Genomic DNA, 57,671 nt, shown 5'->3' on the forward strand with positions numbered 1-57,671 from the left:
CTAATTATTTTTTATAGATTTGTGTAATCGATTACATTTTTAATTTATATTTTATAATAGTCATTTATTTTACTATTAATAAAAAATCGTGTTTCAAAATAAGAATTACAACTATTAATAACCACACTCATATAATTTAAAATGAAAACTAAACCAATCAACTTATTGTGCTTTATTGCCCTGTTTTTAGCAACTTGTTTCACCGAAAACATGCAGGCTCAAAAATCAAAATCTACTGAAACTTATGCCGGAATTGAATTTAAAATGAACAAAGTTCAGGAACCAAAAATTCCAAATAATTCAGTAAACATAAAAGATTTTGGTGCTGTAAATGGCGGTTATATTTTAAATACAAAGGCTTTCGCCGATGCCATAGATGCCGTATCAAAAAAAGGCGGTGGAAAAGTAATTATTCCGCCGGGAATCTGGCTTACCGGACCAATTATCTTAAAAAGCAATATCGAATTACATGCAGAAACAGGCGCATTAATCAAGTTTTCGCCTGATAAAAGTCTTTATCCTATTATAGAAACCAGTTTTGAAGGTTTAAATACATGGCGTTGCATCTCTCCTATTTACGGTAAAAATCTGGAAAATATTGCTTTTACCGGAAATGGTGTTTGGGATGGTTCCGGAGAGGTTTGGAGACAAGTTAAAAAAAGTAAACTAACGGAAAGTCAATGGAAAAAATTTGTTGCTTCGGGTGGTGTTTTAAATGAAAAAAAAGACAGTTGGTATCCATCTGAAACTTTTATGAAAGCTGCTGTTGGAGCAGATCAAAATGTGCGACTTGATTTAAAAACCAAGGAAGAATTTGAAGCCATTCATGATTTTCTTCGTCCGGTTATGGTTAGTATTCAAAATAGTAAAAGAGTACTTTTTGACGGTCCTGTTTTTCAAAATTCTCCGGCGTGGAATATTCATCCTTTAATGGTTGAAGATTTAATTGTTCGAAATGTAACAGTTCGAAATCCCTGGTTTTCTCAAAACGGTGACGGTCTTGATGTCGAATCGTGCAAAAATGTATTGATCGAAAACTCTAGTTTTGATGTTGGTGATGATGCGATTTGTATTAAATCAGGAAAGGATAAAGATGGTCGTAATCGCGGTATTCCCTGCGAAAATATTATCGTAAGAAATAATATTGTTTATCACGGGCACGGCGGCGTAACGGTAGGAAGTGAGATGTCCGGAGGTGTAAAAAACCTGCACGTTTCAAATTGTACTTTTATGGGAACTGATGTTGGATTACGTTTTAAAAGTAATCGCGGACGTGGCGGAATTGTTGAGAATATCTTTATTTCTGATATATATATGACGGATATTCCGTCGCAGGCTATTTCATTTGATTTGTATTATGGAGGAAAATCTATTGCAGAAACTTTGGCAGAAGGCGGAAATAAAATAAATACAAAAGTGGTTCCGGTAAACGAGGAAACGCCTCAATTCAAGAATATTTTGATCAAAAACATTACAATTGCCGGAGCATATCAAGCTGTATTTTTACAAGGTTTGCCTGAAATGAATCTTCAAAACATTGAAATTTCTAATTTAACTGCAAAAGCCGAAAAAGGTTTTTCGATTATCGACGCAAGCGGAATCAAAATTACAAATGCTAAATTAGACATCGAAAGTCCAACCGTATTTGAGATTTATAACGGAAAGAATATGTCTTTAAAAAATGTAGAGTTTAACTCGACTTCTCCAAAAGCCGTTACAATTGATGGCGCTGCAAGTGAGAAAATAGAATTGATCTCTTCAAAGAATTCAGATTATTCTAAAACAACTACAATTAGCGAAACTGTTTCTAAAGGAGCAGTGAAACTTTAATAGAAGAAAAATTAAGAAAAACCCAGCTTGTTTAAATACTAATCAAGCTGGGTTTTATTCTTGAGATTATTTAGATAATATACTTTTTTTCAAAGCCATTATTTCTTCATTTTGCTTCTTATTTTCTTCCATCAAACCTTGAATATTCTTGTTTTGATCAATTACATAAAGAGTCAATTCTTCAATTTTTTGTAAAAGTTTTGCATTCATTTCTCCTAAATTAATGCCATTTTTAAATACTTCTTCCTCGCTTGGAATATTTTCTAAATGCCCTTTCTCATTAATATGCTTTTCAACTTCTGCAAGTGTTGGCAAATTATATTCTTTTTTAAACACAAAATCAGACCAGCCAATCATATCAACTTTAACTTCTTTTGAATGGATTGTACCATTAACATCTAGCTTATTTTTTGGATTTGATGTACCAATACCTACATTGCCAATACCACTAATTTGCATTTGTTCACTCCAAAAATCACCTACTGCACCTCTTGTAGCAAAAACCATTGCTACAGATGGTCTTGAACTTGTCGAGTTATCCTCTGTTCTCATAGCTACGAAACCTGCGCCTTTAAAATTTGAAGTTGTATTTGGTAATGCCCATGTTATAGTTCCTATAGAACTACCAGGAATATTTGCTCCCGAAGATAAAATAATATGAGACTGAGAGTGTATGCTTGTATTTGGATTACTTATTTCTAAAAACTTATTGTTTCCTCCATGTTCATAAGAAGACGGATTTGATGTCCCAATACCTACATTGCCATTTTCATTTGTCATTAATAGTTGTTTCCATCCTCCCCATTGTGCATCAGTTGGAAATGCATTTCTATAAAAAATCCCCCCATTATTAAAATTTAGCTGATGATTCTTATCTCCTGTGTTATCATGATCAACCCAAGGTGAGAAAGTTAAATTTGTCGACCAATATCCTTCACCAGGAACTCCAATAACATTTCTTTGTTTAAAATCAGCCCTAACACTATATGAAGCAAAATTTGGTAAATCATTTATTCCCCTCGTATCATTTATTGATAAAGAAGTCGCTGTTTGCGCATCAATATTGTTGATAGAAATGCACATAATAAATAGTGGTAATAATATTTTTTTCATAATTATTTATTCTCAATTTTTTCTAATCTTTTTTTCATCTCTAAATTCTCCTTTTTTATTTCAATCATATAAAGAGTCAATTCTTCAATTTTTTGTAAAAGTTTTGAATTCATTTCTCCTAAATTAATGCCATTTTTAAGTACTTCTTCTTCACTTGGAATATTTTCGAGATGTCCTTTTTCATTGATGTGCTTTTCAACTTCTGCAAGTGTTGGCAAATTATATTCTTTTTTAAAGACAAAATCAGACCAGTTTTCCATATCAACTTTTACTTCCTGAGAATGTATTGTACCTTTTACATCTAATTTATTTTTGGGATTTGTTGTGCCTATGCCAACGTTACCATTGTAATTCCAAGTCATTGCATGTTGATCAGGTATCGTATTTGTATTTGCACCTCCATTTATATACAAATCAAGCTTACTGCCAAAGATTCCAGGTCCACCATGTCCTATACGAAATTCAGCATTTTCAGGATAGGCGTAATTTGCTGTACCATTTCTGGATAATTTAAGAACCGATTTAGTTGGAGCCGTTTGTTCTAGTGGTCTACTATCACTTAATTCATTAATTTCAAGAACACTTATTGGACTTGAATTTGAGACTACTAAATTCCCATTCACAATTTGATTTCCTGCAAAAGTATTTGTTCCTCTCGTCGCCAACTCATTCCATGCAGGATTTAGTTCACCACTGGTTTTTCTGAAAAACAATCTATCATTTTCTGTATATGAAGAAGCAAGTTCGAATTGAAACACATTATTAGGATTTCCGTGCCTAATCACAAAAAGATGATTCCATGTATGACTTGTATCAGGAATTCCGCCAATGGCATTGAAACCGCTGTATACACCTGAATTAATCGCCCCAGTATAATTACTTATGCCAGGTGCTAAACCATCACCAATTTGTTGGGCTGATCCTGATATTGCTGAAAATAATGTAAGAAGTAATGTTGTAATTTTTTTCATTAATGAGCTATTTATATAATTAGATTTTATTTGAGTTTTTGTTCTAGTATCGCAAGTCTTTCAGATAATAACTTTAAAGATTTATTTTCTTCTTTTAAATCTTGAATTTCTTTTGATTGCTGAATTGTATACAACGTCAATTCTTCAATTTTTTGTAAAAGTTTTGCATTCATTTCACCTAAATTAATTCCGTTTTTAAGTACTTCTTCCTCGCTTGGTATATTTTCTAAATGCCCTTTTTCTTTTATATGATTTTCAACTTCTGCAAGTGTTGGCAAATTATATTCTTTTTTAACACAAAATCAGACCAGCCAATCATATCTACTTTTACTTCTTTGGAATGAATTGTTCCGTTTACGTCTAATTTGTTATTTGGATTTATAATTCCGATACCTACATTTCCATTGTAATTCCAAGTCATTACATGTTGATCGGGTATAGAATTTGTATTTGAACCTCCGTTTATATACAAATCGAGTTTACTCCCATACACACTTCCTCCACCGTGTCCAATACGAAATTCGGCATTTTCAGGATAGGAGTAATTTAGCGTTCCACTTCTGGATAATTTAAGTACCGATTTAGTTGGTACTGTCTGTCCTTGTGGTTTACTATCGCTAACTTCCAAAACTTCAAGAGCACTTTTAGGGCTTGAATTTGAAACAATTAAATCCCCATTTATGCTTTGACTTCCGTTAAAAGTGTTTGCACCTCTTGTTGCAATTTCAATCCAGGTTGGATTTAAGGGTGTTAAATCACTACTTACTATTTTCCTAAAAAATAATCTGTCATTTTCTGCAAATGAAGAAGCAATTTGTAATTGATGATTATTAATTGAATTTGCGTGTCTAATTACAAATAGATGCTGATGTCCGCCATAAGATAAATCAGGAACTCCACCTGTATGATTTACACCTCCAAATACTCCTGATTTTAGCAAGCCACCAAAGTCATTTATCATTGGAGCATATCCGTCACCAATTTGTTGGGCCAATCCTGTTATTGTAAAAAATAGTGTAGCAAGTATTGCAAGATGTTTTTTCATTAAAAGTATTTTTTCGATTAAAATTTTCGTAAAAATAATCATATCAAAATATTATCTATTATTATTTACGCAATTTATCTTACTAATATTGCATTAGTATGTTTTAAAAAAAATTATCACTCAAACCAAAAGCAATCTACTTTAAAAAAAATAATGCTAATTTTGCGTTATGATTAAAATAACGTTAATTGGTTCCGGAAATGTCGCACAGCATTTGATAAAAGCTTTCGCCAAAAGTGAAGCTATCGAAATTGTACAAGTGTTTTCCCGAAAAAAAGAAACTTTAAGTGGTGTAATTGAATTTGATAAAATTACAAGCGATTTCGAGGACTTAAAAGAGGCAGATTTATATATTATCGCCGTTAGTGATAACGCAATCGCCGAAGTTTCAGCACAATTACCTTTCAACAATCAGCTTGTTGTTCATACTTCAGGAGCGGCTTCAATTGATACTTTAGATGCAAAAAACCGAAAAGGTGTTTTTTATCCCCTGCAAACTTTTTCTAAAAACAAAGATGTTGATTTTTCAATAATTCCGATTTGTGTGGAATCTGAAAATACATTTGATTTTCGTGTTTTAGATACAGTGGCAAAAAGCATTTCAAAAGCAGTTTTTCCAATAAATTCAGAGCAGCGCAAAGCACTTCATGTTGCAGCGGTTTTTGTAAACAATTTCACCAATCATTTATATCAGATTGGTCAGGAAATTTGCGAAGAAAATCAGGTTCCTTTCGAAATTTTAAAACCTTTAATTCAGGAAACCGCTGATAAAATAAATACATTAAATCCAGTTGATGCCCAAACCGGTCCTGCAAAACGGAATGATTCGACTACAATTGAGGCACATTTGAAGTATTTAACGAATAAAAATCAAAAAAACATCTATAAAATACTAACACAATCTATACAAAATAATGGCAAAGAATTATAAAGAAATAATGAACGACATCACAACATTTGTTTTTGATGTTGATGGCGTACTTACAGACAGTTCTGTTTTTGTAACCAATGAAGGAGAAATTCTTCGCACGATGAATATTCGTGACGGTTATGCGATGAAAGCGGCTGTTGAAAGCGGCTTTAATGTTTGTATTATTTCTGGCGGAAGCAATGAAGGCGTGCGCGTTAGACTTCAAAATTTAGGCATCACCGATATTCATTTAGGAACTCCTGATAAAGTTGAAACTTTTAAGAAATATACTGATCTTTACAACATAAAACCAGAGCAAGTATTATATATGGGTGATGATATTCCTGATTTTCATGTTATGAAATTAGTAGGATTACCAACTTGTCCGCAAGATGCAAGCCCTGAAATTAAAAATATTTGCCGCTATATTTCGCACGTAAAAGGCGGAAAAGGTGCTGCAAGAGACGTAATCGAACAAGTAATGAAAGTGCAGGGAAAATGGATGGAATATTTTAACGGGAAACATGATTAAGATAATTATGAATTATGAATTGTTAATTGTTAATTGTTAATTATTAATTCGTAAGTCTAAAAATCTTTGTCCCTTTGCCCCTCTGAACCTTAGAACCTTCAAAAAAAATGAAATACCTCAAACTCATTCGTTACCAAAACCTTTTAATGCTGGCTTTTATGCAGCTTTTATTTCGTTATGCTTTTTTAAAACAACAGGATATTCCTTTGGCTCTCGCCGACTGGCAATACGGATTATTGGTTTTAAGTACTGTTTTATTGGCTGCAGCCGGATATGTAATTAACAATATTCTTGACGTTGCAACGGATACCATTAATAAACCCAATAATGTTGTAATTGGAAAAGGAATTTCTGAAACCAGAGGTTACAATATTTATATCGCATTAAATATCACCGGCGTTGCGATTGGCTGTTATTTATCAAATGTGATCATGAGACCAACGTTTGCTGTAATTTCTATATTCATCGCATCGGTGCTTTATTTTTATTCTACAAACCTAAAGCAAATCATGATTTTAGGAAATTTTGTAGTCGCTGCAATACTATCATTTAGCGTTATAGTTATTGGTGTTTTTGATCTTTTTCCGGCTACAAATGCAGAGAATCAGGCGCAAATGGCAAGTATGTTTTCAATATTAATTGATTACGCTTTATTTGCTTTTATGATTAATTTTATTCGTGAAATAGTGAAGGATATCGAAGATGTAGATGGCGATTATAATCAGGGAATGAATACTTTGCCAATTGCGATTGGAAAAAGCAGAACTACAAAAATAGTTCTGGGATTTGCGATTATTCCGTTTATATTATGTTTGCTTTACATCGATAAATACTTTCTTGAAAACAATTTGTATATCGTTACCTTATATGCTTTTGCTTTTGTTTTGGCACCGCTTTTATATTTTATTGTAAAAATTTTTACCGCAAAATCACAAAAAGACTTTCATCATTTGAGTACCGTTTTAAAACTGATATTACTTTTCGGAATTTTATCTATTTTGGTTATTACCTTAAATATCAAGTACAATGCTTAAAGAAAAATTAAAAAAATATAGTTTGATTCTGGCTTCGGGATCACCGCGCAGACAACAATTTTTTAAAGATCTGGATCTGGATTTCGAAATTAGACTGAAAGATATTGAAGAAATTTATCCGCCGGAATTAAAAGCGGTTGAAATTACTGATTATCTGGCTGAATTAAAAGCCGGTGCTTTTGAAGGCGAACTAAAACCAAACGAAATTTTAGTAACCAGCGACACAATTGTATGGCATCAAAATAAAGCTTTGGGAAAACCAAAAAGTGCTCAGGAAGCTTTTGAAATGATTAAATCAATGTCGAATACAACTCATGAAGTAATTACGTCCGTTTGTTTTAAAACAGATACTTCTTCTACTCTTTTGAACGATATTACAAAAGTAACTTTCAATGACTTGTCTGATGAAGCTATTTTATATTACATCGAAAACTACAAACCTTATGATAAAGCAGGTGCTTATGGCATTCAGGAATGGTTTGGTTTTATGGCAGTTGCAAAAGTAGAAGGTTCTTATACCAATGTCATGGGTTTGCCAACAGCTAAAGTTTATGAATATTTGAGTACTTTAGTGTAAAATTTTATTTATGTTTTCTTTCAAAGAATATAGCCAGGAAATAGCATCCACCATAATTCTTCTTTTGACTTTAATTGCTTTACGTGTTATAATTGCAAAATTAATTCGTCGTTTTGCGCATTCAAGCCAATTGCTGGAACATCGCACTAATTTAGTTATAAAATACATTCATGTCTTAATGAATATATTGGTAACCATTAGTCTGGTTGTAATTTGGGGAGTTGATACCAAAGATATTTTCATTACTGTTTCGTCAATTGCAACTGTAATTGGTGTGGCTATGTTTGCACAATGGTCGATTTTGAGCAATATTACTTCTGGAATGATTTTGTTTTTTTCGTTTCCTTTTAGAATTGGTGATACTATTAAAATTCATGATAAAGATTTTCCCATCGAAGCTGAAATTGAAGACATCAGCGCTTTTCATGTTAATTTAAAAACCAAAGACGGCGAAAAAATCATTTATCCAAACAATTTATTATTGCAAAAAGGAATTTCGATTATGCCTTCACATTATGAAGAAAAAGAGTTTTTTGATTAAAATTTGTAATGGGAATCTTGTAAAGTAATAGAGGAAACCTACAACAGTATATTTCGAATAAAATAGGAATTTTGTTTATCTAAACCTAATTTCAGTACCATGATTCGAACTATAAAATTGCCATTTTATGCTAAACTTTCCTTTATTCTTATAAGCTTACTTTGCTTTGCATTTATTTTTTGTATCGGAAAAGATATCATTACACCCGTTTTGATGGCCTTTTTATTTGCCGTTTTATTACTCCCGCTTTTTACACTTTTAAATGTCAGACTTAAATTTCCGCGGCATCTCGCAGCGATTACCTGCGTTTTAATATTTGCCGCCACTATTATTGGTATATTAATTTTTATATCCTACGAGGTTAAAGATATTGCCAACGATTTTGATACTATAAAAAAGAACACAAATACTTTTATAACCGAGATTCATAAATTTGTAAAAGAGAATTTTCATATTAGTATTGGCGAACAAAAAAAATACCTTGATACAGTTACCAAAGATTCTGTAAAAAATAGTGGTGCCGTTACTTTAGGTTCTGCCATATTATCCATAACAGATTTACTTTTAGATTGTACTATTATCCCCATTTATACGTTTCTGTTTTTGCTTTATAAAGATCATTTTATTCTTTTTCTGGCAAAATTAATCAGCAAGGAAAATCATCCTGCATTAAAAGATATATTGGGACAAATACGAGTTTCTATAAACAATTACATCGTTAGTTTATTAATCGAAATGATTGTAGTTTCAGTCCTGACCGTTTAGGACTTTGGATTGTAGGGGTGAAATATTTTATTCTTTTAGGATTAATAACCGGAATTTTAAACCTGATTCCTTATATAGGTATTACAATTGCGGGTATTATAACTCTTTTAGCTTCTTTATCCGGAACACCGGAAACATCAGTGTTTTTAAGCATTTTAATTGTTAATGTGATCGTACAATTGATTGATAATAATTTACTTGTGCCCTTAATTATTAATTCTAAAGTAGAAATTAATGCTTTTGTATCCATTATGGGAATTATTATTGGCGGTGCCGCTGCGGGAATTTCAGGAATGTTTTTGGCAATTCCGCTTTTGGCGATTCTGAAAATTATTTTTGAAAGAATTGAATCTTTAGAACCCTGGGGTTATTTAATGGGAAATCATATGCCTAAAAAGTTTACGTGGAGAATACGAAAATTAAAAATCGAAAAAGTTAATAATTAATCGATTTAAAAAATATGAGTCATATTTATCTTATATTTCATGTAAAAAACTACCTGTACAAAGCCAAAAATTATTTAATGCACCGCAACTTAAAAATAATAATTTCTATTACATTATGCCTCTTCATGCAGAGCATTTGCGCGCAGGTAGATAAACAAAAAAAAGAGCCTAAAAAAGATAGTACCGAAGTGTATAATAAAATTCGGAACTATTCTAAAAAAAATAATTTTACCAAAACCCTGCACAAATTACTTTTTAGAGCCAATAGACCTAAAAAGAGAGAAGCCATAATTTTGGATAGAGACAGTACGCGTTACGATGGTAAAATTATCAGAAAAATTAATGTAGTAACCCTCGATCCGTTTGGACATTCGATAGCAGATACTACAACAATGCCAAGAAACTGGGGCGAAAGAACGGGTAATAAACTTCATCTTAAAACAAAAAAAATAGCGATTTATAATTTATTACTGTTTAAACGAAATGCTCCGTACGATTCTTATAAAGTACAGGAATCTGAGCGTCTTATACGTTCGCAGCGATACGTGTCGGCAGTAAGAATTACAAAAAAATTGGCCAGTCCGGCATCAGATTCTGTAGATGTTACCATTCGGGTTTTAGATTCTTGGAGTACAATTCCCAGATTTTCAATATCAGGCAATCGTGTTTCGGTTGGATTTAAGGAAAAAGATTTTTTTGGATCCGGGCAACAGCTTGAATACCGTTTTACAAATCGTTTTGAAGATGGTCAAAATGGTAATGATATTACGTATACTGTACCTAATATTAAAAATACGTATATAGGTACAACGCTTAAATATAATATGGATCTGGATAACAATTACAGCAAAAGTATTAATATTGAAAGAGCCTTTTATTCTCCGTTGACTAAATGGGCGGGCGGAATGTATTTTGCACAAAATTATAGAAAAGATACGCTACAAGCGCCTTTGCCGGATACAACATACGCTTTTCAGTCTTTTAAAAATAATGTTCAGGATTTTTGGGTAGGAAAAGCCACAAAAGTTTTTGAAGATGATAATAATGGAATTACGAATTTAATAGTATCGGCACGATTTTTAAATTTAGATTACACAGAAAGTCCATCCGATTTATATGATCCGACACATTTTTATTCTGATGAAAAACTTCTTTTAAGCGGAATTGGAATTAATACCCGAAAATTCGTCAAAGACAGTTATATTTTTAGAAATGGCGTGACAGAAGACGTACCTATTGGAAGAATTTATGGTATAACGCTCGGTTATCAATACAAAAATAAATATTGGCGGCCTTATGCGGGCGCTCAGTTTTCTTTTGGAAATTATTATGACTGGGGATTTTTAAGTACCAATTTTGAAGCCGGAACTTACTTTCATCAGTCAAAAACATATCAGACATCTTTTTTATTCGAATCTAATTATTTTACAAAATTATATACGATCGGAAACTGGAAATTAAGACAATTCGTGAATCCTAAATTTGTTTTGGGTATAAATCGTGAAGAAATTATTGGCGATGAACTTAATATAAACGAACAAAATGGTCTTGCAGGTTTTAATACAGCGTTGTACGGAACCAGCAAAGCGGTTTTATCATTGCAAACGCAAACCTATTCTCCGCATGCTTTATGGGGATTTCGTATGAATCCGTTTTTTAATTATTCGATTGCTGTGTTAGGAAGTCAAAATGATGCTATGTTTAATAATAAAGCCTATTCTAAAATCACTTTGGGTTTATTGATCAGTAATGACTATTTGGTATTCAGTTCCTTTCAATTATCCTTGTCATACTATCCAAGTATTCCACTACAGGGAGATAACGTATTCAAAACCAATACAGTTGAAACTTCAGATTTTGGTTTACAAAATTTTGAGCTGGCAAAACCAAGAATTGTAGAATACAAATAGTCTTTTTAAAAGAAAAATTGCTGTCTTGTTTCTGCATAAAAAAATCAAAAAAAATGAAATTTTTAAAGTTTTCGTAAATATTTAAAAATTAGACAATTCCACACACAGTAAGGCTTAAACATCGACGAAGCGCATACTTTATTCGTCAAAATACATTTGGTTTTTATTTTTGGCACAATATATGAATATCGGTAAATAGGATTACGATTAACATAAAAACTAAAAAAAATGAAAACAATTAAAATAGCAATCGCAGGATTATTTCTTTTGGTTGCAAGTGCCACACAAGCCCAAGTATCAGTAAACGTAAATATTGGAACACCACCAGCTTGGGGACCATCTGGTTACGCTGAAATGGAATATTATTATTTGCCGGATATTGAAGCATATTATGATGTTAGAGCTTCACAATTTATTTATTTTGGAGGCGGAAGATGGGTTAGAACAACGCGTTTACCAAGACAATATCGTAATTATGATTTGTACAATGGATATAAAGTAGTTTTGAATGACTATCACGGCAGAACTCCTTATACTTATTTTGACAGACACAGAGTAACCTATTATAAAGGATACCACGGTGCGCAACAAAGACCATACAGACCAAGACCGGTTTATGGTTATAATGAGCATAGAAACTACAAACACAACGATAACAGAAATCATGATAAACATGATAGACATGATCGTGATGACCATCATAACGATCACCATGATGACCACCACGGACATGGAAGAAGATAAATTACCAATAAGAGCATCAAAACTGATGCTCTTTTTTTATTGGCAATTATGTATAAAATTCAACATTAACATTTCGTTTAAATAATCTTCAAAAATATAATTAGTATTTTTGAGGCACTTTAAAAAAACACCAACGATACGCTATGCGAAAAATTCAGTTACTAATTCTTCTGCTTTTTTTTACGGGAATTTCTATTTCTTTTGCACAACAACCACAAAAACCAAGTTCTGTAGAAATTTATAATCAAATCAAGAAACTAAATTTCCTGGGATCAGTGCTTTATATTGCGGCACATCCAGATGACGAAAATACCCGTTTAATCTCCTATATGGCAAATGAAATGAATGCCAGAACAGGATATTTGTCATTAACTCGTGGCGATGGCGGACAAAACCTGATTGGACCGCAATTGCGTGAATTATTGGGTGTTATAAGAACTCAGGAATTGATAGAAGCCCGAAAAATAGACGGCGGAGAACAGTTTTTTTCGCGTGCCAATGATTTTGGTTTCTCTAAAAATCCGGATGAAACATTACAAATTTGGGATAAAGACAAAGTTCTTGCAGATGTTGTCTGGACAATTAGAAAATTTCAACCGGATGTAATTATCAATCGATTCGACCATCGCTCGCCGGGAACCACACACGGACATCATACATCATCGGCAATGTTGAGTGTGGAAAGTTTTAAATTAACAAATGATCCTAAAATTTATCCTGAACAATTAAAATATGTTGCGCCCTGGCAGGTAAAACGCCTGTTTTTTAATCCGTCATGGTGGTTTTACGGAAGTCAGGAAAAATTTGATGCAGCCAATAAATCAAAGTTTACAAAACTGGAAACCGGAGTTTATTATACAGGAATTGGAAAATCAAATCAGGAAATTGCTGCTTTAAGCCGAAGCCGCCATCAATCGCAAGGTTTTGGAAGTACGGGCGTTCGTGGCAATGAAACAGAATATCTGGAGCTTATTAATGGAGAAAATCCCAAAGATCGCGATGATTTATTTGACGGAATCGACACGAGCTGGAATCGTGTTAAAAACGGAAAACCTGTTGGTGAATTAATTTCAAAGATTATTGCAAACTATAATTTTAGCAATCCATCGGCAAGTATTCCAGATTTAGTAAAAGCATATTCGATGATTCAGACTTTAGATGATAGCCATTGGAAGACATTAAAATCGACTGCCATAAAAAACATTATTGCCTCATGCTCCGGACTTTATCTTGAAGCCGTTGCAAGCGAACAGGAAGCAACTCCGGGAAGTACTGTAAAATTAAACCTTGAAGTCATAAACAGATGCGCTGTTGAAATGCAGTTAACAAGCGTTACGACATTGCCGGATAATAAAACTACAGTTCAAAACGCCACTTTACAAAATAACAACGATCAAAAAATAAACCTTCAGATTCAGCTTCCAAATACGATTGAATATACGCAGCCGTATTGGCTAAAAGAAAAAGCAAGTGTTGGAATGTATACCGTTTCAAATCAGGAAAACATTGGAATTCCGGATATTATCAGAGAAGTAAAAGTTGTTTTTAATGTAAAAATAAATGGCGTTGAAATTCCGTTTGAACGCATTGTTGTTTACAAATATAACGATGGGGTAAAAGGCGAAATGTATAATTTTCTCGATATCGTTCCCGAAGTAACAACTTCAATTTTAGAAAAAGTGTTGCTTTTTGGAAGCACAAAAAGCAAAATGATTCCCGTAAAAGTTCGCGCAGGAAAAGATGATATAAAAGGAAATTTGCAGCTTGAATTGCCTAAAAGCTGGGCAGTTTCTCCAAAAGAAATTCCGTTTAATTTAGCGAAAAAAGGAAATGAGCAAACTTTTTATTTCGAAGTAACGCCGCCAACATTACCGGAAGAAGCCGTTGCAAAAAGTGTTGCAATTGTTGATAATAAACGTTTTGATAAAGATCAGATTATTATTGATTTCAATCATATTACCAAACAAATGGTTTTAAAATCAGCCGAATCAAAATGTATTCGAATAGATTTAAAAACTTCCGGCGACGCAATTGCCTACATTATGGGCGCCGGAGACGAAGTTCCTGAGAGTTTGGCACAAATGGGTTATAAAGTAACCATTGTAAAACCCGAAGAAATTACGCCAGAAAAACTGGATTCGTTCAGTACTGTAATTACAGGAATTCGTGCTTACAATACCGTAAATGCATTGGCAAACAAACAAAAAATACTTTTTGATTTTGTAAAAGGCGGTAAAAACATGATTGTTCAGTACAATACTTTTGGCAAAACCGTAACCGATCAAATTGCACCGTATCCTTTAAAAATATCAAATGATCGTGTAACCGAAGAAAATGCAAAAGTTACTTTTCTGGCACCAAATCATCCGGTTTTAAATACGCCTAATAAAATTACTACAAAAGATTTTGAAGGCTGGACGCAAGAACAAGGTTTGTATTATCCAAACGAATACGATGCAGCCTTCACTCCTATTATATCATCACATGATAAAGGCGAATCTGCCAAAGATGGTGCATTATTAGTAGCTCCTTATGGAAAAGGATATTACATTTACACCGGTTTAAGCTTTTTTCGAGAACTACCCGAAGGTGTTGCCGGAGCATACAGATTGCTTTCGAATATTATCTCGCTAAAACAGCCAATCGAAGCTCCTAAACAAGAATTAAAAAAATAAATATTTCAGAATATGGAAGCTAAAAAAACAAAAAACTGGAAAAAAAGCTACACTTATGTTTTGGTAGCCAACGCAATTTATATTGTGATTTTTTTCTTAATCATGCAATTATACTCATAACCTATGCAATTATTTGATTGGATCGTACTGATTGTTACGCTTTTATTTATTGTTGGTTATGGCTCATGGAAAACCAAAGGAAGTAAAAACGTCGAAGATTTTATTTTAGGCAACAACGAAACTCCCTGGTATACTGTTGGGCTTTCAGTAATGGCAACACAAGCCAGTGCAATTACTTTTTTGTCGACTCCCGGACAAGCGTATCACGACGGAATGGGTTTTGTACAATTTTATTTTGGACTGCCAATTGCAATGGTGGTTATTTGTTTGACATTCATTCCGTTATATCATAAAAACAAAGTCTTTACGGCCTATGAATTCCTCGAAAAGAGATTCGATTTAAAAACACGTTCTCTTGCCGCTATTTTATTTTTGGTTCAGAGAGGTTTAGGAACCGGACTTACCATTTATGCTCCTGCCATTATTTTATCGGCTCTTTTAGGCTGGAATTTAACAGGTATGAACATTATTATTGGTGTTCTGGTTATTATTTATACTTTTTCGGGCGGAACAAAAGCCGTAAACGTAACACAGAAACAGCAAATGTTTGTGATTATGTCCGGTATGTTCATTACATTTTTTCTGATTTTGCATTATTTACCAAACGATATGACTTTTACGAGTGCGCTGCATATTGCGGGCGCCAATGATAAAATGAATATTGTTGATTTCTCTTTTAATCCCGAAGAAAAGTACACTTTTTGGAGCGGAATTACCGGAGGTTTTTTCTTAGCCCTCGCCTATTTTGGAACAGATCAATCGCAGGTTGGACGTTATTTATCCGGAAAATCTATTCGTGAAAGTCAAATGGGATTAATCATGAACGGACTTTTAAAAGTTCCGATGCAGTTCTTTATTTTGTTAACGGGAGTTATGGTATTTGTATTTTTTCAGTTCAATCCGGTACCGTTAAATTTTAATCCGAATAATAAAATTGTCATTGAAAAATCTGCTTTTAAAGAAGAATATCACGCTTTAGAAAAAAAATTAAGTACACTTTCAGAAGATAAAAAAGTGATTAACTTATTGTATATTGATCAGTTAAATCAGGATTATGACAATCCGATTTTAAGAAAAGAACTGGTAACAATATCCAATAAGGAAAAGGATTTACGTGATCGCGCCAAAGAAATTATTTTAAAAGCCGACAGCAATAGCGAAACAAATGATAAAGATTATGTGTTTTTCCATTTTATCCTTCATTATTTGCCAAAAGGTTTAATAGGTTTATTATTGGCTGTAATTCTTTCGGCAGCAATGTCATCAACCGCTTCGGGATTAAATGCTTTGGCTTCGACAACGGCAATTGATATTTACAAACGAAATTTAAAAACCGAAAAATCAGAGAAACATTATTTAAATGCGACGAAGTTTTTCACGCTTTTCTGGGGAATCGTAGCGATACTTTTTGCCTGCGTTGGTACTTTGTTTGAAAATTTAATTCAATTAGTAAACATTATTGGTTCCATATTTTACGGAACTGTTTTAGGAATATTTCTTGTTGGTTTTTATCTTCACCGTGTTAAGGCAAAAGCAATGTTTTGTAGTGCTGTAATAAGCCAGACAACCATTTTTATCATTTATTATTTCTTGATTTACAGTCAGGAAAAATTGGGGTATTTATGGCTGAATTTTATTGGCGCTATGCTGACTATTATATTGTCTTTGTTAATGCAGGTTTTGTTTTTTAAAGAGAAAAAGATAATAGAAGAATTATAAAACAATAATTAAAAATTTAGAATTAACTGATAATAAAACACGTAAACAATACAATCTGAATTCCATTTCGTCTTGTTTAAATCCTCCTTGATACTAAATTGTCAGATTTCACTCAAAAATCCGTATTTTTGATTAGATAATTAGTTTAAAAAAAATATGAAAATGAAAGATTTAAATAATTACAGCAATAAAACCAAAGCTGCTTTCATTTTGCTGATTGTGATGCTGATTATTATTCTTACCAATTTTAATACACTTCAAAATTCCAGAAAAGTAAATGAAAATATCAATGCGATTTATAAAGATCGTCTTGTTGTAGCGCACTATATTTTTCAGTATTCAAAAGAACTTCACTTTATAAAAACCGAAGCCGAAAAATTAAACTTGAGCGATACAATTAAAACAGATGAAATTTTCAGCAAACTAAAAGTAATTCATTCTATAGATGATTTATACGCAAAAACTGTTTTAACACCAACAGAAAGAATATTTTTTCAGAATCTTTTAACTGCATGTGTGGCAATTGACAAAGAAACACAAAATAAAAACTGGACTCAAATCACACAATCCAGTGAAAAAGCTTTAAAAATTTTAGACCAATTGTCTCAAATTCAAATTACAGAAGGAAAAGCAAAATTAGCCAGCGCAAATGCTATGTATAATGACAATAATAGCCTGGGACAACTTGAGATTGCTTTACTTATTATTTTAGGCGGAATTACTTTTTATTTATTAATCGCCAAGAAAACCAAAAGAACCATTAAAATTCCGGAATCTCCGAGTATGAACTAATTTTTTTGTTTCAGGTTTTGTTTTGTTTCAGGTTTCAAGTTTCTAATTGACAAACATATAAACCAAAAAAAAATCCAAATCTCAAAAGTTTTAACTTTGGAATTTGGATTTTTTATTTGAGTTTCGCTAATTGAAATTTAATAATTCAAAGAATTATTATCTGCTCCACTCCGCAATACTGTCTTTATTTAATTTTACGTAATCCTGATTATTAGCCGTTTCAGCAGCTGCCAATGAAGCTTTTGCAGTTTCGATTGCGCCTTTTTTATCGCCTTGTTTAGCTTGGATTAATGATTTTAATCTTAGAATAAAATACGGTTTTTCAGTACTCATATCTAACGATTTATCTACATACGTTCTTGCTGTTTCGATATTTCCATTTGATTGAAATAAATATTGAGACGCCGCAAAATAATCATTTGCTGTTGGTCCTGCCAATGTTTTTTCGATACTTGCAACTGCATTTTTCGCCGTTGGAACTTCAAATTTCAACGCTACATGAGAGTTTTCCCAAGCCATTTCTAAATAACCAAAATTTGGATCTAATCCGTTAATTCCAATTGTAAATGTTTCAACAGGAGTTGGTAAAGCATCTTCTTTTACAGTAGTTCTTAAAACAACATAAGACTCATTCCATGTTTCAGGTAATCCCCAATTGTCTGTAGAAAGGTAAAAAATTACTTCCCAGCTTTCGATTTTAGGAATTGTATAAATTGCATATTTCCCTTTTTTCAATGTTTTGCCATCAATAACAACATCATCACTAAAATTAATAATAGTATTTTCGTTAGCTCCCGTTCTCCATAATTTACCAAACGGAACTAAATTACCAAATACAGCTCTGCCTCTCGCTCCTGGTCTTGAATACGTAACTTCAACATCAGTTAATCCAACAGTTTGTTTGATATAACCTTTCGGGCTCGCTTGTGGTGTTTTTATTTGTGCTTCTGTAGCAAAAGGAGCCAAAATTATGGCCAATGCAATAAGTAGTTTTTTCATTTCGTGAGTTTATTTTGTTTTGTTCAAATTTACAAATTCAATCAGGTACAAATGTTAAATTTTATATAATTCAGACACCCAACTGTGATATTTTTTGCGCATTCAATTCATTAAAATGGTTGATTATTAAATCTGCTTGTGATAAATCCTGCATTTTAGAATGATGACTATTATAACCCACACAAAACAAGTTTGCTGCTTTTGCTGCTTTTACACCATTTGTACTATCCTCAATCACGATACAATTTTCTGCCGGTGCTACAGATAAAGACGCAGCATGTAGAAAAATGGCGGGATTAGGTTTTGATTGCGGAAAATCTTCACCGCTTACAATATCAGTAAAATAAGAATGCAAATTAAATCTTGTAAACACACGATCAATCGTTACTTTTGATGCCGAAGATGCTAAAATTAATTGTATTCCGTTCGCGTACAAATCCTTAATTAAATCTTCAACGCCTTCTAAGAGATATAAATCTTCTTTGGTATCAAAAGCATCATTAAAAATATTTCTTTTTCTTTGAATCAAATCTTCAACTTCATGTTCAATTGTCGGGAAAAATCCTTTCAAAGTTTGAAACGTATTTCGGGTTGAAAATCCCGTAAACGAAGTATACATTTCTTCCGTTACTTCGATATTCAATTCTGTAAATTGTTTATAATACGCATAACGATGAACGGGTTCTGTGTCGACAATTACGCCATCCATATCAAATATTACTGTTTTAATCATTTTTTTTAAGGTTCAAAGGTTCTGAGATTCTAAGTTGCTAAGTTTTTTTTGTTTCAGGTTTCAGGTTTCAGGTTTCAGGTTTTCTGTGTGGTAACTTTGACAAAGTTTAGTGGTTCCAGAACCTGAAACAAACAAAACCTGAAACCTGAAACATCTATTAGCGACTTTTAACAAGCAAATGCCTAATCACAGTTTCGGCAGCGTGAAGACCGAATAAGCCCGGCATATAACTGTTTGTTCCGTAGAATGACTTTTTGAAATTTTTTCCGTCAGTTAATTTTAAGCTTTTTTCGTCTTGAATTTCAGAAGAAAAAACCACTTTCAATTTATTAATTTTTACCTCTTTTAAACGTTTTCTAATGGCTTTAGAAAAGTAACAATTGATGGTTTTAGAAATATCGCTCACTTTGACTTTCGAAGCCAGCATTTTTCCACCGGCGCCCATGCTGCTTATAATCTTAACTCTTTTGCGTTTTGCACCAATAATCAAATTTAATTTTGGCGTTATGCTGTCAATACAATCCAAAACATAATCAAACTCTGGAGAAACAATTTCAAAAGCACGTTCCGGAGACAAAAATTCCTGAACACGAGTCAGTTTTAATTCCGGATTAATATCCATCAAACGATCGCCAACGATTTTTATTTTTGGTTCGCCAACTGTTGAATGCAATGCCGGCAATTGTCTGTTAATATTGGTTATATCAACCACATCACCATCTACAATTGTCATGTTTCCTACTCCTGCCCTAGCCAAAAATTCAGCTGCAAATGATCCAACTCCGCCTAAACCAACTACTAAAACATTTGCGTTTTTCAAGTTCTCTAATCCTTCTTTTGTAAATAAAAGCTCGGCTCTTTCCGTCCACTCTGCCATATAATCTTTTGTTTAATTTTTTTTATTTTGTTTCAAGTTTCAGGTTTCAAGTTTCATGTTTCAAGTTTCAGGTTTCAGGTTCCTAATCTAACCTTTCACTTTTCACTTTTCACTTTTCACTTTTCACTTTTCACTTTTCACTTTTCACTTTTTACATTTTATTTTTCAAACACTTCTTTAAAATTACCTGAAATAATATCTTGTAATTCTTTGATTGTTATGTTTTTATATGCTGCTGCCAGATCATAAACCTGTTTTATATTTTCTTCGATTGTATCGGTTTCAAGAAAAAATCGATTATTTGGAATTTGTTCAAAAACCGTTTTCAATTCAGGGTTTTTCAATAAATATTTTCCAAACGAAAGATAAAATCCCGCCGTAATAAGCTGATCTGCAATTTGGCTTTTTTTTGAAAAACCATGCATAATCATCGGAACAGAAATTTTCATTTTCTTTTTAATTGCAATAATTTCCTGAAAAGCGGCAACACAATGAATTACAACAGGTTTTTTATATTTTTCGGCCAAAGCCAATTGTTTTTCAAAAACTATAATTTGTTGCTCTAACGAAATTTCTATGCGTTTATCTAAACCACATTCGCCAATAGCGAGACAATTTTTAGTCTGCAATTTTTCTTCTATAATTCTCAAATCTTCATCAATTCGATCTTCCTTAATGTGCCAGGGATGAATCCCGATAGAATAAAAAGGAATCGAAGCATCAAATTCTTGCGGATATTGATTGACCAATTCCAGAATATCTGATTGACTCGTAAATTGATGGGTATGAAAATTAAAAAATTCCATTAATGAAATGTTTTAACTCCGGCTTTAATTTCTACTTTTAAATCATTCTCTAAAGGAACAAGCGGACATGAATACTTATGATTATAAGCACAATACGGATTATAAGCCTGATTAAAATCGACTGCAATTGTATTTCCTTTCGGAATTTTTAAATCAATATATCTTCCTCCAATATAACTTTCTTTTCCGCTTGTTAAGTCTGAAAATGGCAGAAATAAATGATCTTTGTATTCTTTTGTTTTTGAAAGTTCAATGTTTCTATAAACGTTCAATTGCAAGGCAACGCCGTCTATAGTAAAAAATAAAGTACCGTATTTGATGTATTTTGGAGTCCTTGTTCCTGTAGTTTTCATTTCAAAGACTTTTTCATTCTTTGCTTTTACAAACTTTGCATTCACAAAATATTTTCCATTAATGGGATAAAAATCTAAAGCTTTGAAGGTCTTTAAATCTTCTTCCATCAACGGACTTGTCTTAGGATCAGCATATTCTGAGTTTATTGTTTTCTGAAATTTTTCTGTTTCGCTTTTGTCAAATTTCTTCTGACCGAAACAAAAATTAACGAGTAACAATACTAAAAAAGCAATTACATTTTTCATCTTTGAAATTTTAAGCAAAAATAGTTTAAAAGTAACAAAGCACCAACCGCACTTAGTGACAAAGTTTTCTAACTTTGTTGCAAATACATATTTATAATGCTCAAAACTGCTTTTAACCATTACATCAATAATTTCAGAGGATTTTCAAGAGAAATTTGGATACTTACCCTTGTCACTTTTATCAATCGTGCGGGCACAATGGTGCTTCCTTTTTTGTCTAAATATTTAAAGGAAGATCTTCATTTTAGCTATAATCAGGTTGGATGGATTATGGTTTCGTTTGGTTTGGGTTCTATGCTGGGTTCCTGGCTTGGCGGAAAATTATCTGATAAAATTGGGTTTTATAAAATCATGATTTTTAGTTTATTTACAAGCGGAGTTTCACTTTTTCTTGTACAATATATTACAACGTTTTGGGCTTTATGCATTGCCATGTTTGTTTTAATGACTATTGCTGACATGTTTAGACCGGCGATGTTTGTTTCGTTGGGAGCTTATGCAAAACCCGAAAACCGTACACGTGCATTAACTTTAGTGCGTTTGGCTGTAAATTTAGGTTTTGCTGCCGGACCCGCTTTAGGTGGTTTAATTATTATGGGAATTGGTTACCAAGGACTTTTTTGGGTTGATGGAGCGTCCTGTATTATTTCGATTACTATTTTTGCTTTATTGGTTAAGGAAAAGAAAAAAGTAAATCACGGAGATAAAATGGAAATTTCAGCCGAAATAAAATCAGTTTTTCATGATCGTATTTTCTGGGTTTTCTTATTTGTGAGTTTTATAACTGCAATGATTTTCTTTCAATTGTTTACAACTTTACCTTTATATCATAATGAGAAATTTGGTTTGAGTGAATTTCAAACGGGATTATTGATGACTTTAAATGGTCTCTTAATTTTTGCTTTAGAAATGCCAACGGTTGGTTTTATGGAACGAAAAGGATTTGCTAAAATTAAAATTATTATTCTTGGATCATTTATTATGGCTTTGAGTTTCTTTTTATTACTCATTAATATATGGGCGGGAATTTTGGTTATAAGTATGATTTGCATTTCGCTTGGAGAGATTTTAACCTTTCCGTTTTCAAATGCTTTTGCTTTAAGTCGTGCGCCACGTGGTCAGGAAGGCCGTTATATGGCGCTTTATACCATGAGTTTTAGTTTAGCTCATATTGTAAGTTCAAAAGTAGGTTTCGAAATAATTACAAGATTAGGATATCAGACAAACTGGCTTTTTATGGCTTGTATGGGCGTTGTTGCTACATTTTGCTGTTTCTGGATCAGGAAAGCTTTAATCGATGAGAAAGTTACTTAAAACCAATCGTTAATAAATTTACCACAAAGTGCGCTAAGTTTTACTTAATTTTACCGCAAAGTACACAAAGATTTACGCAAAGTTCGCAAAGGTTAATATTAATTAACCTTTGCGAACTTTGCGTTTTTACCATTCCCTATAAATCCAAAAGAACCTTGCGTTCTTTGTTGCAAAACTTTTTATTCTTATTTTTAACCTGAAAATCAAGCAATTAAATAGATTTTTCTTTATTTAAAAAGTCAATCAACTTCTTTTTTAGTTAAATAACTACATTTATAGTTGTGTAACTAAAAAAATAGTTGTAGTTTTGAATTAAAATTAGAAAACATGCAAAAGTTAACCAATAAAGAAGAAGAAATCATGCACATTTTATGGAAGCTGAAAAAAGCTTTTGTAAAAGAAGTTCAGGCAGAAATAACTGAAGATCAACCGCATTACAATACGCTTTCGACTATTGTGCGTAATCTGGAAGAAAAAGGATATGTGGCTCACAATGCTTTTGGAAACACACATCAATATTATCCAATTGTAAGTATCGAAGATTATAGAAAAGGATTTATGAGCACAGCAATTGATAATTATTTCAACAGTTCTTATAAAAGTATGGTTTCGTTTTTTGCCAAGGAAGAAAAAATTTCTGCAGATGAATTACGCGAAATCCTGGCTATGATCGAAAATCCGAAAGAAAAATAAAAAACGTAAAATAATTTTTTATGGAAGCACTTTTCATTTTTGTCGCAAAATCAAGTGGACTTTTAATCTTGTTTTACTTTGCTTATTATTTTTTATTGCGCAAAGAAACTTTTTTCAATAGTAACAGATGGTTTTTGTTAATTGGTTTGATTACTTCTGTCGTTTTGCCTTTTTTGGTTTATACCAAAATTGTCTGGGTTACTCCTGCTCCAATGCCAAATTTTAATTATTCGCCAGTTTATGCTCGGCAGATTATTGAAAAAGAAACTTTTGAAATAAATTGGAATTTAGTTTCTCTTGCCATTTATGCCATAGGTTTTTCGACATTTATGATCAAATTTGCTCTCGATTTTTATAGTTTAAATTCAGTTTTAAAAGGCAAACAAGTACAACAACAAGCTGATTTTAAATTTGTTGACATCAAAGAAAATATTGCTCCTTTTTCTTATTTTGATTATATCGTGTACAACTCATCAATGTACAGCGAATCAGAATTAGAAAGTATTCTGGAGCATGAAAAAGTGCACAGCGATCAAAATCATACTATGGATGTTTTGATATCAAGAGTTTTTTGTGTGCTTTTTTGGTTTAATCCAATTATTTGGCTGTACAAAAAAGCTATTTTGCAAAACCTTGAATTTATTGCCGACAGTGAAGCTGCCAAAAAAATATCTGACAAAAAAGCGTATCAATACACGCTTTTAAAAATAACAACGCACCAATCATGCGTTGCCATTACCAATCATTTTTATCAATCATTAATCAAAAAACGAATTGTCATGTTAAACAAAAATCAATCAAAAAAATTGAATTACTGGAAGTATTATGCCGTAATTCCTGCACTTGTAGCTTTTGTGTTATTATTTCAGATAAAAACAATTGCACAGGAAAAACAAGAGAAAAAAGAAGCTCAGGAACTTTCAGAAAAAACAGATCCTGTTAATGTTTACAAGATTAACAAGAATACAACAGATCAGGAGCTAAAAGAAATGGCTGAAAAGTTAAAGGTAAATCATGATGCCGATGTTGTTATTTCTAATGTAAAAAGAAATTCTAAAAACGAATTAACGGCTATTAGGGTAGATATTAAAAAAGGAAAAGGAAGATCTCAATCGCTGCAAATTGATGGTGATGAGGCTATTAAAAGTTGCGGAATTGTCGTTAATATTGATAATGATGGTTCAAAACAAATTGGTATACTTACAGACGATGCCATTGAAAAACCAATGATTATCGAAAATCGCAGAATTGAAGTTAAAGAAATCAAAAATCCAGATGTTGGAGAAGTTTCTCCTCCTTCTCCGCCATCAATGCCATCTTTTCCGAGTGGACCACTGCCTCCGGCCCCGCCTATTGACATGTCTAAAATGCCAAAAGCACCAAAAGCACCACTAAATATTAATGATAAAGTGGCCATGAAAAATTTTGAAAAAGAAATGGCGGAATTTGAGAAAAAAATGGCTGCTATTGAACCGGAAATGTCTGCTTATGGGAAACAAGTAGAAGAAATCATGGCAAAACGTGAAGTTATTTATGATAAAGAAATGGAGAAATATGACCTCGCCATGGAAAAATTTGATGCTGATATGGAAAAATTCAATCAATACATTGAACAAAAATATGAACCGGGAAGTGCCGAATATGCAAAAAACATGGAGCAGTATGAAAAGGGCATGAGAGCTTATGAAAAATACATGAGACAACAGGAAAAAGAGAGAAGAAAAGCGGAGAAAGCAGAAAAACGATCTTAAATATTTAGAAATGAAAGAGACATTTTTTATTGCAGCACTATTATTCGTTTTTAATTTATGTTTTAATCAAAACGAGGCAAAACAGAAGATTGATCATTGTATCAAAAAAGTAATAGAAATAAGTAAATAATTAGGAGACCAGTGTATAATAAACACTGGTTTTTATTTGGCTAATTCTCAGGTAAATTTCTTTTTAAATAAACTTTAGCCGATAATTTTACACCCCATTTCAATATGAAAAAATTAATTTTAATAGTATTTATCAGTTTAAGTTTTTCTTGCTTAGCTCAAAAAAAATTAAACCATTTATCCGAAACAGAAATTGTTGCATCAATGGATAAAAATGCCGAAATTTTATTAGAAAATTCAAAAGCCAATTCTGTTTCTATTGGCATTGTAAAAGATGGCAAAACCTATACAAAACATTACGGAGAAATAGACAAAGGAAAGGGTAATCAAGCCAATAATAATACTGTTTTTGAAATTGCTTCGATTACAAAATTATTTACAGGATTATTAATGGCACAAGCTGTCGTTGAAAGAAAAATAAGTCCGGATGATGACATTAGAAAATACATAACAGGTTCATATCCTAATTTGGAATATCAGGGGAATCCAATAAAAATAAAAGATTTGGTTTCTTTTAAAACCGGCTTTAATAAAGATTTACCGGATAATTCAGAATTCAGAAAAAATCCAAACGACAGCAGTTATATTGGTTTTAAAAAATTAGATGAATCCTATTCCAGAGAAAAATTCTTTGCAGATTTAAAAACAATAAAATTGAATACTTTGCCCGGAACTAAATTCAAATATAGTAACGGAAGCGTTCAATTGGCAGCACATATTCTAGAGAATGTTTTTCATAAAAGTTATGAAACGTTGTTGAAAGAAAATATTCTGTCAAAACTAAATATGACGTCAACCACATTAAATCCTGAGAAAAGTATTGTTATAGCAAATGGTTATAATGGTAAAAAACAAATGCCAACGCTATCTGATAATCTTTGGGGCGCTGCAGGATATTTAAAATCGACTTTGGGTGATTTAACTAAATTTCTTGCCTTTGAAATAAACACCAACAATAAGGTAGTTTTGGAATCTCAAAGAAATCTTTTAAATTCAGATAGTGATTTTAACGGTTATTTTTGGGATGGAATACAGGTTGATAACAATGGTAAAAATTGTTGGAAACACGGTGGCGCTTTTGGCGCGCAAAATATGTTTTTGGTTTATCCGGAACGTGGTTTAGGAATTTCTATTATTGTAAATATAAGTAATGAAAAAACTGCAAATGCATTAGGAAACGCAATAGTGGCAATATCTGGTGATTTACTGGCGAAAAATGAAGTCAAAAAAGAAATTTACGGATATAAAATAACTAATAATAATGTGATTTTTACTTATCAGCATGATAAATCGCTTGATGCAGGTTTAGTAAAAAGTGTTGCAATTGCGGGATCTTTTGACAATTGGAATCCGAATGATAAAAACTATCAAATGGTTCGAATAAACAAAAATACTTTTGAACTCTCTGTTCCAAAAAGCCAGTTTGAAAAAGATAAAATTAATATGTTCAAATTCGTTATCAATAAAACCGGTTGGGTAAAATCTCCAAAAGGTGCTTTAAATATGGAGAACGGACCTGATCAAAATTTACTTTTAAAAATCGATTAAGATATAATTACACAAATAAAAAACCATAAAAAAGACTTTGTTTAACTGCAAAGTCTTTTTTTATATCTTTGATAAAAATTAACCTACCATGTATAAAATTCTAGCCAAAATAAATAAGATTCTTTTACCCAGTTTTACCAAGCAGGGTTTGGACATTTCTAAAGCAAAAAAATGGCAAATGGCAATTATTGGTTATCGCGCTTATGTAACAAAACGCGCTTTAGAATAGTTTAAAACCAATTTTTTTTAAAATATTGATTTCATTTCAACGCCATTTTCTATTTGAATAAATTAGAAAAAAATATCCTCCAAAACTGATTCCCGGTTTTGCTTTCATTATAATTTTTCCATGAAAAATAAAGAATTTAATATTCCTCCTGTTCCGGCAGTACTTTTAGCTATTATTAGTGTACAATGTGGGGCGGCAATTGCTAAAATGCTTTTTCCCGCTATTGGTGCGGCAGGAACGGCGTCAATACGAATTGGAGTTTCGGCTTTGATTTTACTTTTAGCGTATAGACCAAATTTAAAAGCAATTACGCGTGAACAATGGAAAATTGTAGTTCCTTATGGTTTGTCATTGGGCGCAATGAATTTAATTTTTTATTTTGCCATAGAAAGAATTCCAATTGGGTTGGCGGTTACTTTAGAATTCATCGGACCTTTATTGGTTGCAATAATTGGCTCAAGACGTTTGATAGATTATTGTTGGGTTTTACTCGCCGCAGCCGGAATTGTTTTAATTGCACCATGGTCAAATGCCAGAATTGACTCTTTGGGAGTTTTATTTGCTCTTTTAGCAGGAGCACTTTGGGCTGCATATATTGTTTTGGGCGGAAAAATATCCAAAATAATGAATAGTGGTCAGGCTGTTTCTACCGGAATGTTATTTGCCGCAATTTTAATTCTCCCATTCGGTTTTTACGAAAATGGCCTAGCGAATCTTACTCCAAAACTTTTTGGTATGGGCGTTGCGCTTGCTCTTTTATCAAGTGCTATTCCGTTTACATTAGAAATGAAAGCTTTAGGGCAGCTTCCTCCTCGTACTTTTAGTATTTTAATGAGTCTTGAACCTGCAGCAGCTTCTGTTTGTGCTTTTATATTTCTTCAGGAAAATTTAAGTTTTTACGAAATATTAGCTGTTGTTTGTGTTGTAGTTGCTTCGGCAGGATCTACTTTAACAGCCAAAAAATAGATTTACAAAATTCTAAATATTTAAAATTCCAAATCCCAACTTTAAAATTGGAATTTGGAATTTATAAATTGAAACTTGAATTTTAAAATTGGTATTACATTTTTGGCAATAATACAGTATCTACAACATGAATTACACCATTTGATTGGTTTACATCTGCAATAGTAACTTTGGCTTTGTTACCGCTTTCGTCACTGATATATAAGTCTTTTCCATCCATCCAGGCAGTTAAAGTTCCACCGCTTACAGTTTTAAGAGTTGCTTTTCCCTTACCTGCTTTTATTGCTTTTGCAATATCAGAAGAGTTCATTTTTCCCGCAACAACGTGATAAGTTAAAACAGTTTGTAACATTTTGATGTTTTCTGGTTTTAATAATGTATCAACAGTTCCCGCTGGCAACTTGTCAAACGCGGCATTTGTTGGGGCAAAAACGGTGAATGGTCCTTTACTTTGTAATGTTTCTACTAATCCTGCAGCTTTTACAGCAGCAACAAGTGTAGTATGATCTTTTGAATTAACGGCATTTTCGACAATATTTTTAGTTGGATACATTGCTGCTCCACCAACCATTACAGTTTTTTGTGCAAAAGATGCAAATCCAAATCCTAATGTTAAGATTGCTACGGCTAAAAATTTTCTAGTTTTCATAATTAATATTTTAAGTTATAAGCTCATTTACGCTGGAATATTGGTTTTGGTTTTGGCAATAAAATAAAAAAGCTCAAATTTTATTGTAAAATCCTCAAAATACGTTGTAAAACAAGACTTTAAAACATGGATTTATTTTTGAATTATTTTTAAAATGAGTTAAATTTTGTTTTAGTTTTATCATTAACTTTATTAAAAAATGATTCATTATGGAAAATCTGCCTAAAAAAGTAAGAAGCAAAAAGTTAAATACAAGAGTTGATTTGACCGCAATGGTTAGCGTTTCTTTTTTGTTGATTATATTTTTTATGGTCACGATTGAGTTGTCGAAACCGAAAATTTTAGATTTAAGTTCTCGCGATAATGGATGCTGTGACTGTCGAGAATATCGAGATTACGGAGAAAATAGGTCAATAACTTTAATGTTAGGCGAAAACAATAAATTGATATATTATATGGGACTTTTGGATTCTCCTATAATTGCTCCAAAAGAAATCAAATACGGCAGAGAGGGAATCCGAAAAGAATTACTAAAAAGAAAAAAAAGCATACTTGAATTTGCTGCAAAAGGCGCTAAACCAAAAAATCTAATTGTAATTATTAAACCAAGCAAAAAATCTAATTATGGAAATCTAGTTGACATTTTAGATGAAATGAAAATTGCAGAAATTGATACTTATGCAATTGTACCTGAGTTTACACCTAAGGAAACAAAACTATTAGCTTCCAAATAAAAAATATACGCATTTTTTGTCTTTGCGAAGAACCAAGCAATCCCACTAACAAAAGGTTCTATACAAAGTGAGATTGCTTCGTTCCTCGCAAAGACAGTCTTCACCAAAGTTAAAACTGGAAACCTGAAACAAATAAAAACTTAAAACAAAACATTAAAGCAAAAAAAAGTCCCACATTGCTGTGGGACTTTCTATTTATAGGAAACTAAGAATTATTTTTTCTCAGTTTTTTCCATTTTAGCTTTCAATGCAGCTAATACATCATTATTATCTCCTAAAGTTGCAGCTGGTGCATTTGTGTTAGAAGAGTTAGATGAAGTATTTTCAGTTGCAGCTTTCACATTTTTCTCTTCTTCTTCACGGAAGATAGCAGTGTGAGAAGCAACTACTCTTTTGAATTCTTTGTTAAATTCGATTACTTTGAAATCAGCAGTATCACCTTTTTTCAATTTCTTTCCGTCTTCTTTTTCAAGGTGACGAGTAGGAATGAAAGCAACGATATCATCTCCGAATTCTACAGTAGCTCCTTTGTCAACGATTTCAGAAATTTCACCATTGTGGATAGTTCCTACAGCGAAAGAATCTTCGTATTGATCCCAAGGATTAGCAGTAGTTTGTTTGTGACCTAAAGATAATTTACGTCCTTCAACATCTAATTCTAATACAACTACATCAAGTTTCTCACCAACATTTACAAATTCAGATGGGTGTTTGATTTTCTTAGTCCAAGATAAGTCAGAGATGTAAATTAATCCATCAATTCCTTCTTCTAATTCTACGAAAATACCAAAGTTTGTAAAGTTTCTAACGATACCTGTATGTTTAGAACCTACTGGGTATTTAGAAGTAATGTCAGTCCATGGATCTTGAGTCAATTGTTTGATACCTAATGACATTTTACGGTCATCTCTATCTAAAGTTAAGATAACAGCTTCAACAACATCTCCAACTTTTACGAAATCCTGAGCAGAACGTAAATGAGTTGACCATGACATTTCAGAAACGTGGATTAAACCTTCAACACCTTCAGCAACTTCGATAAATGCACCGTAATCAGCGATTACAACTACTTTACCTTTTACTTTATCACCAATAGTTAAATTAGCATCTAAAGCATCCCATGGGTGAGCGTTTAATTGTTTCAATCCTAATTGAATTCTTGTTTTCTCATCATCGAAATCAAGGATTACAACGTTTAATTTTTGGTCTAATTCAAGAACTTCGCTTGGGTGGTTTATTCTACTCCAAGAAAGGTCAGTAATGTGAATTAATCCGTCAACACCACCTAAGTCAATGAATACACCATAAGAAGTAATGTTTTTAACAACACCTTCTAATACTTGTCCTTTTTGTAATTGACCGATGATTTCTTTTTTCTGTACTTCGATATCAGCTTCGATAAGCGCTTTATGAGATACAACAACGTTTTTGAATTCGTGGTTAATTTTTACCACTTTGAATTCCATCATTTTATTTACATATACATCGTAGTCTCTAATTGGCTTAACGTCAATTTGAGAACCAGGTAAGAAAGCTTCAATTCCGAAAACGTCAACGATCATACCACCTTTAGTTCTGCATTTTACAAAACCATTAACGATTTCTCCTGTTTCATTTGCAGAAATAACTCTATCCCATGATTTAATAGTACGTGCTTTTCTGTGAGATAATACTAATTGACCTGTTTTGTCCTCACGGATGTCGATTAATACTTCTACTTTATCACCAACTTTTAAGTTTGGGTTGTAACGGAATTCGTTTAAAGAAATAACACCTTCCGATTTTGCGTTGATATCAACGATAACGTCTCTATCTGTAATTCTAACAACTACACCTTCAACTACTTCTTCTTGATCTGTAGCGATGAAAGTTTTTGAAACTAGTTCTTCGAATTCTTGTAAGTTTTTCTCATCTACTGCATCAATTCCTTCTTGGAAGTTATGCCAGTTAAAATTTGCTAAAAACTCTTCTTGTGATTTTAATTGTTCAGACATGCTGATAAAAAATTTGTATTCTGTTTTTCTTGAGTTTCTCAAAGCGATAGAAAAAACAGAAGTTGTTTTACATAAATAGTTGATACCTAATGGAAACTCTTCTCTGCCAAAAGGTTTGCAAAATTAATACATTTATTTGTAATAGCAAAACAATTCTATATGATTATCAGTCATTTGATCAGGAGCATATCTTGTAAGTCATTTCAAGACCCGAAGTCCCGCTTTCGCTCCTATCTTTTTCTGTCTAAAAAGCCAAAAAAAGGATATCTACTCAAATGAAATTCACTGAACTCCGATTAAAATAAAAACTAAGTGAAGTAATCGGGGCTAGATTAGAGGTTTTGTGGTTTTAAGAACTTTAAATTCCTAAGTTAATCTACAACAAACCTGACAGGTTTTAAAAACCTGTCAGGTTTACTATGTGTAACTATCTTTTATAAATTACGAAACTTGTAAATTTTGATTTTCAATTTTTACACTAAAACTTATTTCAGCTTTAAGTGCTTTAAAAACCTTGATTATAGTATCAATAGTAGCACTATTTGCACTGCTTTCTAATTTAGAAATTTGTGCTTTTTTCACGCCTATTAATTCTCCTAATTGCTCTTGAGTTAATTTTCTCTCTTTTCTTGCACTCTTAATCATACGTCCTAAAAGATCCATTTTAAGTTCATATTCATATTGATCTCTTTCTGGTGTCCCAATTGTTCCAATAACTTTATCTTTCATTTCAGAAAGTGAATATGATTTTATTTCTATCTTTTTCATAGCTGTTATTTTATTTTATTTTCGAAATACTTTACCCTTATTTTATTTGCCCTCTCGATTTCATTTAAAGGAACTTTATCTACCTTTTTTATAAAGCCGTGAGTGGCAAAAACTAATGTCTCTTTATTATCTGATTTATCCCAAAATGCTAATAGTCTAATTTGCCTCCCTGCATATCTTGTTCTAAACTCCCATATATCATTGTTAAGTTTTTTAAACAATGTAGAATCTTGGTTATTCTCTGCAACATCAATATTATATAAAATTTTGGCACTAATCTTTTTGTCCAATTTAAATATAAACTCTCTTGCTTCCTCTAAAAATTTCGTTTCAAAATATTTCATTCAAATTAGATATAACAAAAATACCACAAAAGTTTCTAAATTTAGAAACTTTTGTGGTATTTTATATTTATTAAAATTATTTGTTCAAATGCTCTTGATCTAAGCTTGAACAAAAACAAATATAATAAATTATCTACTATTTCAATAACCCAAAATAATCCTCTCAGGAAATCAATTTATCAATTCAAACCCGACAGGTTTTTAAAACCTGTCGGGTTTACTATGCGTAACTATCTTTTAATTCTATTATTTATTTGTTTTTATCCAAAACAATCCTCCTAAAACAGAAACCGGAGCAAAAACAAAAATCGCCAACAACTGCGTCCAGGAACTTCCGCTTGATTTAAAAAGTGAAAAAGCAGCAAAACCAGCCATTATAACAAAAAGTACATAATTTACTTTTAAGTTTTTGCTCTTCGAAATTAATTGCGCCACAAGTCCGCTTACAAAAGAGAAAACAGTTCCGTAAACAAAAGTCAAAACCATAAATAACTGAGAAGCATCTGCATGCGGATTCACTCCTGAAAATTTAAAAAGAAGTATTGAACTAATTACAAAAATAGCATAACCCAGAATAACTCCTAAAATTTGTCTTATCATAATTATTATTTTTAAAAAAAATCCAATTAATAAACGATCCTGCTAAGATAATAAAAACAATAAACCCGACAGATTTTAAAAACATGTCGGGTTTGTTATGTAAAATTCATTTGTCAATGTTTAAACTTTGACAAAGATTTTATATTAATGACTCAAATTTTCGATTTCTTTTGGATCGTGTTTATGTTTGAACAAAATTGCAAAAGCAATTGCAATTAATAAAGCATAAGCCGCAAATGACAACCAGATAGTATGCCAGTCTTTCATTAAAATTGGGTTTGAAAAAATACCATCTGCAGAAATTGAATTTCCTTGTCCTTTTACAAATTCTAACATTTTAGGATTATTTGTATCAGTCTGCAAAAATCCGGATAATTCAATTGTATTGCTGAACGATTTTGTAAAGAAACGATCAATTGCCCAGCCAGAAGTTAAACTTCCTAAAACTGCTCCTACTCCGTTTGTCATCATCATAAATAATCCTTGCGCTGATGAACGTATTTTAGAATCTGTATTGCTTTCTACAAATAATGAACCTGAAATATTAAAGAAATCAAACGCCATTCCGTAAACAATACACGACATAATAATCATCCATAAACCGGTTACAGGATCTCCAAAAGCAAATAATCCGAAACGTAAAACCCAAGCCAACATACTGATAAGCATAACTTGCTTGATTCCAAAACGTCTCAGGAAAAACGGAATTGCCAGAATAAATAAAGTTTCAGAAACCTGAGAAATCGACATAATAATAGTCGAATATTTAATTACAAAAGAATCTGCGTATTTAGGAAAATGTTTGAATTCATCTAAGAAAACATCACCATAAGCGTTTGTTAATTGCAATGCACCTCCTAAAAACATAGAGAAAACAAAAAACAAAGCCATTTTATAATTTCCAAATAACTTAAAAGCTTCCAAGCCTAAAGTTTCAACCCACGAAGCATCTTCTTTAGTTAAACGCTGAGGCTCGCATTTTGGTAATGTAAAGGCATAAACCCCAAGAATTAAAGCACCAATTCCGGCGATATAAAACTGATATTCAGTTGCTTTACTTCCACTTAAATTGGTAATCCACATTGCGGCAATAAAACCAATAGTTCCCCAAACACGAATTGGCGGAAAATCTTTTACAATGTTTTTATTATTTAATTTTAATGAAGTATAGGATATCGAATTACTTAACGCAATTGTTGGCATATAGCAACACATTGCCGCAAGCATTACATAAATAAAGTTATCCGGAGTTGTTACCTGCGCTATACCAAACAAAACCAGCGCGTAAGTTATATGCAAAAAACCATATAGTTTTTCAGCATTTACCCATCTGTCAGCAATAATTCCCGTTAAAGTAGGCATGAATAGAGAAGCAATTCCCATGGTTCCGAAAACAAGACCAAATTGAGTTCCTTCCCAATTTTTAGTTCCAAACCAATAATTTCCAATTGTTATAAGCCACGCTCCCCAAACAAAAAACTGAAGAAAGCTCATTATAATCAACCTGTTTTTAATGCCCATAAGATGAATTTGTCTTTAAAAATAAATGAAGCGGTAAAACTACCATTAAAAATGATATCTACAAAAAATTAAACCGTTTTAACAACGTCATTTATTAATTCTAAAACAGCCGAAAATTGTTCTTCTCTTGTTAAGTAAGAATTATCTATTTCAATTGCATCATTGGCAATGACTAAAGGAGAATCTTCCCGATGTGTATCTATATAATCTCTTTCGACAACATTTTTCAAAACATCTTCGTATGAAACATTGTCGCCTTTTTGCTGTAATTCATCAAAACGCCTTTGTGCGCGGGTTTCGGCACTGGCTGTCATGAAAATTTTCAACTCTGCATCAGGAAAAACTACTGTACCAATATCTCTTCCGTCCATAACAATAGCTTTGTTTTTTCCCATTTCCTGTTGTTGTTCTACTAATTTAGAACGCACTTCAGAAACTTCGGCTACTTTACTGACATAATTGGATACTTCAATGGTTCTGATTTGTTTTTCGACGTTTTCGCTATTTAGATACATTTCGGCAAATCCTAAATCCGGATTAAATTTAAATTCAAGCTGAATTGTTGGAAGGGCAGTTATAAGGCTTTTTTTATCAAAAAAATCGGCTCCAATAAGCTGGTTTTGCATCGCAAATAATGCTACTGCACGATACATAGCACCTGTATCAACATAAACATATTCTAATTGTTTTGCCAACTGTTTTGCTAATGTACTCTTTCCTGTTGACGAAAATCCGTCGATTGCAATGGTTATTTTTTTCAAAATAATCTTTTAAATTTTATATGGTTTGTAATGTGAATGCTATTATTGAAAGTTTAAGATTAGTCCAAAAAGACTAGAATTACCCGCTAATGTGTATCGTGAATATGAATAATTAAATTTTAATCGGTTCATTTTTAAACCAAATCCTAAAGAGATTCCTGAAAAATTACGCTGATCATTAATTCTCAATTCTTCTGCTCTTCTAAAGTTATAACCAAAACGTAAATTAACTGCTTTTTCCGGAAAAAGTTCAAAGCCAAAAACTACATGTCTTAAAGCATTATTTACAAAAGAAACTTTCTCCTCACTTGTTGATCCGTCAATATTGGTTTCGCCACGCACCGGATTCGAAAAAGCAACATTCCATTGCTGTAAATTCTCTAAAGATAAATGCCAGCGCAATGGCACATGTTCTAATTCTTGTGACACTCCGGCAATAATTTCAAGCGGCAATTTTTCATGTATTCCTGAATATGTTGTAAATTGAGTTCCAACATTTCGAATTACAAATGCCAAATTTAAATCATTTTCTTCCATTATGTACAAAAAACCTAAATCGATCGCTCCTCCAAAAGAGTTATAACTTTCTAAGGTCGAAGTTATTAATTTTGCATTTACTCCAACATGAACATCCGTAAACGGTATATTATAAGCATAACCAAATGATAACGCTGCTTCACTACCAGTAAAATCTGAAGTAGATTGACCTTCTTCATCATAACCTTCAAATGTTCCGTAATTAATATAACTTATTCCGGCATAAAAAGTCTGCACATGTCGATCATAAGTATAAGCATACGAAGCAGTTCCATAAGAAGCTTCTCCATAATAACTACCGTAATTCATAGCCAGATGATTGTCCATATCCTGATTTAAAGTAGCAGGATTAAACATGACCTGATTAACATCTTCATCATAAATCGTTATCGTTTTGCCACCTAACGCTGCCTGTCTTGGTGATGTCGTTAAATTTAGAAATTGATAAGTGGAGCGCCCTCCAATTTGCCCGAAAGAAGCCGAACAAATTAGTACCATTAAAAATAAAACAAATTGTTTTACCATGTTTTTTAGGCGTTCCTATTTGGGAATAACGCAAATACAAAGATAAAATTATATAACTGAAAAAATAATTTTTATAATCACCTGTAAATCAATAGTAATGCGTGTTTTTTGTAGAAATATTCCTAAACAAAAAAAGAAGCACTAGTCAGAAAAAATTCAATTATAATAAAAATTCCAAACTCCAAAACTGAGATGATCAGCTTGGAATTTGGAATTTTTTATTGGAGTTTAATTGAAACTTATTTCAATTGTTTTGCATTTTTTGCATTTTGATCTGTTATAGCTAAAGCTAAAACTTCGCTCATTTCTTTTACATAGTGAAAAGTCAGGCCTTCTAAATATTCTGCTTTAATTTCATCGATGTCACTTTTGTTTTCGTGACATAAAATGATTTCTTTAATATTAGCTCTTTTAGCGGCAAGGATTTTTTCTTTAATTCCGCCAACTGGTAAAACTTTACCACGAAGCGTAATTTCACCTGTCATAGCAAGACTTTTCTTCACTTTCTTTTGCGTTAATAATGAAACTAAAGAAGTTAACATTGCAATACCGGCACTTGGTCCGTCTTTTGGCGTTGCTCCTTCCGGTACGTGTAAATGGATATTATATTTTTGAAATAACTCAACACTCAAACCAAGTTTTTTAGCATTTGCTTTAATGTATTCAAGAGCAATCGTTGCTGATTCTTTCATTACATTTCCAAGGTTTCCGGTAATGGTTAAAGCACCTTTTCCTTCAGAAATTAAAGATTCTATAAATAAGATATCTCCGCCAACGCTTGTCCAGGCTAAACCTGTAACAACTCCCGCAACATCATTATTTTCATATTTATCACGCTCAAGTCTTGGCACACCTAAAACCGTTACAATATCTTCATCTGTAACTTTTTTATTGTACTCCTCATCCATCGCAACTGCTTTTGCCGCATTACGAATTACCTGAGCAATTTTAGTTTCTAAGTTACGTACACCAGATTCACGTGTATAACCTTCAACGATTTTTTCTAATTGTTTTTTACCAATTGTCAAATCTTTTGCTGTTAATCCGTGAGCTTCTAATTGTTTTGGAAACAAGTGTCTTTTTGCAATTTCTACTTTTTCTTCAATCGTATAACCTGACATTTTGATTACTTCCATTCTGTCACGCAATGCTGGCTGAATTGCTGACATATTATTTGAAGTTGCGATAAACATTACTTTCGATAAATCATATCCCATTTCAAGGAAATTATCATAAAACGAACTGTTTTGTTCCGGATCTAAAACTTCTAATAATGCCGAAGACGGATCACCGCTGTTACCGCTTGATAATTTATCAATTTCATCTAAAATAAAAACCGGATTTGATGTTCCTGCTTTTTTCAAACTTTGAATGATTCGGCCGGGCATCGCACCAATATAAGTTTTTCTGTGTCCGCGAATCTCTGCTTCATCGCGCAAACCACCTAATGAAATACGCACATATTCACGTCCCAAAGCTTCGGCAACAGAACGTCCAATAGATGTTTTACCAACTCCCGGAGGACCTGTTAAACAAATAATTGGCGATTTCATATCGTTACGAAGTTTTAATACTGCCAAATGCTCAACCATTCTTTTCTTAACTTCTTCAAGTCCAAAATGATCTTTATCTAATATTTTCTGAGCGTATTTTAAATCAAATTTATCTTTAGAATATTCTCCCCAAGGCAGTTCTAAAAATAATTCTAAATAATTTCTCTGAATTCCAAAATCAGGCGATTGCGGATTCATTCTTCGCATTTTAGACAATTCTTTTTCGAAATGCTTTTGCGTTTTTTCGTCCCATTTTTTGGTTTTCGCCTTCTGCCCCATTTCGTCCATTTCCTCTTCTTGCGAAACGCCTCCCAATTCTTCCTGAATGGTTTTCATTTGCTGATGAAGGAAATATTCACGCTGCTGCTGATCTAAATCAAAACGAACTTTTGACTGAATGTCATTCTTCAATTCTAATTTTTGCAACTCTACGTTCATATAACGCAGGGTTTCAAGTGCTCTGTCTTTTAATCCGTTTATCGATAATAAACCTTGTTTTTCTTTTACGGATAAATTCATATTCGAAGAAACAAAATTGATCAGGAATGATTGGCTTTCAATGTTCTTAATCGCAAAAGTGGCTTCTGATGGAATGTTTGGGCTTTCTTTTATGATTTGAATCGCCAGTTCTTTTACAGAATCTAAAATCGCTGTAAATTCACTGTCGTTTTCTTCCGGACGTGTTTCTGAAACTTCCTTAATATGAGCTGTCATGTAAGGTTCTTCAGAAACTACTTGGTCAATTTCGAAGCGTTTTTTTCCTTGCAAAATAACAGTAACGTTTCCGTCAGGCATTTTTAAAACACGCAGAATTCTGGCTACAGTTCCTATTTTATGAATATCGTCTTTTGACGGATCTTCATCTTCTTCGTTAATTTGAGAAACAACACCGATGATTTTTCCGCCGGCATTGGCATCATTAATTAATTTTATAGATTTATCTCTTCCTGCAGAAATTGGAATAACTACACCCGGAAATAAAACGGTATTACGTAAAGGTAAAATTGGCAAGGAAAGCGGAAGCTCTTCATTGTTCATTTCCTCTTCATCTTCTGGAGTTAATAATGGAATTAATTCGGCTTCTGAATCAAATTCTTGAAGTGACAGATTGTCAATGGTAAGTATTTTATGATTTGACATAATAATATATAAGTCGTTTTGTCATTAAAAGTTAAATCCTAACTGCAAAGTTAACCTTAAATATAGCAGTTTTTGTTAAAAGTATAATAAGTGTTTCGTTTACATGATAGGCGGTAAAAATAGACAATCATTATGCCAAATGCAAAAGAGTCAGTTTTGAAAATCTAATTAATTCATGTTTCCAGTTTAATAATTCAGTAAATCAACTTATTCTAAAAAAATTTAAATATAATCCCTACGGGATATTTTTATTTAGCACATATCTATTCATTACCAATATTTAAATCCTAAAGGATTATCTCTTATTAATCATAATTTAATTGGAAAACTTTTTTCTATCACTATTTAAATCCTTAAATTTTATATCTCGTAGAGATTATATATTGGTAAGAAATAATGTAGAAACAAAATATTGTCCTCGTAGGGACTACATATCATGAACAAGTAATCTGAATTAATTAACGGCGGATTTACAGTTATTATCAAAAAAAATAAATTTATTTTTATCAAAAGTGTAACAAACCAAAAAAAGCAAAGTCATTATATAAAACTAGCAATCATTACTTGAATATAACCAATCAAAATATCGAAGAATTAATTGCGCTTTGCAAATCAAATAATCAAAAAGCGCAATTTGAAGTTTACAATCGATACTGTAAAGCGATGTATAATGTGGCTTACAGAATTGTAAAAGATGAACATTTTGCACAAGACGTCATGCAGGAAGGTTTTTTGAAGGCTTTTACAAAAATTAACGATTATAAACAGGAAGTCGCATTTGGAGCCTGGCTTAAAAAAATCATTATTAATTATAGTATCGATTTTTATAAAAAGAACAATGCTTTCCAGATGGAAGACCTGAATAAAACACTTTATAAAATAGAAGAAAACGACACTTTTTTTTCTGAAAATATCGACTTGGATTCACTTAAAGTGAAACAGGTTTTAGATGCTATTTCAGGCTTAAAAGATAATTACCGAATGGTTTTAACGCTCTTTTATATTGAAGGTTACGATCAGGAAGAAATTAGTGAAATCTTAAATATTAGTTATGCCAATTGCAGGACTACATTAAGCAGAGCTAAAGAAAATTTACGAAAAAAATTAGAGGACATATGAAAAAGGAAAATGACAATTTAGACGAGTTATTTAAAAAATTTGAAAATCAATGGGATGTTCATGAAATAAGTTCAGATCATCAGTTGGATTTCTTTAATAAACTAAATAAAAAGCAACCACGGAAAAAGAATTATGCCGTTTGGTCTATTGCTGCCTCAATTGCATTGTTGTTGGGAATCTCTGTTTTTTACAACAATAATGAAAAACCAAGAGAATTTAAATTTGCATCACAAGAAACCAAACGTACGGATTCAATTTTCAATATTTTGATTGACAATGAGCTAGTTAAATTAAAAGAAAAAAGTTCTCCGGAAAATGAACAAATCATAAACGATGCTTTAAAGCAAATGAAAGTTTTTGACGCCGATTATGAAAAAATCATAAAAGAGGTTCAGAAAAACGGAGAGAACAAACAAATTATTTATGCAATGATCAGCAATTTGCAAACCCGAATTTCTTTTTTGCAAACGGTTTTGCAGCGTATTGAAGAAAATGAAAATCTAAAAAACACTACTCATGAAAAAACATTATAACATACTTATTTTATTCATCTTAATTCCTTTTTTAGGATTTTCAAATGATGACACGGTAATTTCAAAACAAAAAAACATCAAAAAAACATATATCGTAAACTCAAACGCGGGAATTGATATTGAAAATAAATATGGAAATATTACAGTAAGTACCTGGGATGAAGACAAAATCGACCTTGACATTACCATAAAAGTATCCGGAGGAAATGAAAATTGGGTAAATGAAAGACTAAATAGTATTGATGTTGACATTACTGCATTAAAAAGTATGGTTTCGGCAATAACAAAACTTGGAAATTCTTCTATAAAAAGTAAAGGAAGCAGTAATAGTTTTGAGATAAATTATGTGATTAAGATTCCGAAAAACGGAACTGTAAAACTGGATAATAAATACGGGAATATTACAACAATTAACATAGATGGAGCTACTGATATTTCATGCAAATATGGTAAAGTAACTTTGGGCAAATTAAACGGATCGACCAATCGGGTTCATATAGAATATTGCCAAAACTCGACTATTGACTATATTAAAAATGGAATTATTGAGGCTCGTTATTCTGGTTTGAAAATAAATGATTCGGGCAATTTAAATTTAGATACAAGTTACACGGATTTAGCTATTGCTGACGGTCAGAATATAAAATATGATTGTAATTACGGAACTTTTAAGTTTCAAAAAATCAATTCGTTTTCCGGTTCAGGAAATTATCTGACGGTTAATATTGCCGAAATCTCAAATAGTGTAAATCTGGATACTAATTACAGTAAAATAAATATCTCTACAATAACAGATAAAGCAAATAATGTCAATATAAACTCCACTTATTCTGATGTATCATTGGGATATGACACTAATTATTATTTTGACTTTGACATTAATACGAGATATGGAAATATAAAAAGTGATAATTCTTTAGATGTTTCTGTTACTGAAAATAAAAACACAAGCAAGAGAATCAGCGGATACAACAAGAAAAAAGGCCAGAATAAAGTGGTGGTCAATTCAAATTACGGCAGTGTATCATTAATCAAAAAACAATAACTTAATCAATCAAACAATGAAAAAATCAATTCTATTATTAGTTTGCGGTGCATTTTTAGTAAGCTATTTTGCTCATGCGCAATGGTCATCAAATGACAAAAATAAAATTAAAGGAAATGGCAAAGTGGTTACTGAAACCCGAAATACGGGCGATTATGATGCCATTAAAGTTGGAGGTCCTTTTGATGTAAATCTAGTTGCAGGCAAAGAAGGGAAAATTACCATTAAAGGAGAGGAAAACTTATTATCTGCCATAAAAATTGAGGTTGAAGATAACGCCTTGAAAATTTATGTTGACAAAACAGTTAATATTCGCTCAAGCGCAGGAAATAAAATTGAAATTACAGTTCCTTTCGAAAAAATTTCTGCTGTAAGTCTGGCAGGATCGGGAGATATTCAAACAAAAGATCAAATTAAAAGCGACACTTTTGCAGCAAAACTATCGGGTTCGGGAAATTTTAATTTAAATGTTAATTCTAACGATTTTGATCTGAGTTTAAGCGGATCAGGAGATGTAACCCTGAAAGGCTCTGCAGATAAGTTTACAACAAAACTTGCAGGATCAGGAAACGTAAATGCATCTGATTTAAAATCTACAAATGTTGATGCCCATGTTTCAGGGTCAGGTAACAGTATTGTAAATTGTGAAGGAAGTTTAACGGCCAGAGTTGCTGGTTCAGGAAATATCAAATATTTTGGAAATCCTGAAAAACGTGACGTAAAAGTTTCTGGATCCGGAAATATCACAAAAGGATAAATTCAGTAAAGCTCAATAATAAAAGAATTTCAAAAATCATTCAATCAGATTTTAAAAAAAGAACAGTCAGTTTCTTTTATTATTGAGTTTTAAAATATTATAAAAGGAAAAATCAAAGGTGTTTTATTAATTTAAAACGCCTTTTTTTGGCACTCTGCGTAACAATAATACTCCAATAGCAAAGAATAAAGCCAAAATTACAATCGAAAATCTCGGACTTCCTGTAATTTGATCGATAATTCCATAAACACACATTCCGATAACGATTCCTATTTTTTCTGAAACATCATAAAAACTGAAAAAAGATGCAGTATCTTCTGTTTCAGGTAATAATTTCGAATATGTTGAACGGGATAATGCCTGAATTCCTCCCATTACAAAACCAATTAAAGTCGCCATAATATAAAAGTGAATTGGCAGTGTGATAAAATAAGCCAAAATACAAAGTACAACCCAAACGCAATTGATAACAATTAGCGTAGGTATGTTTCCAAATTTTGCTGATGCTCTTGATGTTAAAACTGCCCCAACAATGGCTACTAATTGTATTACTAATATACAGATAATTAAACCTGTTGTACTTTCACTTTTCGAACTCCATTGAATTTCCTGAGCTCCAAAATAGGTTGCTACAATCATAACGGTTTGAACTGCCATGCTATAAACAAAGAAACTGCCCAAATATCGTTTTAGAGAAATATTTTCTTCCAGTAATTTCCAAACTTTTTTCAACTCTTTAAAACCATTAAAAACGACATCTTTGGTTACTTTTTGATCTGAATTTTTATTTCCTTTTGGCAGATAAAAATAAGTATACTGACTAAAAAGTATCCACCAAAAACCTACCATTAAAAAAGAATAACGCATAGCTTTCATTGCAGCCTCACCTTCAGTTCCTGTTATTCCAAAAATTTTAGGCTTCATGATCATCGCAAGGTTGATAATCAATAAAACAACACTTCCAACATATCCTAAAGAATATCCTTTGGCACTTAATTTATCCTGCTGTTCAGGAAAAGCAATATCCGGTAAATAAGAATTGTAAAAAACCAAACTTCCCCAAAAACCAATTAATCCTAAAAAATAGAAAAGTAATCCTATGTATATATTTTCGAGGTTAAACCAATATAAACCCATACAGGATATAGCTCCCATATAGCAAAAGAATTTCATAAACGTCTTTTTATTCCCTACATAATCAGCAATACCAGATAATAAAGGCGAAATAAAAGCTACAACCAAAAATGCGGCGGCGGTGATAAAACTAATTAAGGCAGAATTTTTTAAGTTCATTCCGAAAACATCAATATAATGATCTCTGTCTGAAAATAATGCTTCATAAAAAATTGGAAATACTGCTGATGATATAACAAGTGGATAAACTGAATTCGCCCAATCGTAAAAAGCCCATGCATTTAATAATTTTTTGTCTCCTTTAGGTAAATCTGCCATATTTATGATTTTGATTGCTAAATTATTTCTTTTTTTTGAAAGTTATGCAGAATCTATTGAAATCGTGTATTAATAAATCATTACTTAAATTAACTAATTGATACATTGCATACTACAAATAAAAAAGCCATTCCAAAAAGGAATAGCTTTATAAATAAAAGACATATTTTTTTATTATCTGATAACACCAACTTTTGCTGCTGTAGCTCTTGCATCAGGGATTAATGCTTTAAGATTTGCAATTCTGGTTGCATCAGACGGGTGTGTGCTCATAAATTCCGGAGTTCCTGATCCGCCTGATTTAGCCGACATTCTGCTCCAAAAAGCAATGGAATCATCTGGATTATATCCTGCAATTGCCATAAGTGTTAAACCTATTTTATCGGCTTCACTTTCATTGCTTCTGCTAAATGGCAGCATCACTCCTACTTCACTTCCAACTCCATAAGCCTGAGAGAAAATTGCTCTTGTAGACTCCGATTTTCCGCTTGTTGCAGCGTCTAAAGCTACTCCGCCAATTTGTTGTAATTGAGCGGCACTCATTCTTTGTGCTCCGTGATTTGCTAATGCGTGCGAAACTTCATGTCCTAAAACAGTTGCTAAACCGGCTTCATCCTGAGTAATTGGCAAAATTCCTGAATAAACTACGATTTTACCTCCCGGTAAACACCACGCATTTACTTCTTTATTTTCTACCAGTTTATATTCCCAGCGATAATCTTTTAGATATTGGGTTTGCCCTAAATAAGTTAGGTATCTTTCTGCCGCAGCTTTAATTTTACTACCTACCAGATCAACTCTTTTAGCATCTGCAGTTCCTGTGATTACTTTATTTTCTGCAATGAATGCATTATATTGTTGAAATGAAGTTGGAAATAATTCACTGTTTGAAACAAAATTTAAAGTTGATTTTCCTGTTACAGGATTTGTTGCACATGCAGCCAGTAAAAAAGCCGCAAAAGCAGTTAAGAAAAAGTAATTTTTCATGATCATAAGATTTTAATATTGAATAAAAATACAACTTATTTTAACAGGTATTTTTATATAATTAAATCGAAACGTATCATAATTAATATTATTGTCCTATAATATGAAGTTCAGTAAATTCTTTATCAACTATTAAAAAACCATTTAACTCAAAAGCGATCTGATCAAATTCAACTTTTTCGTTATCAATCTCAATTTCAGTTACTTTAAATGGTAAACCAATCAAGTTTATTTTATACTTACTATAAGGTGTGTCGTATTTTCCTTCTTTATGCAATTGAACAATAAGTTCTTTTTCTTTTCCGATAGTTTTAAAAGATAAAAAACTATAACGCCCTTTTTTATAATCATATCCATCCTGAGCATCTTCATAAACAACTGATTTTTCTTTACCATTTTTAAAATATAAATCCAACGTTAATTCATCGAATTCAAGTTCGCCAACATATTGCTGAACCGGATATTTAGGAATTATTGCGCCTGCTTTTACAAAAACCGGAATTTCATCAAATTTGGTATCTATCCAAACTTCTCTTCCGCCAATTGCAAATTCATTGGTCCAATAGTTATACCATTCGCCTCTTGGTATATACATACGTCTGCCTAAAGCATTAGGTTCAAGTATTGGACATACTAAAATTTGATTTCCAAAGATAAATTCATCATTGCGATAATGCGTCTGCGTATCGTCCTGATCGTAATAAACCAGTGGTTTTAACATCGGAATACCTTCTTCTATATATTGCCAGAACATGGTATACAAATACGGCAATAACTGGTAGCGGAGACTCACAAATTTGCGGGTAATATTAATTACTTCTTCATCAAAAGCCCAAGGCTCCTGATTGCCGTGATCTCCGGAAGAATGTGTTCTGCAAAAAGGATGAAAAACACCTAACTGAATCCAACGCGCATATAATTCGCCTGTAGGCTGTTCTGCAAAACCACCAATATCAGAACCTGTAAAGCCCATTCCTGAAATAGACATTCGTTGAACCTGAATATTTGCAATCCATAAATGTTCCCAGGTTGCTACGTTATCGCCTGTCCATGAAGATGTATAACGCTGTGCACCGGAATAAGCCGATCTTGTAATGACAAATGGCCGCTTAGGATATGTAAAACGTTTTACACCATGATAGGTTGCGCGCGCCATTTGTGTACCATAAATATTGTGTGCTTTTCTATGACTACAAGGATTTCCATCATAAGAATGACGAACATCCATAGGAAAGGTTTTATTTGGAACTTCCATTACAGCGGGTTCATTCATATCATTCCAAACACCTTTTACACCAATATCTGAAATTAATTCTTTAAATAAACCAGCCCACCATTCTCTAACTACGGGATTTGTATAATCCGGAAAATTACATTCTCCAGGCCATACTTTTCCTTTCATATACGGTCCGTCAGCTCTTTTACAGAAATAATCTTTTTCCAGCGCTTCTTTATAAACCCAATAGTCTTTGTCTATTTTAATTCCCGGATCGATGATAACGATTGTTTTAAAACCATCTTCGGCAAGTTCTGCAACCATTCGCTTTGGATCAGGAAAATATTCGTTATTCCAGGTAAAACATCGAAAACCTTCCATATAATCGATATCAAGATAAATGGCATCACACGGAATTTTTAATTCTCTAAATTTTGAAGTGATTTCTTTTACTTTACTTTCCGGATAATAACTCCATTTGCATTGATGATAGCCAAGAACCCAAAGCGGCGGCAATTCTGGTTTACCCGTCAAATCAGTATAAGTGGTTACAACATCTTCCATTTGCGGACCATAAATGAAATAGTAATTCATTTCTCCGCCTTCTGCCCAAAAACTGGCAACGTTTCTTCTTTCCTGACAAAAGTCGAAAAAAGTCCTGAATGTATTATCAAAGAAAATTCCGTAGGATTGTTTGTTGTGCAAACCTATATAAAAAGGAACTACCTTATACAGCGGATCCTGTTCTTTTTGAAATGCATATTGGTCTGTAGCAAAATTTTCTAATCTTTTGCCTTTTAAATTCATTTGAGTGGCTTTATCGCCAAGACCGTAAAAACATTCGCCATCTTTTGAAGATTTACTCATTTTTACGATATTTCCGCCATATTCATAACTTTCTTCCCAATGAAAACCAAGTTCATCTTCAAGAATTAAAAAGTCATTCAAGTCATAAATAGACAAACGGAGATCACGTTTTTGAATTTTACATTTTACTTTACTGGTTCTTATTTGAAAATAAGTTTCCTCTTCAGTCAGTTCCAGAAAATTATAACCATGTAATTGCGTTTTATCAATTGCATACGAAAAATCATTACTAAAATATCCTTTCGTTGTAAATCTAAATCGGATTAAACTGTCTCTAAGAATAGTGACTTTTAAGATTACTTTATTGTCTGTATTAAAAAAGATAGTATCTCCTTCATGTTCATACGAAACAATTTTTGATGGATATAAATCGCCTTTATATTCTAATGCCGTATTTGTAATCATATCGCTAATGAATTAATTATAATAACGCTAATCTCTATTTCAAACATAAAAAAAACTTGGTAAGCCTCTATGAATAAACAGATTATTCACGAAAACGTTTTTTCTGAATGAGTATTAAATTACGGCTCAAAAAAACAGCAAATTGATAATTTGAGAACGCTAAACTGATAAAATTGTAATACACAAATAATTTCTTTTTAAACAAAAGAATAAACGGTAACGCTTAAAGGAGGTAAAATTAATTCGACGGAATAATCTCTGCCGTCATAAGGAACAGATTCAACTTTTAATGTGTTCGAATTCCCCACTCCGCTTCCTCCATAAATGGTTGCATCACTATTAAAAATTTCTTCTAATTTCCCTTTTTGCGGAATTCCAATCCTGTAATTTTCCCGAACTACTTGCGTGAAATTACAAACAACAATTACATTTTCTTTCGGATCATTTCCCTTTCTGATATAAGACAAAACAGCATTTTGATGATCTGAATAATTAATCCACTCAAAACCTTCTCCTGTAAATTGTTTTTCATACAATGCAGGACTCGATTTATACAATTGATTTAAATCTGTAACAATCTTTTTTATTCCGGAATGATAATCATATTGAAGTAAATGCCAATCTAAACTATTCTCGAAATTCCATTCATCACTTTGTCCAAATTCTGAACCCATAAATAATAATTTTGTTCCGGGATGTGTAAACATATAACCGTACAACAAACGTAAATTGGCGAATTTTTGCCATTCATCACCGGGCATTCTATTCGCAATAGATTTTTTTCCGTGCACTACTTCGTCATGCGAAAATGGCAGCATAAAATTTTCTGTAAAAGCATACGTCATCGAAAAAGTCAAATCGTTTTGATGGTATTTTCTATAAACAGTTTCTTTCTGAAAATACTTCAATGTATCGTGCATCCAGCCCATCATCCATTTCATTCCAAACCCTAAACCTCCTGTAAATGTTGGTCTGGAAACCATAGGAAAAGAAGTACTTTCTTCTGCAATAGTTTGAACTCCATTAAAATTAGCATAGATTACTTCATTAAATTCTTTAAGAAAACTTATCGTTTCAAGGTTTTCTCTTCCACCATAAATATTAGGTTCCCACTCGCCTTCATTTCGTGAATAATCAAGATATAACATCGAAGCTACAGCATCAACTCTCAAAGCATCAGCATGATAATGTTGCAGCCAAAAAACAGCATTACTAATTAAAAAAGCACGAACTTCATTTCGCCCGTAATTAAAAACTAAACTTTTCCAGTCAGGATGATACCCTTTTCGACGATCCGGATGTTCGTATAAATGTGAACCATCGAAGAAACCTAAACCATGCGCATCATCAGGAAAATGTGACGGAACCCAGTCTAAAATCACCCCAATACCAGCCTGATGCAGTTTATCAACTAAAACCATAAAATCCTGTGGTTTCCCAAAGCGGGAAGTCGGCGCAAAATACCCTGTTAATTGATAACCCCACGAAGGATCATAAGGATATTCCATAATTGGCATAAATTCTACATGTGTAAATCCGGTTTCTTTTACATAATTAACCAAATCGTCAGCAAGTTCTAAATACGTTAAAAACCTGTTATCTGCACGTTTCCAGGAACCAAGATGAACTTCGTAAACCGAATAAGGCTTATCAAGTCTATTCGTTTCCTCACGCAATTTCATCCAGTTTTCATCTTTCCACTTATAATCCAAATCCCAGACAACAGAAGCTGTATGAGGTGGTTTTTCGCAATATAAAGCAAAAGGATCTGCCTTTTCTGTTACAACTCCATCAATATTAGACTGAATTTTATATTTGTAAAGCGCGCCTTTTTCAACATTTGGAATAAATCCTTCCCAAATACCCGAAGAATCCCAGCGAACCTGAAGTAAATGCTCGCCTTGTGTCCAGTAATTAAAATCACCAACCACAGAAACCGATTCTGCTGTTGGAGCCCAAACAGCAAAATAAACACCTTTTACTCCATTAACTTCAACTAAATGTGCTCCTAATTTTTCATATAATTTGAAGTGTTTTCCCGCTTTAAATAAATCTATATCAAAATCAGTAAATAGAGAATATGTGATTACTTTGTTCATATTTGTTTTTATAATTGGAATTTGGGATTCTTTTATTGGAAATTATTTTTCAATCTTATTCAATCCTAAAATTATCCGAAAGGACAGCTCCTTTTTTGATAACGACAATTCCATCTTTAATACTGTATAATTCGTTTGTAAAATTATCTAAGTGTTTTCCACCGTTAATATGAACATTATTTCCAATTCGGACGTTTTTATCAATTAAAGCATTACTTATAAAACAGTTTTCACCAATTCCAATATGAATTTTATTGATCGTGCTTTCATGATTCATTTCGTCAAGATCCTGGTAAAAGTCATTTCCCATCACATAACAGTTTTCCAAAACAGTTCCCGTACCAATTCTGGAACGAATACCAATTACCGAACTTTTTATTTCTTTAGCATTTATAATACAGCCTTCAGAAATTAAAGATTGATTTATAATTGAATTTCTAAATTTTGATGGAGGCAATAATCTTGGTCTTGTGAAAATTTTATTTTCATTATCAAACAAATTAAACTCCGGAATATCTGCTGTCAAGCCGATATTTGCTTCAAAAAACGATTCGATGTTTCCAATATCTGTCCAATAACCTTCATATTGATAACTTAAAATTTTATGTTTTCCAACGGCTTGCGGAATGATTTCTTTTCCAAAATCTTTCGTTTCAGGATCTGCCATTAATTCTTCCAGCAACTGCTTATTGAAAATATAAATCCCCATCGATGCCAAGTATTTTTTACCTTTTTCCTGCATGTGTTCACTCACTTCAGATTCCCATTGAGGTAATAAAGAGGCGTCAGGTTTTTCGATAAAAGCTTCAATACAGTTTTCATGATTGGTTTTAAGAATACCAAATTCTGGAGCATCCTTAGCGTTTACCGGTAAAGTTGCAATAGAAATAGCGGCATCGGCAGCAATATGAGCCTCCAACATCTCGTTAAAATCCATTTGGTATAATTGATCTCCGGACAAGATTAAAGCGTGGTCGAATTCATGTTTTTGAAAATGTGACATACATTGACGAACAGCATCCGCAGTTCCCTGAAACCATGTTGGATTATCAGGTGTTTGTTCTGCTGCCAAAATATCAACAAAAGACTGACTAAATATGCTAAAATTAAAGGTGTTTTTAATATGGGCATTCAATGACGCTGAGTTAAATTGCGTTAAAACAAATATTTTAAATATATCTGAATTGATGCAATTTGAAATTGGAATATCAACCAATCGGTATTTTCCGCCAATTGGAACTGCCGGTTTTGATCTGGTTTCTGTTAATGGAAACAAGCGTGATCCTTGTCCTCCTCCTAAAATAATAGCAACGACATTTTTCTTTTTAAACTTCATTTTTCTCAATTATTAGGTTGTATATCTCAATGTATTCTTGGCAAACTCTTTCCCAGGAATGATCTATGCCCATTCCTGTTTCTCTAATTTTATTGAAATTTATTTTGTCATTATACAATTTCACAGCGCGATTTATAGAATAACAAATATCTCCTACCGAGGCCTGATCATGACAAATTCCATTGCCATTATCTCCAAAATCAATTACGGTATCACGCAAACCTCCGGTTCTTCTCACAATCGGAATTGTACCGTAACGTAACGCATACATTTGATTTAATCCGCAAGGTTCAACCCTTGAAGGCATTAAAATATAATCTGAACCGGCATAAATTAAATGTGCTAGATCTTCATTATAACCTATAAAAACATTGTAATTACCATTGTAATCATTACGTAATTGCACTAATTGTTCTTCAATTACAGCATTTCCGGAACCTAAAATCAAAATATTGATATTCTCAAAATTTTCAGACAGTGCCAAAGCTGAAGCTTGCGGCAATAAATCTCCTCCCTTTTCCTCAAACAAACGACCAATGAAACTGAATAATGGTTTTGTAGGATCTAACTCAAATTGTTCACACAACACTTCTTTGTTTTTCTGTTTACCAATCTGACAATTCTTAATCGAATAATTTTCTGCAATCATTTTATCTTTAAAAGGATCCCAGACTTCAATATCAATTCCATTCAAAATACCCTTTGATTTACTTCGAACCGAATTAAACAAAGATTCTAAACCATTTGCAGCATAATTTATTTCATTTAAATAACTGGGAGAAACAGTCGTAACGGCATGAGCACATTTAACTCCAACAGCCAATGAATTCAAAGAATTTCCCCATTCGAGAAAACCTACATGAATTAAATCAAACTCAGGTAAATAGTGCAGTTTATCAAAACCAAACCAACCCTGATACAAACCATTGTGAATTGTAATTACAGTTCGTATGCTTTTTAAACTTTCATATTTATAAGCATATTTTATTATAAAAGGAATTAATCCTGTATGATGATCATGGCAATTTATAATTTCCGGAACAGTTTTTCGAGCCAAAAGCCAATCTAATGTAGCAATTTGAAAAGACAAAAAACGTTCAATATCATCTTCATATCCATAAACATTCTGACGATCAAATAATTCATTAATTTCAATCAGATATAATTCATAACCAAGTTTATCCGAAGTTTCTTTTAAAACACTAAATGGAAAATTAAAATTTCCCAACTTGACATTTCCCCAATGAACACACTCAAAATCATTCTCTTTTCTAAATTTTGTATCATAACAAGGAACCACAACTCGAACCTTGTGACCTGCATTGGTCTGGTATTTAGGCAATGCACCAACCACATCGGCCAAGCCACCAACCTTTGCCATCGGATAACATTCTGCGCTGATATGAAATATTTCCATGGTAAAATTTATAAGCCTAATAATTTATATAATTCAGGAATTTTTTATTTTAGTACACATTTATTAAAGTGTTACTTTTATGTTTTCTAAATTTAGGAAAAAATAAACAAAACGAAGCCTCCAAATTAAATTTATTGATATGACAAAAAAGGTAAATAATCCTACTAAATCATTAAAAATTCCACAGTTTATAATTATATCCTGTAAAATATGTGCTTTTATTTCTACAAAATTGGTTACCTCCTACGCAGCCAGATTATTTACGACTCCTATAAAGCATAAACTTCCAAAACGTGAGCTTGAAATGGATCGTAAAAGCATTCAAAATACAATCTACATTCCCCGGATTGATAAAAATATAGTAACTTATAAATACGGCGAAAGTGACCGAAAAATTTTATTAGTTCACGGATGGTCAGGAAGAGGTACGCAGCTTTTTAAAATTGCTGACGAACTTTTAAAGGCTGGATATTCGATTGTTAGTTTTGACGCTCCTGCACATGGAAAATCGAAAGGAAAAACGACTATTATGTCTGAATTTATCGCTTCTATTTTAGAAATCGAAAAATATTTTGGCCCATTTGAAATAGCAATTGGTCATTCATTAGGCGGAATGTCTGTTTTAAATGCAATTAAAGATGGCTTACACGTAAATAAAGCTGTAATAATTGGCAGCGGAGATATAGTTCAGGATATTTTAGATGATTTTATCGCAAAATTAGGATTGAAACAAGAAATCAGCGAACGTTTACGTGACTATTTTGAGGAAAAATACCACGTTAAAATGAATGATTTTTCAGCTTATAAATCAGCGCTAAAAATTCAAATTCCAGTTTTAGTAATACACGATAATGACGATCCGGAAGTTCCTGTAAAAGCAGGAATCCACATACACAATCAATTGAAAAACGGAACTTTATATCTTACTGATGGTCTTGGTCATCGAAAAATTCTTGGTAATCAAAATGTGATAAAAAAAATACTGGAGTTTATTTAAAGTAATTAACTTTGTGATAGTTACGATTTTAATTATTTAATTCTAAAGAAAAATAAAATGGATTTATTTGGAGAAACATCGGATTGGGAAAGTAAGCTAAAACCTATTTTGAAGAAATATAAAGGAAAAAAGCATCCTTTAGAATATCAAAATACGTATCAATTGCTGGTAATGGTAGTTTTATCAGCACAAGATTCCGACGCAAATATTAATAAAATTGCACCATCTTTATTTGAAAAATACCCAACTTTAAATAGTTTGTCCAAAACTGATCCTGAAACATTTATTCCCTACATAAGCAAAGTTCGAAATTATCCAACAAAAGCGCAATGGCTTCTTGAAATTGCAAAAACCATTAAAGATGATAAAGATATTCCTTTAAACATGAAAGAATTAACAGCTTTAAAAGGTATAGGAAGAAAATCTGCAAATGTAATTTTAAGAGAAACCCACAAGCCAGCTGAAGGAATAATTGCAGATTTACATGTTATTCGTGTAGCTCCCAGGATAGGTATAATAAAAGAAAGTAAAGATGGGAATAAGGTTGAAAAAGATCTTATGCAAGTATTACCAAAGAATATTTGGTCAGAAATAGGAATGGCAATCTCGTTCTTAGGACGAGAAACCTGCAGACCACAACCAAAATGCGAAGAATGTCTAATTGCAGACTATTGCCAATATTATCTAACACAAGTAATATAAAACTGTTATTTTCTCCTCGTGTCAATGAGATAAATAATCTTCCAAGAATCTTTTTCTTTGAATAAAGTAAAAGTATTGACTCCCAAATGACTCAATTTATCATTCAGATAAAATTCATAAGGAGCCCAAACATGTGCCATAGTTCCGTCAACTTGTATATTATAGCTCAATATCTTTTCTTTAAATTTTAAATCAGGAGGTATTGCAGCAATAGATTTGTAAAATTCACTTGCAATTTCGCCAGATAGTTTATTTCCTTTAGCTGCACTTTCACTAATGGATTGCAAAATAATTCTATCCGAACAAATTGATTTCAATTTAATTGTATCTTTTTGATGAAATGCCTCAAAAAAAGATTCAATAGTTTTTTGCACATCTTGTTGTTGTGCGTTCGAAGATAATCCTGCAAATACTAAAATTATAATAAAATATGTTTTCATAAGTATATTTATTAAACTCCAAACTGACTCAAATGATGGTCCAGATGTTTTGCAAACATATTATTCCATTCCTTAGCCGTTAGTCTCCCAAAAGAATGAGATTCTTTTCCTTCAAAGTAATTTTCACCTAACTCTTGAGTTCTATTAATATAACCGATTAATCTTGTTTTTTCAGTCTCAAAATTGCGATTTCCTTTAATAAGGAACTGTTGGGCAGTTTTACTATTTCTGGGATATGGATTATCGTTAACAACACTACTTTTAACCAAAACTTTCAAAATAAATTTTATAAAGCCATTAGGTTTAGGATGAATATCGTCGTAAACCATTTCGTATGTTACATTACAATGCGCAAGCATTTGATCAACACTCATTTTACCCCAAACAGCCTTCGAATCGTAATTTAATTGATTAATACGATTTATAAAGTCATTAGAATCCTCTTTAGAAAAAATATTCTTCATAATCTAAATCTATTAAATGGAATTTTCTTCAAACAAAGATATTAAAATATAATTTATTAAGAATACTCCCTATTAACAAGTAAATTAGTGTATAAATTACAAATTACTACAAAACAAAAAACCCCATTTCGTTAGAAACAGGGTTTTTCAAAAGAAAGGCGACGACATACTCTCCCACAAAACTGCAGTACCATCTGCGCAGGCGGGCTTAACTACTCTGTTCGGGATGGGAAGAGGTGAGCCCCGCCGCAATAACCACCTTAAGGTTGTTAGTCTGAAGTCCGAGGTCATAAAGTGGCAGGTCTTTCGACTTTCGACTTTAATCTTTCGACTTAAAGACTGCCCGCGACGGGCAAATATCTTAACATACTGAGATAAAGAAAGTATTTTAGTTTTAGAAAGTTTCTCCCTCCCGATTGCTCGGGAGGAAAAGGGTGTACATAAGCTTACGGATTATTAGTACTACTCGACTATGACATTACTGCCTTTACATCTATAGCCTATCAACGTGGTCATCTTCCACGATCCTTAAAAGAAATCTCATCTTGTGGTGGGTTTCGCGCTTATATGCTTTCAGCGCTTATCCCTTCCAAACGTAGCTACTCTGCGGTGCCCCTGGCGGGACAACAGATACACTAGAGGTTTGTCCAATTCGGTCCTCTCGTACTAGAATCAGATCCACTCAAATTTCTAACGCCCACAGTAGATAGAGACCGAACTGTCTCACGACGTTCTGAACCCAGCTCGCGTGCCACTTTAATGGGCGAACAGCCCAACCCTTGGGACCTTCTCCAGCCCCAGGATGTGACGAGCCGACATCGAGGTGCCAAACCCCCCCGTCGATATGAGCTCTTGGGGGAGATCAGCCTGTTATCCCCGGCGTACCTTTTATCCTTTGAGCGATGGCCCTTCCATGCGGAACCACCGGATCACTATGCTCTACTTTCGTACCTGATCGACCTGTATGTCTCTCAGTCAAGCTCCCTTATGCCATTGCACTCTACGCACGGTTACCAAGCGTACTGAGGGAACCTTTAGAAGCCTCCGTTACTCTTTTGGAGGCGACCACCCCAGTCAAACTACCCACCAAGCAATGTCCCCCACAATATGGGGTTAGGCCTCAGATAAACAAAGGGTTGTATTTCAACAATGACTCCACAACGCCTGGCGACGCCACTTCACAGTCTCCAACCTATCCTACACATCATTTATCCAAGGTCAATACTAAGCTATAGTAAAGGTGCACAGGGTCTTTTCGTCCCACTGCGGGTAAACGGCATCTTCACCGTTACTACAATTTCACCGAGCTCATGGCTGAGACAGTGTCCAGATCGTTACACCATTCGTGCAGGTCGGAACTTACCCGACAAGGAATTTCGCTACCTTAGGACCGTTATAGTTACGGCCGCCGTTTACTGGGGCTTCAATTCAATGCTTCTCCGAAGATAACATCTCCTCTTAACCTTCCAGCACCGGGCAGGTGTCAGGCCCTATACTTCATCTTACGATTTTGCAGAGCCCTGTGTTTTTGATAAACAGTCGCCTGGACCTCTTCACTGCGGCCCCCATTGCTGGGGGCGACCTTTCTCCCGAAGTTACAGGTCTATTTTGCCTAATTCCTTAGCCATGAATCTCTCGAGCACCTTAGGATTCTCTCCTCAACTACCTGTGTCGGTTTACGGTACTGGTACTAATTACCTGAAGTTTAGAGGTTTTTCTTGGAAGCCCTTAGGCGCACTATCTCTTTGTCCGAAGACTCCGAGTACTATCGTATTTCCCCAAGACGCGTGGATTTGCCTGCGCATCTTATAGGTAGGTACTTCAACGAACTATTCCGTCAGTTCGCGGCGCTTTCATCACTCCGTCACCCCATCACAGTAATTAGTAGTACGGGAATATTAACCCGTTAGCCATCGACTGTCCCTTTCGGGTTCGCCTTAGGACCAGACTAACCCACAGCTGATTAGCATAGCTGTGGAAACCTTAGTTTTTCGGTGTGCGGGTTTCTCGCCCGCATTATCGTTACTTATGCCTACATTTTCTTTTCTAACCAGTCCAGCATACCTGACGATACACCTTCAACCCTGTTAGAATGCTCCCCTACCACTTACAGTAAACTGTAAATCCATAGCTTCGGTAATACGCTTATGCCCGATTATTATCCATGCTCGTCCGCTCGACTAGTGAGCTGTTACGCACTCTTTAAATGAATGGCTGCTTCCAAGCCAACATCCTAGCTGTCTGGGCAGACAAACCTCGTTCTTTCAACTTAGCGTATATTTGGGGACCTTAGCTGATGGTCTGGGTTCTTTCCCTCTCGGACTTGGACCTTAGCACCCAA

Annotated in this window: 52 protein-coding genes and 2 rRNA genes (1 of these 54 cut by a window edge); 26 read left to right on the forward strand and 28 right to left on the reverse strand. The window is 32.9% G+C overall.

Annotated features, from left to right (window positions below):
* Positions 1-141 precede the first annotated feature (141 nt).
* Complete coding sequence (locus tag OLM54_RS06280; protein WP_264537740.1) at positions 142-1,830, forward strand: glycoside hydrolase family 28 protein; 1,689 nt, start codon at positions 142-144, stop codon at positions 1,828-1,830.
* A 66-nt stretch (positions 1,831-1,896) separates the two neighbouring features.
* Here the strand turns inward: OLM54_RS06280 and OLM54_RS06285 are convergent, their stop codons facing one another.
* From OLM54_RS06285 to OLM54_RS06300, 4 genes are read right to left on the reverse strand one after another with little or no spacing between them, the layout of a single operon-like run.
* Positions 1,897-2,943, reverse strand: a complete 1,047-nt coding sequence (locus tag OLM54_RS06285; RefSeq protein WP_264537741.1) for a cell wall anchor protein — start codon at positions 2,941-2,943, stop codon at positions 1,897-1,899.
* A gap of 2 nt (positions 2,944-2,945) precedes the next feature.
* Positions 2,946-3,914: a hypothetical protein gene (locus OLM54_RS06290; protein WP_264537742.1), complete on the reverse strand. Its 969-nt coding sequence runs from the start codon at positions 3,912-3,914 to the stop codon at positions 2,946-2,948.
* A gap of 26 nt (positions 3,915-3,940) precedes the next feature.
* Complete coding sequence (locus OLM54_RS06295) at positions 3,941-4,192, reverse strand: hypothetical protein (RefSeq protein WP_264537743.1); 252 nt, start codon at positions 4,190-4,192, stop codon at positions 3,941-3,943.
* Complete coding sequence (locus OLM54_RS06300; protein ID WP_264537744.1) at positions 4,159-4,959, reverse strand: hypothetical protein; 801 nt, start codon at positions 4,957-4,959, stop codon at positions 4,159-4,161. Before OLM54_RS06300 ends, OLM54_RS06295 begins: the two co-directional genes overlap by 34 nt.
* A 169-nt stretch (positions 4,960-5,128) precedes the next feature.
* On the opposite strand from OLM54_RS06300, the gene OLM54_RS06305 reads away from it, so the two are divergent.
* The 12 genes from OLM54_RS06305 (at position 5,129) to OLM54_RS06360 (ending at position 17,724) form a co-directional block, all read left to right on the forward strand.
* Positions 5,129-5,890: a Rossmann-like and DUF2520 domain-containing protein gene (locus OLM54_RS06305; protein WP_264537745.1), complete on the forward strand. Its 762-nt coding sequence runs from the start codon at positions 5,129-5,131 to the stop codon at positions 5,888-5,890.
* Positions 5,874-6,401 (forward strand): KdsC family phosphatase, encoded by a 528-nt coding sequence (locus tag OLM54_RS06310; protein WP_264537746.1) that lies wholly within the window; start codon positions 5,874-5,876, stop codon positions 6,399-6,401. Before OLM54_RS06305 ends, OLM54_RS06310 begins: the two co-directional genes overlap by 17 nt.
* A 107-nt stretch (positions 6,402-6,508) precedes the next feature.
* A complete protein-coding gene (locus OLM54_RS06315) occupies positions 6,509-7,435 on the forward strand; it encodes a geranylgeranylglycerol-phosphate geranylgeranyltransferase (protein ID WP_264537747.1) in 927 nt (308 codons plus the stop codon).
* Positions 7,428-8,012 carry a Maf-like protein gene (locus OLM54_RS06320; protein ID WP_264537748.1) on the forward strand — a complete coding sequence of 195 codons (585 nt, stop codon included), beginning with the start codon at positions 7,428-7,430 and terminating at the stop codon, positions 8,010-8,012. Before OLM54_RS06315 ends, OLM54_RS06320 begins: the two co-directional genes overlap by 8 nt.
* 10 nt (positions 8,013-8,022) lie before the next feature.
* Positions 8,023-8,553 (forward strand): mechanosensitive ion channel family protein, encoded by a 531-nt coding sequence (locus OLM54_RS06325; RefSeq protein WP_264537749.1) that lies wholly within the window; start codon positions 8,023-8,025, stop codon positions 8,551-8,553.
* A 99-nt stretch (positions 8,554-8,652) separates the two neighbouring features.
* Positions 8,653-9,318 (forward strand): AI-2E family transporter, encoded by a 666-nt coding sequence (locus tag OLM54_RS06330; protein WP_264537750.1) that lies wholly within the window; start codon positions 8,653-8,655, stop codon positions 9,316-9,318.
* 17 nt (positions 9,319-9,335) lie between these two features.
* The gene (locus OLM54_RS06335; protein ID WP_264537751.1) at positions 9,336-9,764 is read left to right on the forward strand and encodes an AI-2E family transporter; all 429 of its coding nucleotides are present in this window, start codon (positions 9,336-9,338) and stop codon (positions 9,762-9,764) included.
* Between the two features lie 125 nt (positions 9,765-9,889).
* Complete coding sequence (locus tag OLM54_RS06340) at positions 9,890-11,674, forward strand: hypothetical protein (protein ID WP_319802317.1); 1,785 nt, start codon at positions 9,890-9,892, stop codon at positions 11,672-11,674.
* Positions 11,675-11,902: 228 nt separating this feature from the next.
* Complete coding sequence (locus OLM54_RS06345) at positions 11,903-12,418, forward strand: hypothetical protein (RefSeq protein ID WP_264537753.1); 516 nt, start codon at positions 11,903-11,905, stop codon at positions 12,416-12,418.
* A gap of 143 nt (positions 12,419-12,561) precedes the next feature.
* On the forward strand, positions 12,562-15,093 hold the full coding sequence (locus OLM54_RS06350; protein ID WP_264537754.1) for a PIG-L family deacetylase: 2,532 nt from the start codon (positions 12,562-12,564) through the stop codon (positions 15,091-15,093).
* 123 nt (positions 15,094-15,216) lie between these two features.
* Entirely contained in the window at positions 15,217-16,932 is a 1,716-nt protein-coding gene (locus OLM54_RS06355; protein ID WP_264537755.1) for a sodium:solute symporter, read from the forward strand.
* Between the two features lie 162 nt (positions 16,933-17,094).
* Positions 17,095-17,724 (forward strand): MCP four helix bundle domain-containing protein, encoded by a 630-nt coding sequence (locus OLM54_RS06360; protein ID WP_264537756.1) that lies wholly within the window; start codon positions 17,095-17,097, stop codon positions 17,722-17,724.
* Positions 17,725-17,880: 156 nt separating this feature from the next.
* On the opposite strand, the gene OLM54_RS06365 is transcribed toward OLM54_RS06360, so the two are convergent.
* The 5 genes from OLM54_RS06365 to OLM54_RS06385 form a co-directional block, all read right to left on the reverse strand.
* On the reverse strand, positions 17,881-18,723 hold the full coding sequence (locus OLM54_RS06365; protein WP_264537757.1) for a DUF2911 domain-containing protein: 843 nt from the start codon (positions 18,721-18,723) through the stop codon (positions 17,881-17,883).
* 70 nt (positions 18,724-18,793) lie between these two features.
* A complete protein-coding gene (locus OLM54_RS06370) occupies positions 18,794-19,456 on the reverse strand; it encodes an HAD family hydrolase (RefSeq protein WP_264537758.1) in 663 nt (220 codons plus the stop codon).
* A 157-nt stretch (positions 19,457-19,613) separates the two neighbouring features.
* Entirely contained in the window at positions 19,614-20,333 is a 720-nt protein-coding gene (locus OLM54_RS06375) for a tRNA threonylcarbamoyladenosine dehydratase (RefSeq protein WP_264537759.1), read from the reverse strand.
* Between the two features lie 158 nt (positions 20,334-20,491).
* Positions 20,492-21,139, reverse strand: a complete 648-nt coding sequence (locus OLM54_RS06380; protein WP_264537760.1) for a TatD family hydrolase — start codon at positions 21,137-21,139, stop codon at positions 20,492-20,494.
* Positions 21,139-21,738 carry a DUF1684 domain-containing protein gene (locus OLM54_RS06385; protein ID WP_264537761.1) on the reverse strand — a complete coding sequence of 200 codons (600 nt, stop codon included), beginning with the start codon at positions 21,736-21,738 and terminating at the stop codon, positions 21,139-21,141. Before OLM54_RS06385 ends, OLM54_RS06380 begins: the two co-directional genes overlap by 1 nt.
* A gap of 96 nt (positions 21,739-21,834) precedes the next feature.
* Between OLM54_RS06385 and OLM54_RS06390 the strand changes: the two genes are divergently transcribed.
* The 6 genes from OLM54_RS06390 to OLM54_RS06415 all read left to right on the forward strand — a co-directional run bounded on the left by OLM54_RS06390 (position 21,835) and on the right by OLM54_RS06415 (position 28,368).
* A complete protein-coding gene (locus tag OLM54_RS06390) occupies positions 21,835-23,052 on the forward strand; it encodes an MDR family MFS transporter (protein WP_264537762.1) in 1,218 nt (405 codons plus the stop codon).
* A gap of 327 nt (positions 23,053-23,379) precedes the next feature.
* Positions 23,380-23,745: a BlaI/MecI/CopY family transcriptional regulator gene (locus OLM54_RS06395; RefSeq protein ID WP_115848244.1), complete on the forward strand. Its 366-nt coding sequence runs from the start codon at positions 23,380-23,382 to the stop codon at positions 23,743-23,745.
* A 20-nt stretch (positions 23,746-23,765) separates the two neighbouring features.
* Complete coding sequence (locus OLM54_RS06400) at positions 23,766-25,496, forward strand: M56 family metallopeptidase (protein ID WP_264537763.1); 1,731 nt, start codon at positions 23,766-23,768, stop codon at positions 25,494-25,496.
* A gap of 234 nt (positions 25,497-25,730) precedes the next feature.
* Entirely contained in the window at positions 25,731-27,173 is a 1,443-nt protein-coding gene (locus OLM54_RS06405) for a serine hydrolase (protein WP_264537764.1), read from the forward strand.
* An 88-nt stretch (positions 27,174-27,261) separates the two neighbouring features.
* Positions 27,262-27,402, forward strand: coding sequence for an SsrA-binding protein (locus OLM54_RS06410; RefSeq protein ID WP_264537765.1), 141 nt, complete (start codon positions 27,262-27,264; stop codon positions 27,400-27,402).
* 120 nt (positions 27,403-27,522) lie between these two features.
* Positions 27,523-28,368: an EamA family transporter gene (locus tag OLM54_RS06415; RefSeq protein WP_264537766.1), complete on the forward strand. Its 846-nt coding sequence runs from the start codon at positions 27,523-27,525 to the stop codon at positions 28,366-28,368.
* A 94-nt stretch (positions 28,369-28,462) separates the two neighbouring features.
* Here the strand turns inward: OLM54_RS06415 and OLM54_RS06420 are convergent, their stop codons facing one another.
* The gene (locus OLM54_RS06420) at positions 28,463-29,017 is read right to left on the reverse strand and encodes a fasciclin domain-containing protein (RefSeq protein WP_264537767.1); all 555 of its coding nucleotides are present in this window, start codon (positions 29,015-29,017) and stop codon (positions 28,463-28,465) included.
* Between the two features lie 209 nt (positions 29,018-29,226).
* Here OLM54_RS06420 and OLM54_RS06425 point away from each other — a divergent pair, with 209 nt between their 5' ends.
* Positions 29,227-29,751: an ExbD/TolR family protein gene (locus OLM54_RS06425; protein WP_264537768.1), complete on the forward strand. Its 525-nt coding sequence runs from the start codon at positions 29,227-29,229 to the stop codon at positions 29,749-29,751.
* A gap of 212 nt (positions 29,752-29,963) precedes the next feature.
* On the opposite strand, the gene rpsA is transcribed toward OLM54_RS06425, so the two are convergent.
* From rpsA to lon, 8 genes are all read right to left on the reverse strand, one after another.
* Positions 29,964-31,745 carry a 30S ribosomal protein S1 gene (gene rpsA, locus OLM54_RS06430; protein WP_026984997.1) on the reverse strand — a complete coding sequence of 594 codons (1,782 nt, stop codon included), beginning with the start codon at positions 31,743-31,745 and terminating at the stop codon, positions 29,964-29,966.
* Positions 31,746-32,186: 441 nt separating this feature from the next.
* The gene (locus tag OLM54_RS06435; RefSeq protein ID WP_264537769.1) at positions 32,187-32,513 is read right to left on the reverse strand and encodes a helix-turn-helix domain-containing protein; all 327 of its coding nucleotides are present in this window, start codon (positions 32,511-32,513) and stop codon (positions 32,187-32,189) included.
* A gap of 5 nt (positions 32,514-32,518) precedes the next feature.
* Positions 32,519-32,857: a type II toxin-antitoxin system RelE/ParE family toxin gene (locus OLM54_RS06440; protein ID WP_264537770.1), complete on the reverse strand. Its 339-nt coding sequence runs from the start codon at positions 32,855-32,857 to the stop codon at positions 32,519-32,521.
* 246 nt (positions 32,858-33,103) lie between these two features.
* Positions 33,104-33,457: a hypothetical protein gene (locus OLM54_RS06445; RefSeq protein ID WP_264537771.1), complete on the reverse strand. Its 354-nt coding sequence runs from the start codon at positions 33,455-33,457 to the stop codon at positions 33,104-33,106.
* A gap of 144 nt (positions 33,458-33,601) precedes the next feature.
* On the reverse strand, positions 33,602-34,978 hold the full coding sequence (locus tag OLM54_RS06450; protein ID WP_264537772.1) for a nucleoside permease: 1,377 nt from the start codon (positions 34,976-34,978) through the stop codon (positions 33,602-33,604).
* A gap of 68 nt (positions 34,979-35,046) precedes the next feature.
* The gene (gene cmk, locus OLM54_RS06455; RefSeq protein WP_264537773.1) at positions 35,047-35,739 is read right to left on the reverse strand and encodes a (d)CMP kinase; all 693 of its coding nucleotides are present in this window, start codon (positions 35,737-35,739) and stop codon (positions 35,047-35,049) included.
* A gap of 42 nt (positions 35,740-35,781) precedes the next feature.
* Complete coding sequence (gene porQ, locus OLM54_RS06460) at positions 35,782-36,801, reverse strand: type IX secretion system protein PorQ (protein ID WP_264537774.1); 1,020 nt, start codon at positions 36,799-36,801, stop codon at positions 35,782-35,784.
* A 239-nt stretch (positions 36,802-37,040) separates the two neighbouring features.
* The gene (gene lon, locus OLM54_RS06465) at positions 37,041-39,494 is read right to left on the reverse strand and encodes an endopeptidase La (RefSeq protein ID WP_264537775.1); all 2,454 of its coding nucleotides are present in this window, start codon (positions 39,492-39,494) and stop codon (positions 37,041-37,043) included.
* Between the two features lie 564 nt (positions 39,495-40,058).
* Here lon and OLM54_RS06470 point away from each other — a divergent pair.
* Genes OLM54_RS06470 through OLM54_RS06485 form a run of 4 tightly spaced genes read left to right on the forward strand, consistent with a single transcriptional unit; the run spans position 40,059 to position 42,948 of the window.
* The gene (locus tag OLM54_RS06470; RefSeq protein ID WP_264537776.1) at positions 40,059-40,613 is read left to right on the forward strand and encodes an RNA polymerase sigma factor; all 555 of its coding nucleotides are present in this window, start codon (positions 40,059-40,061) and stop codon (positions 40,611-40,613) included.
* On the forward strand, positions 40,610-41,146 hold the full coding sequence (locus OLM54_RS06475) for an anti-sigma factor (RefSeq protein WP_264537777.1): 537 nt from the start codon (positions 40,610-40,612) through the stop codon (positions 41,144-41,146). The genes OLM54_RS06470 and OLM54_RS06475 overlap by 4 nt, the downstream gene beginning before the upstream one ends.
* Positions 41,130-42,191, forward strand: coding sequence for a hypothetical protein (locus OLM54_RS06480; RefSeq protein WP_264537778.1), 1,062 nt, complete (start codon positions 41,130-41,132; stop codon positions 42,189-42,191). Before OLM54_RS06475 ends, OLM54_RS06480 begins: the two co-directional genes overlap by 17 nt.
* A 16-nt stretch (positions 42,192-42,207) precedes the next feature.
* Positions 42,208-42,948 carry a head GIN domain-containing protein gene (locus OLM54_RS06485; protein WP_264537779.1) on the forward strand — a complete coding sequence of 247 codons (741 nt, stop codon included), beginning with the start codon at positions 42,208-42,210 and terminating at the stop codon, positions 42,946-42,948.
* A 126-nt stretch (positions 42,949-43,074) separates the two neighbouring features.
* On the opposite strand, the gene OLM54_RS06490 is transcribed toward OLM54_RS06485, so the two are convergent.
* From OLM54_RS06490 to OLM54_RS06515, 6 genes are all read right to left on the reverse strand, one after another.
* A complete protein-coding gene (locus OLM54_RS06490) occupies positions 43,075-44,400 on the reverse strand; it encodes an MFS transporter (protein ID WP_264537780.1) in 1,326 nt (441 codons plus the stop codon).
* 174 nt (positions 44,401-44,574) lie between these two features.
* The gene (locus tag OLM54_RS06495; protein WP_264537781.1) at positions 44,575-45,387 is read right to left on the reverse strand and encodes a M48 family metallopeptidase; all 813 of its coding nucleotides are present in this window, start codon (positions 45,385-45,387) and stop codon (positions 44,575-44,577) included.
* Positions 45,388-45,475: 88 nt separating this feature from the next.
* Positions 45,476-47,875: a glycoside hydrolase family 31 protein gene (locus OLM54_RS06500; RefSeq protein WP_264537782.1), complete on the reverse strand. Its 2,400-nt coding sequence runs from the start codon at positions 47,873-47,875 to the stop codon at positions 45,476-45,478.
* Between the two features lie 197 nt (positions 47,876-48,072).
* On the reverse strand, positions 48,073-49,974 hold the full coding sequence (gene glgB / locus OLM54_RS06505) for a 1,4-alpha-glucan branching protein GlgB (RefSeq protein ID WP_264537783.1): 1,902 nt from the start codon (positions 49,972-49,974) through the stop codon (positions 48,073-48,075).
* Positions 49,975-50,029: 55 nt separating this feature from the next.
* On the reverse strand, positions 50,030-51,310 hold the full coding sequence (locus OLM54_RS06510; RefSeq protein ID WP_264537784.1) for a glucose-1-phosphate adenylyltransferase: 1,281 nt from the start codon (positions 51,308-51,310) through the stop codon (positions 50,030-50,032).
* On the reverse strand, positions 51,300-52,727 hold the full coding sequence (locus tag OLM54_RS06515) for a glycogen synthase (RefSeq protein ID WP_264537785.1): 1,428 nt from the start codon (positions 52,725-52,727) through the stop codon (positions 51,300-51,302). Before OLM54_RS06515 ends, OLM54_RS06510 begins: the two co-directional genes overlap by 11 nt.
* 139 nt (positions 52,728-52,866) lie before the next feature.
* On the opposite strand from OLM54_RS06515, the gene OLM54_RS06520 reads away from it, so the two are divergent.
* Together OLM54_RS06520 and OLM54_RS06525 are read left to right on the forward strand one after the other, a co-directional pair.
* On the forward strand, positions 52,867-53,724 hold the full coding sequence (locus tag OLM54_RS06520) for an alpha/beta hydrolase (RefSeq protein WP_264537786.1): 858 nt from the start codon (positions 52,867-52,869) through the stop codon (positions 53,722-53,724).
* A gap of 57 nt (positions 53,725-53,781) precedes the next feature.
* The gene (locus tag OLM54_RS06525) at positions 53,782-54,426 is read left to right on the forward strand and encodes an endonuclease III domain-containing protein (RefSeq protein WP_264537787.1); all 645 of its coding nucleotides are present in this window, start codon (positions 53,782-53,784) and stop codon (positions 54,424-54,426) included.
* A gap of 5 nt (positions 54,427-54,431) precedes the next feature.
* On the opposite strand, the gene OLM54_RS06530 is transcribed toward OLM54_RS06525, so the two are convergent.
* From OLM54_RS06530 to OLM54_RS06545, 4 genes are all read right to left on the reverse strand, one after another.
* A complete protein-coding gene (locus OLM54_RS06530; protein ID WP_264537788.1) occupies positions 54,432-54,866 on the reverse strand; it encodes a nuclear transport factor 2 family protein in 435 nt (144 codons plus the stop codon).
* Positions 54,867-54,877: 11 nt separating this feature from the next.
* On the reverse strand, positions 54,878-55,330 hold the full coding sequence (locus tag OLM54_RS06535) for a DUF1569 domain-containing protein (protein ID WP_264537789.1): 453 nt from the start codon (positions 55,328-55,330) through the stop codon (positions 54,878-54,880).
* Positions 55,331-55,483: 153 nt separating this feature from the next.
* Positions 55,484-55,593, reverse strand: a 5S ribosomal RNA gene (gene rrf, locus OLM54_RS06540).
* 173 nt (positions 55,594-55,766) lie between these two features.
* Positions 55,767-57,671 (reverse strand): 23S ribosomal RNA (locus OLM54_RS06545); it runs 979 nt beyond the window's last position.

This window comes from Flavobacterium sp. N1736 (genome assembly GCF_025947065.1).
In the GTDB taxonomy this organism is placed as follows: domain Bacteria; phylum Bacteroidota; class Bacteroidia; order Flavobacteriales; family Flavobacteriaceae; genus Flavobacterium.

What these genes read in the sequence shown, in the direction of transcription:
- OLM54_RS06280 (WP_264537740.1), top strand. Translation starts at nt 142, where the DNA reads ATGAAAACTAAACCAATCAACTTATTGTGCTTTATTGCCCTGTTTTTA.
- OLM54_RS06285 (WP_264537741.1), bottom strand. Translation starts at nt 2,943, where the DNA reads ATGAAAAAAATATTATTACCACTATTTATTATGTGCATTTCTATCAAC.
- OLM54_RS06290 (WP_264537742.1), bottom strand. Translation starts at nt 3,914, where the DNA reads ATGAAAAAAATTACAACATTACTTCTTACATTATTTTCAGCAATATCA.
- OLM54_RS06300 (WP_264537744.1), bottom strand. Translation starts at nt 4,959, where the DNA reads ATGAAAAAACATCTTGCAATACTTGCTACACTATTTTTTACAATAACA.
- OLM54_RS06305 (WP_264537745.1), top strand. Translation starts at nt 5,129, where the DNA reads ATGATTAAAATAACGTTAATTGGTTCCGGAAATGTCGCACAGCATTTG.
- OLM54_RS06310 (WP_264537746.1), top strand. Translation starts at nt 5,874, where the DNA reads ATGGCAAAGAATTATAAAGAAATAATGAACGACATCACAACATTTGTT.
- OLM54_RS06315 (WP_264537747.1), top strand. Translation starts at nt 6,509, where the DNA reads ATGAAATACCTCAAACTCATTCGTTACCAAAACCTTTTAATGCTGGCT.
- OLM54_RS06320 (WP_264537748.1), top strand. Translation starts at nt 7,428, where the DNA reads ATGCTTAAAGAAAAATTAAAAAAATATAGTTTGATTCTGGCTTCGGGA.
- OLM54_RS06325 (WP_264537749.1), top strand. Translation starts at nt 8,023, where the DNA reads ATGTTTTCTTTCAAAGAATATAGCCAGGAAATAGCATCCACCATAATT.
- OLM54_RS06330 (WP_264537750.1), top strand. Translation starts at nt 8,653, where the DNA reads ATGATTCGAACTATAAAATTGCCATTTTATGCTAAACTTTCCTTTATT.
- OLM54_RS06340 (WP_319802317.1), top strand. Translation starts at nt 9,890, where the DNA reads ATGCAGAGCATTTGCGCGCAGGTAGATAAACAAAAAAAAGAGCCTAAA.
- OLM54_RS06345 (WP_264537753.1), top strand. Translation starts at nt 11,903, where the DNA reads ATGAAAACAATTAAAATAGCAATCGCAGGATTATTTCTTTTGGTTGCA.
- OLM54_RS06350 (WP_264537754.1), top strand. Translation starts at nt 12,562, where the DNA reads ATGCGAAAAATTCAGTTACTAATTCTTCTGCTTTTTTTTACGGGAATT.
- OLM54_RS06355 (WP_264537755.1), top strand. Translation starts at nt 15,217, where the DNA reads ATGCAATTATTTGATTGGATCGTACTGATTGTTACGCTTTTATTTATT.
- OLM54_RS06360 (WP_264537756.1), top strand. Translation starts at nt 17,095, where the DNA reads ATGAAAGATTTAAATAATTACAGCAATAAAACCAAAGCTGCTTTCATT.
- OLM54_RS06365 (WP_264537757.1), bottom strand. Translation starts at nt 18,723, where the DNA reads ATGAAAAAACTACTTATTGCATTGGCCATAATTTTGGCTCCTTTTGCT.
- OLM54_RS06370 (WP_264537758.1), bottom strand. Translation starts at nt 19,456, where the DNA reads ATGATTAAAACAGTAATATTTGATATGGATGGCGTAATTGTCGACACA.
- OLM54_RS06375 (WP_264537759.1), bottom strand. Translation starts at nt 20,333, where the DNA reads ATGGCAGAGTGGACGGAAAGAGCCGAGCTTTTATTTACAAAAGAAGGA.
- OLM54_RS06380 (WP_264537760.1), bottom strand. Translation starts at nt 21,139, where the DNA reads ATGGAATTTTTTAATTTTCATACCCATCAATTTACGAGTCAATCAGAT.
- OLM54_RS06385 (WP_264537761.1), bottom strand. Translation starts at nt 21,738, where the DNA reads ATGAAAAATGTAATTGCTTTTTTAGTATTGTTACTCGTTAATTTTTGT.
- OLM54_RS06390 (WP_264537762.1), top strand. Translation starts at nt 21,835, where the DNA reads ATGCTCAAAACTGCTTTTAACCATTACATCAATAATTTCAGAGGATTT.
- OLM54_RS06395 (WP_115848244.1), top strand. Translation starts at nt 23,380, where the DNA reads ATGCAAAAGTTAACCAATAAAGAAGAAGAAATCATGCACATTTTATGG.
- OLM54_RS06400 (WP_264537763.1), top strand. Translation starts at nt 23,766, where the DNA reads ATGGAAGCACTTTTCATTTTTGTCGCAAAATCAAGTGGACTTTTAATC.
- OLM54_RS06405 (WP_264537764.1), top strand. Translation starts at nt 25,731, where the DNA reads ATGAAAAAATTAATTTTAATAGTATTTATCAGTTTAAGTTTTTCTTGC.
- OLM54_RS06410 (WP_264537765.1), top strand. Translation starts at nt 27,262, where the DNA reads ATGTATAAAATTCTAGCCAAAATAAATAAGATTCTTTTACCCAGTTTT.
- OLM54_RS06415 (WP_264537766.1), top strand. Translation starts at nt 27,523, where the DNA reads ATGAAAAATAAAGAATTTAATATTCCTCCTGTTCCGGCAGTACTTTTA.
- OLM54_RS06420 (WP_264537767.1), bottom strand. Translation starts at nt 29,017, where the DNA reads ATGAAAACTAGAAAATTTTTAGCCGTAGCAATCTTAACATTAGGATTT.
- OLM54_RS06425 (WP_264537768.1), top strand. Translation starts at nt 29,227, where the DNA reads ATGGAAAATCTGCCTAAAAAAGTAAGAAGCAAAAAGTTAAATACAAGA.
- rpsA (WP_026984997.1), bottom strand. Translation starts at nt 31,745, where the DNA reads ATGTCTGAACAATTAAAATCACAAGAAGAGTTTTTAGCAAATTTTAAC.
- OLM54_RS06435 (WP_264537769.1), bottom strand. Translation starts at nt 32,513, where the DNA reads ATGAAAAAGATAGAAATAAAATCATATTCACTTTCTGAAATGAAAGAT.
- OLM54_RS06440 (WP_264537770.1), bottom strand. Translation starts at nt 32,857, where the DNA reads ATGAAATATTTTGAAACGAAATTTTTAGAGGAAGCAAGAGAGTTTATA.
- OLM54_RS06445 (WP_264537771.1), bottom strand. Translation starts at nt 33,457, where the DNA reads ATGATAAGACAAATTTTAGGAGTTATTCTGGGTTATGCTATTTTTGTA.
- OLM54_RS06450 (WP_264537772.1), bottom strand. Translation starts at nt 34,978, where the DNA reads ATGGGCATTAAAAACAGGTTGATTATAATGAGCTTTCTTCAGTTTTTT.
- porQ (WP_264537774.1), bottom strand. Translation starts at nt 36,801, where the DNA reads ATGGTAAAACAATTTGTTTTATTTTTAATGGTACTAATTTGTTCGGCT.
- lon (WP_264537775.1), bottom strand. Translation starts at nt 39,494, where the DNA reads ATGTCAAATCATAAAATACTTACCATTGACAATCTGTCACTTCAAGAA.
- OLM54_RS06475 (WP_264537777.1), top strand. Translation starts at nt 40,610, where the DNA reads ATGAAAAAGGAAAATGACAATTTAGACGAGTTATTTAAAAAATTTGAA.
- OLM54_RS06480 (WP_264537778.1), top strand. Translation starts at nt 41,130, where the DNA reads ATGAAAAAACATTATAACATACTTATTTTATTCATCTTAATTCCTTTT.
- OLM54_RS06485 (WP_264537779.1), top strand. Translation starts at nt 42,208, where the DNA reads ATGAAAAAATCAATTCTATTATTAGTTTGCGGTGCATTTTTAGTAAGC.
- OLM54_RS06490 (WP_264537780.1), bottom strand. Translation starts at nt 44,400, where the DNA reads ATGGCAGATTTACCTAAAGGAGACAAAAAATTATTAAATGCATGGGCT.
- OLM54_RS06495 (WP_264537781.1), bottom strand. Translation starts at nt 45,387, where the DNA reads ATGAAAAATTACTTTTTCTTAACTGCTTTTGCGGCTTTTTTACTGGCT.
- OLM54_RS06500 (WP_264537782.1), bottom strand. Translation starts at nt 47,875, where the DNA reads ATGATTACAAATACGGCATTAGAATATAAAGGCGATTTATATCCATCA.
- glgB (WP_264537783.1), bottom strand. Translation starts at nt 49,974, where the DNA reads ATGAACAAAGTAATCACATATTCTCTATTTACTGATTTTGATATAGAT.
- OLM54_RS06510 (WP_264537784.1), bottom strand. Translation starts at nt 51,310, where the DNA reads ATGAAGTTTAAAAAGAAAAATGTCGTTGCTATTATTTTAGGAGGAGGA.
- OLM54_RS06515 (WP_264537785.1), bottom strand. Translation starts at nt 52,727, where the DNA reads ATGGAAATATTTCATATCAGCGCAGAATGTTATCCGATGGCAAAGGTT.
- OLM54_RS06520 (WP_264537786.1), top strand. Translation starts at nt 52,867, where the DNA reads ATGACAAAAAAGGTAAATAATCCTACTAAATCATTAAAAATTCCACAG.
- OLM54_RS06525 (WP_264537787.1), top strand. Translation starts at nt 53,782, where the DNA reads ATGGATTTATTTGGAGAAACATCGGATTGGGAAAGTAAGCTAAAACCT.
- OLM54_RS06530 (WP_264537788.1), bottom strand. Translation starts at nt 54,866, where the DNA reads ATGAAAACATATTTTATTATAATTTTAGTATTTGCAGGATTATCTTCG.
- OLM54_RS06535 (WP_264537789.1), bottom strand. Translation starts at nt 55,330, where the DNA reads ATGAAGAATATTTTTTCTAAAGAGGATTCTAATGACTTTATAAATCGT.